The sequence below is a fragment of the Pseudolysinimonas sp. genome (assembly GCF_051954455.1).
In the GTDB taxonomy this organism is placed as follows: domain Bacteria; phylum Actinomycetota; class Actinomycetes; order Actinomycetales; family Microbacteriaceae; genus Pseudolysinimonas.
This window is the reverse complement of record NZ_JBQCHS010000020.1, coordinates 111,795-155,600: the sequence shown is the minus strand read 5'-3', so window position 1 is coordinate 155,600 and position 43,806 is coordinate 111,795. Positions and strand designations below refer to the sequence as shown.

Genomic DNA, 43,806 nt, shown 5'->3' with positions numbered 1-43,806 from the left:
CACGTGCAGTATGTCCGCGGGGCGGCTCTCGACTGCGACGGAGATACCCTGCTGGTGCAGGTGGAGCAGGTCGGTCCCGCCTGCCACACCGGAGCGCATTCGTGCTTCGACGTGGACCCCCTCGACCCCGCCCAAGGAGCCCCGTGACCACGCGCGCCGAGTTTGACGCGGCGATCGCCGCGGGGCACCGGGTCGTCCCCGTGCTGCGCGAGCTGTTCGCCGACGGTGAGACCCCGATCGGCGTGTACCGCAAGCTCGCTCTGGGCCGGCCCGGGACCTTCCTGCTCGAATCGGCCGAACAGGGCGGCATCTGGTCGCGCTGGTCGTTCGTGGGCGTCCGCGCATTCGGCGTGCTGACGGAGAAGCGCGGGGACGCGCTCTGGATCGACTACGGGCTCCCGGCGTCGCGGGCGCTCGGCAACGACGTCCCGACCGAGCCGCTCGCGGCCCTCGACGCCCTCTACGCCCGGTGGCGGACCCCGCACCACGACGACCACCCGCCGCTCACGGGCGGCCTCGTCGGATTCATCGGTTGGGAGGCGGTGCGTCAGCTGGAGCACCTGCCCGACCAGCCGCCCGCCGACTTCGATGTCCCGGCGCAGGCGCTCAGCCTGGTCTCCGAGCTCGTCGCCCTCGACCACCGCCGCGGCACCGCCGTGCTCATCGCCAGCGCGCTCAACGACGGCACCGACGACGCCGACGCGCTCTGGGCGCGCGCACAGCGCCAGCTCGACGATCTGCAGCACGGGCTCGCGGGCGCGAGCGAGGCGTGGATCGCGGACGTCGACCTCGCGACGGAGCCGACGCCGACGCCGCGGATCACGCCCGAGGCGTACCGCGAATCGGTGGTCGCGTCGAAGAGGTTCATCCGTGACGGCGACGTGTTCCAGGTCGTCATCTCCCAGCGGTTCGACCACGAGCTGACCGCGGAGCCGATCGACGTCTATCGCGTGCTCCGCGCGCTCAACCCGAGCCCGTACATGTACCTCCTCGAGCTCGAGTCGCCGTCCGGGGCGCCCTACACGATCGTCGGCTCGTCGCCGGAGGCGCTCGTCAAGGTCGACGACGGCCGGGTCTACTCGCATCCCATCGCCGGCTCCCGGCCGCGCGGGGCGACCCCGGAGGCCGACCACGACCTGGAGGAGGAGCTGCTCGCCGACCCGAAGGAGAAGGCCGAGCACCTCATGCTCGTCGACCTCGCGCGCAACGACCTCTCGAAGGTCTGCGTCGCCGGGAGCGTCGAGGTGACCGAGTTCATGCGGGTCGAGCGCTTCAGCCACATCATGCACCTGGTCTCGAGCGTCGAGGGCGACCTGCGGGAGGACGCCGACGCGGTCGACGTGTTCCGCGCCACCTTCCCGGCGGGCACCCTCTCCGGCGCACCGAAGCCGCGGGCGCTGGAGATCATCGACGAGCTCGAGGTCGCCCAGCGCGGCGTCTACGGCGGCGTCGTCGGCTACTTCGGGCTGGGCGGCGACGCGGATCTCGCGATCGCCATCCGCACCGCGACGATCGTCGACGGGGTCGCGCGGGTGCAGGCCGGCGGCGGTCTCGTGGCCGACTCCGACCCGGAGACCGAGCGCATCGAGTCGCAGAACAAGGCGGCCGCCCCCCTCCGGGCGGTCGCGATCGCCAACGCCATGCGCCGGCTGCGATGACCGCCGCCCGGCTCCGACTCGTCTCGCTCCTCGCCGTCGGCGCGGTGGCGGCGCTCGCCCTGCTGGCGTGGTCGCAGACCTGGTTCCGGATCACGGTCGACGGCCGGGTGCTCGCCGTCGGCGGGAGCGTGGCGGGGGCGGCCATGCCGGCGCTCGCGCTCACCTCGCTGGCGGTGATCCTCGCCCTCGCCCTGGCGGGCCCGTTCTTCCGCGCCGTGCTCGGCGTCCTCGAGGCGCTTCTCGGGGTCGCCATGATCACCACCTCCGCCTTCGCGCTGGCCGATCCGGTCGCCGCGTCGCTGCCCGCGATCACGAAGGCGACCGGGCTCGCCGGCCGCAGCGACGCGGTCGCCGGCGCCCACGAGGCCACCGGCTGGCCGGTGCTGGCGATCGTCGCCGGGGTGCTGGCCGTCCTCGTCGGCCTCGCCATCGCCGTGACCTCGCGGCGCTGGCCCTCGAGCAGCCGCCGGTTCACCAGGACCCGCACCGAGGCCGCCGACGCGACGGCCGCCGAGGCCGATCCCGTGCGCGAGTGGGACGCCCTCAGCGAGGGCGACGACCCGACGCGGCCCACCCCGTAGACTGGACGACGTGTCCGATCACAGCAGCTCCGATCCCGGCCACGGCAACTCGCCGGCCGCCTGGGTCGCCGTCATCATCATGCTGATCGCCTTCGCCGGCGGAACGCTCGCGTTCTGGTTCAACATCCCGTGGCTGGTCTGGGCGTTCGCGGGGCTCATCGTCGTCGGCGCGATCGTCGGCGGCATCCTCGCCAAGCTCGGCTACGGAGTCCGCGGCACGCGCTACGCGCCCCGCGCGCACGACTAGTCGTGCTCTCCGACCTCGTCGCCGGCGCCCGGGAGGACGCCGCGGCGCGCCGAGCCGTCCGTCCGCTCGCCGACGTGGAGCGCGACGCCCTCGCGGCGCCCGACGCGATCGACGCGGTCGCGGCGCTCGCGCCCGCGGAGAGCGTGAAGATCATCGCGGAGATCAAGCGCGCCTCGCCGTCGCGGGGCTCGCTCGCCGCGATCACCGATCCCGCGGCCCTGGCCGTCTCGTACCAGACCGGCGGCGCGAGCGCGATCAGCGTGCTGACCGAGCAGCGCCGGTTCGGCGGCTCGCTCAGCGACCTCGAGCACGTCCGCGCGGCGGTGTCGATCCCGGTGCTGCGGAAGGACTTCATCGCGGAGCCGTACCAGGTCTTCGAGGCCCGGGCCGCCGGCGCCGACCTCGTCCTCCTCATCGTCGCGGCGCTGGAGCAGGAGCGGCTGGTCGAGCTCCACACTCTCGTACAGGAGCTCGGTATGACCGCGCTCGTCGAGACCCACTCGGCGGACGAGGTGCAGCGCGCCCTCGATGTCGGCGGCCAGGTCGTCGGCGTGAACGCGCGCGACCTCAGCACCTTCGAGCTCGACCGCGACCTGTTCGGCTCGCTCGCCGACGCGATCCCGTCCGGGGTCGTCCGGGTGGCGGAGTCGGCCGTGCGCGAGCCCGCGGACGTCGCGCATTACCGCGCGGCCGGCGCCGACGTCGTGCTGGTCGGCGAGGCGCTCGTCACCGGCGACGATCCGGTGGCCGCCATCGAGGCGTTCCGGCGCGCGGGGGAGACCACGTCATGACCGACGCCGACCGCAGCCTCCAGCAGCTCCCCGGGCCGTACTTCGGCGAGTACGGCGGCCGCTTCATGCCCGAGTCGCTCATCGCGGCGATCGACGAGCTCGCGGCCGCGTACGAGGAGGCGCGCGTCGACCCCGCGTTCCAGGCGGAGCTGCTCGAGCTGCAGCGCGAGTACACCGGACGTCCGTCCCTGCTCACCGAGGTGCCGCGCTTCGCGGCGCACGCCGGCGGCGCCCGCGTGTTCCTGAAGCGCGAGGATCTCAACCACACCGGGTCGCACAAGATCAACAACGTGCTCGGCCAGGCGCTCCTGACCAAGCGGATCGGCAAGACCCGGGTCATCGCCGAGACCGGCGCCGGCCAGCACGGCGTGGCGACCGCCACCGCGGCCGCGCTGTTCGGCCTCGAGTGCACGGTCTACATGGGCGAGGTCGACACCCAGCGCCAGGCGCTCAACGTGGCGCGGATGCGGCTGCTGGGGGCCGAGGTCGTCCCGGTCACGACGGGTTCCCGCACCCTCAAGGACGCGATCAACGAGGCCTACCGCGAGTGGGTCACCTCGGTCGAGACGACCAACTACCTGTTCGGCACGGCCGCGGGCCCGCATCCGTTCCCGGCGATGGTGCGCGACTTCCAGCGCGTGATCGGGCAGGAGGCCCGCCAGCAGCTGCTCGACCGCCTCGGCCGCCTGCCGGACGCCGTGCTCGCCTGCGTCGGCGGCGGCTCCAACGCGATCGGCATCTTCGACGCGTTCCTCGACGACGCCGACGTCGCGCTCTACGGCTACGAGGCCGCGGGCGACGGCGTCGACACCCCGCGGCACGCGGCGTCGATCGAGCGGGGGCGCCCCGGCGTCCTCCACGGCGCGCGCAGCTACCTGCTGCAGGACGAGGACGGCCAGACCCGGGACTCGCACTCCATCTCCGCGGGTCTCGACTACCCGGGCGTCGGCCCCGAGCACGCCTACCTGCACGACATCGGCCGCGCGACCTATCTGCCCGCGACCGACGACGAGGCGATGGAGGCGCTGCGGCTCCTCAGCCGGACCGAGGGCATCATCCCGGCGATCGAGTCGGCGCACGCCCTCGCCGGCGCGCTGCGGCTCGGGCGCGAGCTCGGGCCGGAGGCGGTGCTCCTCGTCAACCTCAGCGGTCGCGGCGACAAGGACGTACAGACCGCCGGCCGCTGGTTCGGGCTGTTCGACGAGGGCGCGGTGCAGGAGTGAGCATCCCGCCGCGGAGCCTCGTCGGCTACCTGCCGATCGGGTTCCCGGACCTCGAGACGAGCATCGACGCGGCGATCGCGCTCGTCGACAACGGCGTCGACGCGCTCGAGCTCGGGCTCCCGTACTCCGATCCGGTGATGGACGGGCTCACCATCCAGAAGGCGACGGCGGCCGCCCTGCGGAACGGCTTCCGGGTCCGCGACCTGTTCGCGGCGGTGGAGGCGATCCGGGGCCGCGTCGACGTGCCGACGTACGTCATGACGTACTGGAATCCCGTGGTTCAATACGGCATCGACCGCTTCGCCCGAGATCTGGGCGACGCCGGAGGAGCCGGCCTCATCACCCCCGACATCACCCCCGACTCGGCCGGCGAGTGGATCGGGGTGAGCGACGCGCAGGGTCTCGATCGCGTCTTCCTGGCGGCGCCGACGTCGAGCGAGGAGCGGCTGCGCTCCGTCGTCGAGGCGAGCCGCGGCTTCGTCTACGCGGTGTCGACGATGGGGGTGACGGGCGCACGCCAGAACCTCGACGCCGCCGCCCGGGCCCTCGTCGGGCGTCTCCGCGAGGCCGGTGCGCGCGGCGGCGACACGCTTCCGGCCCTCGTCGGGGTGGGCATCTCCACGCCCGACCAGGTGGCCGAGGTCCTCGCCTACGCGGACGGCGCGATCGTCGGCGCGAAGCTGGTGGGGGCTCTCGCCGAGGGCGGCGTCCCCGCCCTCGCCGCCACCGCCGCGTCCTTGGCTCAGGGCAAAGCCCGGTAGTCTTCCGTCTCGTGGTCCCGCTGAGCATCCCGAGCCCGCCGATCGACTGGTCCGTCTACTACGTGGGCAGCTGGATCCACTCCTGGCTGCCTGTCTGGCCCGCGAACTTCACCCTGCCGGTCCACTTCTACGCCCTGATCATCCTGGTGGGGATCATCGTCTCCATCGTCGTGACGAACTTCCGGCTCACGCGTCGCGGGGGCGAGCCGTGGATCATCATCGACATCTCGCTCTGGACGATCGCCCTCGGCATCATCGTCGCGCGCGCCTGGCACGTGGTCACCCACATCGCCGACTACTTCGGGCCCGGCAAGAACACCTGGAATCCGTTCCTGCCCGGCGCCGTCTGGAACATCTGGGACGGCGGCGACGCGATCTTCGGGGCCCTGCTCGGCGGGGCGCTCGGCGTGCTCATCGGGAGCCGGATCGCGGGACTGCGCTTCTGGTCGGTCGCCGACGCGCTCGCCCCCACCCTCCTGCTCGCCCAGGCGCTCGGACGGCTCGGCAACTACTTCAACCACGAGCTGTTCGGTCTGCCCACCGATCTGCCCTGGGGTCTCGAGATCGAGTCGACCAACAAGGCGATCCCCGCCGGGCTGCCCGCCGGCACGCTGTTCCAGCCGACCTTCCTCTACGAGATCGTCCTCAACCTCATCGGCTTCGTCGCGATCATGCTCATCACGCACCGGCGCCGCGGCGGGCAGTGGGTCTCCAGCCCGTTCTGGCAGTGGGGCAAGGTCCTCGGCCTGTACCTGATCTGGTACGGCGCGGTGCGGTCGTGGCTCGAGAACATCCGCATCGACCCGAGCCAGACGCACCTCGGCATCCGCGACAACGTGTGGGGCGCGATCGGCGCGATCGTCGTCGGGATCCTGATCATCGCGATCCAGACCCGCCGTCACTCGGGGATCGAGCCCAGCGTCTACGTGCCGGGCCGGCAGTGGACGCCGGACACGGTAGACTCCGACGACACCTACTCGGACGACGATGACGACGCCGAGGTCTCCGCGCCGTCGCCCGCCACAAGCGGGGCCCGCGTCCCCTGACCGTCCGCCGCAGCAAGCGGACCCACCCCCGCACCGTCGGGCCGCTGACGTCCTGACTCCCGCTCCATCGTGAGGACGGTACGCATGCCCTCATCCCGCTCGATCCCCTTCAGCACGGTCCCGGCCCGGCAGGGTCTCTACGACCCGCGCTTCGAGAAGGACGCCTGCGGCCTCGCCATGGTCGCCACGCTGCGCGGCACGGCCGGCCACGACATCGTCACCCAGGCCCTCGAGGCGCTGCGCCACCTGGAGCACCGCGGCGCGGTCGGCTCCGACGCCGGCACCGGCGACGGCGCGGGCATCGTCACCCAGATGCCGGACGCGTTCCTGCGCGCGGTGCTGCCGTTCGAGCTGCCGGTGGTCGGCCGCTACGCCGTCGGCATGGCGTTCCTGCCCGTCGACGAGGCGGAGCGCACGGCGCAGAAGGAGGCGATCGAGCGGATCGCCGCGGAGGAGCAGCTCGACGTGCTCGGCTGGCGCGAGGTGCCGACCGATCCGTCCCACCTCGGCCACCTCGCACGCGCCGCGATGCCGGCGTTCGAGCAGCTCGTGCTCCGCTCCCGCGCGACCGACGAGACCGGCAAGACCCTCGCGGGCATCGCGCTCGACCGGCTGACCTTCCGCCTGCGCAAGCGGGCGGAGCGCGAGCTCGGCGCCTACTTCCCGTCGCTCTCGGCGCGCACCCTCGTCTACAAGGGCATGGTGACGACGCTCCAGCTGGAGCCGTTCTACCCCGACCTGAGCGACGAGCGTTTCGCCTCGCGCCTCGCCCTGGTGCACTCGCGGTACTCGACCAACACGTTCCCGTCGTGGCCGCTCGCGCAGCCGTTCCGGATGATCGCGCACAACGGCGAGATCAACACGGTGCAGGGCAACCGCAACTGGATGCGCGCCCGACAGAGCCAGTTGGAGTCGGAGCTGCTCGGCGACCTGCGCCCGCTCTTCCCGATCGTCAGCGACGGCGCCAGCGACTCGGCCTCGTTCGACGAGGTCGTGGAGCTGCTGAACCTCGGCGGCCGCGAGCTGCCGCACGCGATCATGATGATGGTCCCGGAGGCGTGGGAGAACCAGACCGACATGGACCCGCGCCGGCGCGAGTTCTACGAGTTCCACTCCATGCTGATGGAGCCGTGGGACGGCCCGGCCGCGCTCGTGTTCACCGACGGGTCGCTGGTCGGCGCCACCCTCGACCGGAACGGCCTCCGCCCCGGCCGCTACGTCGTCACCGACGACGGGCTCGTGGTCCTCGCGAGCGAGGTCGGCGTGCTCGACTTCCCGCCGGATCGCATCGTGCGGAAGGGGCGACTCCGCCCCGGCAAGATGTTCCTGGTCGACACGGTCGCCGGGCGCATCGTCGAGGACGACGAGATCAAGGGCGAGCTCGCCGGATCCGCGCCGTGGGGCGAGTGGCTCGACGAGGGCCGCATCAACCTCGCCGACCTGCCCGAGCGCGAGCACATCACGCACACGCCCGCCTCCGTCACCCGCCGCCAGCGCACCTTCGGGTACACCGAGGAGGAGGTGCGGATCCTCATCACCCCGATGGCGAGGGCCGGCGCCGAGCCGCTCGGCGCCATGGGATCCGACACCCCGATCGCCGTGCTGAGCGAGCGCCCGCGCCTGCTGTTCGACTACTTCACCCAGGCCTTCGCGCAGGTCACGAACCCGCCGCTCGACTCCATCCGCGAGGAGGTCGTGACGAGCATGAAGCTGGGCCTCGGCCCGGAGCGGAACCTGCTCGACGCGGGACCGGAGCACGCGAAGCAGATCGTGCTCGACTTCCCGGTCATCGACAACGACGAGCTCGCGAAGGTCCAGCACTTCGAGACGCGCAGCGGTCGCAAGCTCGCGCGCGTCATCAAGGGCCTGTACCGGGTCGACAAGGGCACGAAGGGTCTCGCCAAGCGCCTCGACGAGATGTGCGCGGAGGCCGATCAGGCGATCGCCGAGGGCGCGCAGTTCCTCGTCCTGAGCGACCGCGACTCGAACGCCGACCTCGCCCCGATCCCGTCGCTGCTCATGCTCGCCGCGGTCCACCACCACCTCATCCGCCAGGAGACCCGCATGAAGGCGGGCATCGTGGTCGAGGCGGGCGATGTGCGGGAGGTCCACCACGTCGCGCTGCTCATCGGCTACGGCGCCTCGGCGATCAACCCGTACCTCGCGATGGAGACCGCGGAGCAGGCCGTGCTGAGCGGCGTGCTCACGGACATCACCCCCGAGAAGGCCGTCAAGAACCTCATCAAGGGGCTCGGCAAGGGCGTGCTGAAGATCATGTCCAAGATGGGCATCTCGGTCGTGGGGTCCTACGCGGGCGCGCAGGCCTTCGAGGCGGTCGGGCTCAGCCAGGAGTTCGTCGACCAGTACTTCACCGGCACGACCAGCCTCCTCGGCGGCGTCGGCCTCGACGTGATCGCCGCCGAGAACGCCGCCCGCCACCGCGCGGCCTACCCGGAGGACGGGGCGATCGTCGCGCACGAGCGCCTGCAGACCGGCGGCGAGTACCAGTGGCGCCGCGAGGGACCGCCGCACCTCTTCAACCCCGACACCGTGTTCCGCCTCCAGCACTCGACGCGCGCGAAGCGGTACGACATCTTCCGCGACTACACGCGCGCCGTCGACGAGCAGGCCTCGCACCTCATGACCCTGCGCGGGCTGTTCGGTCTGCGCACGGGGGAGCGGCCGCCGGTGCCGCTCGACGAGGTCGAGCCGATCGCCGACATCATCGCCCGCTTCAACACCGGCGCGATGAGCTATGGCTCCATCTCGCAGGAGGCCCACGAGACCCTCGCGATCGCCATGAACCGCATCGGCGGGCGCAGCAACACCGGCGAGGGCGGCGAGGACGTGGAGCGCCTCCTCGACCCTGAGCGCCGCTCGCGGATCAAGCAGGTCGCCTCGGGCCGCTTCGGCGTGACGAGCATGTACCTGACCCACGCCACCGACATCCAGATCAAGATGGCGCAGGGCGCGAAGCCCGGCGAGGGCGGCCAGCTCATGGCGCAGAAGGTGTACCCCTGGGTGGCCCGCACGCGCCACTCGACGCCCGGCGTCGGCCTCATCTCGCCGCCGCCGCACCACGACATCTACTCGATCGAGGACCTCAAGCAGCTGATCTTCGATCTCAAGCGCGCGAACCCCGCGGCCCGCGTGCACGTCAAGCTCGTGTCGCAGTCCGGCATCGGCGCGGTCGCCGCGGGGGTGACGAAGGCCCTCGCCGACGTCGTGCTCGTCTCCGGCCACGACGGCGGCACCGGCGCGAGCCCGTTGAACTCGCTCAAGCACGCCGGCACGCCGTGGGAGATCGGCCTCGCCGAGACGCAGCAGACGCTCATGCTGAACGGCATGCGCGACCGCGTCGTCGTCCAGGTCGACGGGCAGATGAAGACCGGTCGCGACGTGATCGTGGCCGCGCTGCTCGGGGCCGAGGAGTTCGGCTTCGCGACCGCGCCGCTCGTGGTGTCGGGCTGCATCCTCATGCGGGTGTGCCACCTCGACACCTGCCCGGTCGGCGTCGCGACGCAGAACCCCGAGCTCCGCGCGCGCTTCACGGGCAAGCCGGAGTTCGTCGAGACGTTCTTCGAGTTCCTCGCGCAGGAGGTGCGGGAGTACCTCGCCGAGCTCGGATTCCGCTCGATCGAGGAGGCGATCGGCCACGCCGAGCTGCTCGACGTCGACCGCGCGATCGAGCATTGGAAGGCCGACGGGCTCGACCTGACACCGATCCTCGTCGGCCCGGAGTTCGCCGCCGACGAGCCGCGGCGCCACCGTCGCGCGCAAGAGCACGAGCTCGAGGCGCACTTCGACCACGGCATCATCGCGCAGGCCGGTGCGGCGCTCGAGAACGGGACGCCGATCGCGCTCGACCTCGAGATCCGCAACACGGAGCGCGCCGTCGGCACCATGCTCGGCCACGAGGTGACCAAGCGCCACGGCGAGCACGGCCTGCCGGAGGGCACGATCGAGGTGACCCTGCACGGCTCGGCCGGGCAGTCGCTGGGCGCGTTCATGCCGGCCGGGATCACGCTCCGGCTCGAGGGCGACTCGAACGACTACGTGGGCAAGGGGCTCTCGGGCGGCCGGATCGTCATCCGCCCGCCCCGCACGGCCCGCTTCCCCGCGGAGCGCAACGTGATCGCCGGCAACGTCATGGGCTACGGCGCGACCCAGGGCTCGATCTTTGCGCGCGGCGTCGTGGGGGAGCGGTTCCTGGTCCGCAACTCCGGGGCCACCGCGGTCGTCGAGGGGGTGGGCGACCATGCGCTCGAGTACATGACGGGCGGACTCGCCGTGATCCTCGGCACCACCGGCCGCAACCTCGGCGCGGGGATGTCGGGCGGCACCGCCTACATCTTCGACCTGAAGCCCGAGCGGGTGAACCGCGACGCCATGGCGAGCGGCGAGCTGCGGCTCCTCCCGCTCGAGTCCGGCGACGCGGAGATCGTGCTCGACCTGCTGCGCTCGCACCTCGCCGAGACCGACTCCGCCGTGGCGGCGGCGCTCCTCGAGGACCCGGAGGCCGCGCTCGCGCGGTTCACGAAGGTCCTCCCGCGCGACTACGCCGCGGTCCTCCAGACGCGCCAGGAGGCGCTCGACGCCGGGCTCGACCCCGACGGCGACGCGATCTGGCGGAAGATCCTCGAAGTGACGGGAGGCTGAGATGGCCGACCCCAAGGGTTTCCTCAAGGTGCCGGAGCGCGAGCTCCCGAAGCGGCGCCCCGTTCCGGTCCGCATCATGGACTGGAAGGAGGTCTACGAGCAGCAGGACCCCGCCCAGCTGCGCCGGCAGGCCGGGCGGTGCATGGATTGCGGCATCCCGTTCTGCCACCACGGCTGCCCGCTCGGCAACCTGATCCCGGAGTGGAACGACCTCACCTGGCGCAACGAGGGCCGTGCGGCCATCGAGCGCCTGCACGCGACGAACAACTTCCCGGAGTTCACCGGGCGGCTCTGCCCGGCGCCCTGCGAGTCGAGCTGCGTGCTGGGCATCAACCAGCCGGCGGTCACGATCAAGCAGATCGAGGTCTCGATCATCGACCAGGCGTTCCAGAACGGCTGGGTGCAGCCGCATCCGCCGGAGCGCCTGACGGGCAAGACCGTCGCGGTCGTCGGATCCGGCCCCGCCGGGCTCGCCGCCGACCAGCAGCTGACCCGCGCCGGCCACACCGTCGCCGTGTACGAGCGCGACGACCGCATCGGCGGCCTGCTGCGCTACGGGATCCCGGACTTCAAGATGGAGAAGAAGCAGCTCGAGGCGCGGCTGAACCAGATGCGCGCCGAGGGCACCCGGTTCCGCTCCGGGGTCGAGATCGGCCGCGACATCGCCTGGAACGACCTGAAGGCGCGCTACGACGCTGTCGTCGTCGCAACCGGCGCCACCGTGCCGCGCGACCTGCCGATCCCCGGCCGCGACCTCCTCGGCATCCACTTCGCCATGGACTACCTCGTCCAGCAGAACAAGGCGGGCGCCGGCGACACCGTGCCCCAGCAGCTCACGGCGGAGGGCAAGCACGTCGTCGTGATCGGCGGCGGCGACACCGGCGCGGACTGCATCGGCACCGCGCACCGGCAGGGCGCCCTGAGCGTGACCAACCTCGCGATCGGCAAGCAGCCGCCGTCGGACCGGCCGGAGGACCAGCCCTGGCCGATGATGCCCCACGTGTTCGAGATCGCGAGCGCACACGAGGAGGGTGGCGAGCGGCACTTTCTCGCCTCCACCGTCGAGTTCCTCGGCAACGAGGCGGGCGAGGTCCGTGCGCTGCGCGTCGCGGAGACCGAGTACATCGACGGCCGACGCGTGCCGAAGTCGGGCACCGAGCGCGAGATCCCCGCAGACCTCGTGCTCATCGCCATGGGGTTCACGGGCGCGGAGAGCGAGGCCCTCGAGTCGCAGCTCGGCCTGCCGTTCACCCCGCGGGGTGACGTCGCGCGCGACGAGGACTACGCGACCACCGAGCCGGGCGTGTTCGTGACGGGCGACGCCGGCCGCGGGCAGTCCCTCATCGTGTGGGCGATCGCGGAGGGCCGTGCCGCGGCCGCCGCGGTCGACCGCTACCTCGAGGGCTCGACGGAGCTCCCCGCCCCCGTGCGTCCGAGCGACCGGGCGATCAGCCTCTAGGCTCTCCCTCGGACGACGGCGTCCCCTCGAACCCTCCCTTCCCCGCCACCACCCACCCGAAGGAAGTCATGAGACGAGCCAAGATCGTCGCCACGCTGGGTCCTGCGACCTCGAGCTACGAGAACATCCGCGCGATCGTCGAAGCCGGCGTGAACGTCGCGCGGATGAACCTGAGCCACGGCAGCTACGAGGTGCACGAGGAGGTCTACGCCAACGTCCGCAAGGTGGCCGACGACCTCCACGAGCCCGTCGCCGTCCTCGTCGACCTGCAGGGGCCGAAGATCCGGCTCGGAAAGTTCGCCGACGGCCCGCACGAGCTCGCGGCCGGTGACATCTTCACGATCACGACCGAGGACGTGCTGGGCACGAAGGACCTCGTCGGGACCACCTTCAAGGGGCTCCCGGGCGACGTGAAGCCGGGCGACTTCCTCCTCATCGACGACGGCAAGGTCCGCGTGAAGGTGCTCGACACCGACGGCACGCGCGTGCGCACCGAGGTCGTCGTCGGCGGCGCGGTGTCGAACAACAAGGGCATCAACCTGCCGGGCGTCGCGGTGAGCGTCCCCGCGCTCTCCGACAAAGACGAGGCCGACCTGCGCTGGGGCCTGAAGCTCGGCGCCGACTACATCGCGCTCTCGTTCGTGCGCAACGCCGCCGACATCGAGCGGGTGCACGAGATCATGGCCGAGGAGGGCATCCGCGTCCCGGTCATCGCCAAGATCGAGAAGCCGCAGGCGGTCGACGCGCTCGAGGAGATCATCGACGCCTTCGACGGCATCATGGTCGCCCGCGGCGACCTGGGCGTGGAGCTGCCGCTCGAGGCCGTGCCGATCGTGCAGAAGCGCGCGGTCGAGCTCGCTCGGCGGATGGCCAAGCCGGTCATCGTCGCCACCCAGATGCTCGAGTCGATGATCTCCAGCCCGGTCCCGACCCGCGCCGAGACCTCCGACGTCGCGACCGCCGTCCTCGACGGCGCCGACGCGGTCATGCTCTCCGGCGAGACGAGCGTGGGGGAGTACCCCGTCGTCACGGTCGCGACCATGGCGCGGATCGTCGCGTCCACCGAGGACCACGGCCTGGAGCGGATCCCCCCGCTCGGCACGAAGCCCCGCACCCAGGGCGGCGCGATCACCCTCGCCGCCGCCGAGGTGGCGGAGTTCGTGGACGCCAAGTACGTGTGCGTCTTCACGGAGTCGGGCGACTCCGCCCGCCGCATGTCGCGCCTGCGCTTCAAGGTGCCGATGCGCGGATTCACCCCGGACGAGGCGATCCGCCGCCGCATGGCGCTGACCTGGGGCATCGAGTCGTACCTCGTGGAGCGCGTCACGCACACCGACGCGATGTTCCAGCAGGTCGACGACCTGCTGCTCCGCGATGGGCTGGTCGAGTCGGGTGACAAGGTCGTCGTGATCTCCGGATCCCCTCCTGGCATCGCCGGCTCGACGAACGACATGCGCGTCCACGTCATCGGCGCCATCGAGAACCCGCCCGTGTGGGAGACCGGCGAGCACGCCGACTAGCGGCCTACGCGACCGTCGACGGGCAGGGCCCGGGCCAGCACCGGGACGGCGACCCCGACGACCACGAGGTGCAGGAGTGCGAGCGCGGAGACGCCCGTCGCCGTCGTGCCCGGGATGAACCCGGTCGCCGCCAGGGCGACGTCCGGCGCGAACGAGACCAGCGTCAGGACGGGCACGAGAACCGCGAGCACACGACCCGGTCGGTTGGCGCGCGCCCGGACGATCGCCCAGCCGCCCGCGGCGGCGGCGAAGCCCAGGACGACGAAGGGCAGGAACACCGCCGGCATGAGGGGCGGGAACCCCGCACCGAGCGCGGTGACCGTAAGGGCGACCACGGTCGAGGCCGCGCCGGCGACGACGACGCCGGCGGTCAGGAGCAGTGCGGTGCGGCCCCGTCGTGCGGGTCGGATGGTCGGGTGTGCGGTGGGCGTCGGGCTGACGGTCGTGGCGGCCATGGGTTCCTCCGATTGGATGGGGACGCGTCTCGTCCCGTCCTCCGACGCTAGGGATCGGGCCGCCCGGCACGCGTCCGCCGCCGGGCGTCCGCCGCCCGCCGCGGCGTGCTCCGGCGGGAGCAGACGCTCCCCGCTGCATCGTCCGCCGGGATGACGTCGGGCGACGCGATCACCTCATCGGTCGTAGCCCGCGGAGCCGCCGCTCATGATCCGACGCTCGGCGAGAGTCCCGACGACCACCTCGAGCGTCGCGCGATCGACGCCCACGCCCGCCGCGCGGAGCGCGAGGACGACGGCGCCCGCCGTCCCGTCGGCGACGAGCCGGATGCCGTCGCCCCCCGGCAGCTCGCACCGAGCCGCGAGCGCCGCCAGCACGCCGCCCCCGCCGACCAGCGGACCGGTCACGTCCGGGTCCCGCACCGCCGCGACGGCCTCCTCGAGCGCGTTACCGGCCGCCCTCCGGATCCCGGCGGCGGCCGCGTCGTCGCCCGCCGCGAACGCGAGAGGGGAGAAGCGCGCGAGCTCGATCGGGCGGAGCGCGTAGACGGAGCGGACGAGCTCCTGCAGCGCGTCCGGGCGCGATCCACCCGCGCGGCTCGTGCCCGCCCGGATGCCGAGGTCCGCGAGGAGCAGGGCCGTCAGCGCGGTGACGGGGCCGCGCCCGTCGAGCTGGGCCGCGACGGCGCGCACGACGCGCCGGCCGATCCAGAATCCGGATCCGCCGTCGCCGAGCAGCCAGCCCAGCCCGTCGCCGACCAGCTCCTGCCGGCCGGCGCGCACCCGGATCGCCGCCGCACCGGTGCCGGCGACCACCGCGTAGCCGTCGGGCTCCCAGGCGGCGGCGCAATAGGTGGCGAGGAGGTCGGACTCGATGCGGATCGGGCCGGCGGCGCCCGCCGCGGCGAGCTCGGCGGCGATCCATCCGGACCCCTCGTCCGCGCTCGAGCCGGCCATGGCGAGCACGACCGGGCCGTCGACCCGTTCGACGCCCGCCGACGCGAGCGCGCGGCGCGTCGCGGTCGCGACCTCCCGCGCGGCGTGCGTCGGCCCGGAGGAGATCGGATTGCCGGCTCCGGCCGTCCCGAACCCTCGGCAGACCCCGTCGAGACCGACCACGACGGCCCGGGTGCTGGTGCCGCCGGCATCGACCGCCAGGAGTGCGCGCATGATTTCTCGATTCTGAGGCTTGCCTCCGCGGCCTCGCGACCCGAGAATACTGTTCAATCAATCGCACGCAGATGTGGAAGTGATTTTCATATGCCCGATGTCGGCTCCGACCGCTCCACCGACTCGGTGGACGTCGTGCCGACGTCGGCGATCGGGATGCGGATCGCCTCCCGCCTCCCGCGCATGTCGGAGGCGATGGTGAAGATCGCCACCCTGCTGCTCGACTCTCCCGACGCTCCGCTGCAGCTCTCGATCACCCAGCTCGCCGAGGAGGCGGGCACCTCGCCGGCCACCGTGACCCGTTTCTGCCGTGTCATCGGCTTCTCCGGCTACGCACCCTTCCGCGTCGCCGTCGCCTCCGACCTCGGCCGCGCCCACGCGATCGAGCGCTGGGGCGAGGACATCGGCCGCGCCTTCGGCCCGGACGACACGCCGACCCAGGTGCTCAGCACGCTCCTCGCGGCGCACACCCGCTCCCTCCGCTCGACGGCCGAGTTCGTCGACCTGGCCCGCCTCCAGCACATCGCCGCCCGGGTCGCGTCGGCCCAGCACGTCGACCTGTACGGCATCGGCGGCAGCGCCGTCATGGCCGAGGAAATGCAGGCCCGCCTGTACCGCATCGGCATCAGCACCCACGCCTGGCCCGAGGTGCACGCAGGACTCACGAGCGCCGCGCTGCAGGATGAGCACTGCGTCGCCATCGCCGTCTCCAACACCGGGCGCACCGAGGAGACGATCCAGATGCTCGAGTGCGCCCGCTCCGCCGGAGCCCTGACCGTGGCGATCACGAACTCGCCCGAGTCGCCTCTCGCGCAGGTCGCCGACGAGAACATCGTCACGTTGGCCGAGGAGCGCTTCCTGCAGCCCGACGACCTGTCGGCCAAGCACTCGCAGCTCTTCGTGCTCGACCTGCTCTACCTGCTCGTCGCGCAGCAGAACTTCGGCCGCACGACCACCACGCTGGCCGCATCCGCCCTCGCCGTGTCACCGCACCGCCGCCCCGGCCGCGGGCGCCGCCGGCCCGATCCCGCCCCTCAGAAGGAGACCGCATGAGCACCCTCTTCGACGACTTCCGCCGGGAGGCCGAGTCCCGCATCGCCGCCCTCACCGAGGAGGCCGACGCCGGCGCCCTCGACGCGGCGATCGACATCCTGGTCGAGTCGCTCGAGAACGGGGGAGTGCTGCAGGCGTTCGGCACGGGCCACTCCGAGGCGTTCGCGATGGAGATCGCGGGGCGCGCGGGCGGCCTCATCCCGACCAACCGCATCGCGCTCCGCGACGTCGTGCTGCGCGGATCGCGGACCGTCGACATGCTCGGCGGCAGCGACCTGGAGCGCGACCCGTCGGTCGTCGACGAGCTCTTCGCGGTGTCGACGATCGGCCCGCACGACGTGTTCCTGATCGCCTCGAACTCCGGCGTCAACGGCTCCATCGTCGGCATGGCGCTCAAGGCGAAGGAGACCGGGCACAAGCTGATCGCCGTGACGAGCCTCGAGCACACCGCCGCCGTCGAACCGAAGCACCCGAGCGGCAAGCGCCTCCGCGACATCGCGGACGTCGTCATCGACAACAGGGCGCCCTACGGTGACGCGACCCTCGAACTCGGCGACACCAAGATCGGCGCCATCTCCTCGATCACCGCGGCGTTCATCGCGCAGCTGCTCACGATCGGCGTCACCGAGCGCATGATCGCGGCCGGTTCGACGCCGCCCGTCTACCTCTCCGCCAACATCCCGGGCGGAGACGACCACAACAAGGCATTGGAGGACCTGTACCGCGATCGGATCAGCCGCACCGCGTAGGCGACCCGGCGTCCTGCTCCGCATTCCACCCCACCACCACGGAAAGGCATCACCTCACATGACCGAAACCAGCGCGCTCAACCGCCGGACGTTCCTGCGCGGCGCGTTCGCTGCCGCCGTCGGCATCCCGCTCACCGTCACCCTCGCGTCCTGCGTCCAGGGCGGCGGCGGCTCGGGCGGCAGCGGAGGCACCAAGTCCGCCAAGAACCCGTTCGGGGTCGCGGCCAACTCGACCACCGAGGCCGTCATCTTCAACGGCGGCTACGGCTACGACTACGTGCAGTACGCGGCACAGCAGATGCAGAAGCAGACCTCCGGCCTCAAGGTCAAGGTCTCGCCGTCCACCCAGATCGCCCAGCAGTTGCAGCCCCGCTTCGTCGCGGGTAACCCGCCGGACCTGATCGACAACTCGGGAGCCGGCGCGATCGGCTTCACCACGATCCTCGACAACCTCGAGGAGCTCGACGACGTCTTCGAGGCGAACAACTACGAGGGCACGAAGATCGCCGACACGCTCTACCCGAACGTGAAGGTCCCGGGCACCTTCGACGGCAAGTTCAAGGCGATGAACTACGTCCTGACGATCTACGCCCTCTGGTACTCCGCCAGCCTGTTCGAGGAGAACGGCTGGACGCCCCCGAAGACGTGGGACGAGGCCAAGGAGCTCGGCGCCAAGGCGAAGGAGAAGGGCAAGTTCCTCTTCGTCTGGGGCAAGGAGGCCGCGACCTATTACCAGACGCTCGCGGTCGACTCGGCGATCAAGGAGGGCGGCGACGAGGTCAAGGACGGCTTCGAGAAGCTGTCGAAGGACTGCTGGTCGCACCCGGCCGTGCAGAGCGTGCTCAAGGCTCTGGGCGACATCGTCGCGGCGGGCTACTTCGTCCCCGGCGGTGCTGGCACGCAGTTCACGGCCGCCCAGGCGAAGTGGAGCAACGACCAGCAGGCGCTGCTCTACCCGTCGGGCTCGTGGATCGAGAACGAGATGAAGAAGGCGACCAAGGACGGCTTCAAGATGACCGGCATCCCGGAGCCGACCGTCACCAGCAGCCCGAAGCTGCCGTACGAGTCCCTCCGCAGTGCGGCGGGCGAGCCGTTCATCGTGCCGAAGACGGGCAAGAACCCCGCCGGTGGCAAGGAGCTCATGCGGGCGATGCTGTCGAAGGATGCGGCGACGAACTTCGCGAAGACCCGCCTCGCGCCGACCATCGTGAAGGGCCTCATCCCGGACGACGGCTTCGGCTCGACCGCGCTCGTGTCGCAGACGAAGATGCTCGACGCCGCCGGTTCGAACACCTTCAACTACCAGTTCGTCGACCTGTACGGACTCAACACCGATCAGCTGGTGCCGTGGAACTCCTTCCTGTCGGGGCAGCTCGACACGGCGGGTCTGACCTCGGCCCTGCAGGCCATCACCGACAAAGCGGCGGCCGACAAGAAGTGACAGTGCCCCTCGGCATCGCCTCCGGCGGTCGGCCCTCCGCGGCCGGCCGCCGGAAGCGGCGCCTCACCATCGACCGCGTCAGCTTCATGATCGTGTTCCTGGGCGTGCCCGTCGCGATCTTCCTGATCTTCGTGATCTACCCGTTCGTGCTGGCGTTCTACTACTCGCTGACCGATTGGTCGGGTTTCACGAGCGACATCCCGTTCATCGGCTTCGGCAACTACGCCAAGCTGCTGCAGGACGACCTGTTCCAGCACGCGCTGATCAACAACATCCTGCTGGCGGTCGTCGTCCCGGCGGTCACGATCTTCCTGGCGCTCGCCTTCGCGAGCCTCATCACGGTCGCCGGCCCGAGCCACGGCAACATCCGCGGCATCCGCGCGTCGTCGTTCTACCGGACGCTCTCCTTCTTCCCGTACTGCGTGCCGGCCATCGTGATCGGCATCATCTGGTCCTTCGTGTACGACCCGTCCGCGGGCCTGCTGAACGGCGTCCTCGGGATCTTCGGCCTGGACGACCAGACCCCCTGGCTGGGCCAGGTCTCGACCGCTCTGCCCGCCTCGATGTTCGTGATCATCTGGAGCTTCGTCGGCTTCTACACGGTGCTCTTCGTCGCGGCGATCAAGGGCGTGCCGGCGGAGACGTACGAGGCCGTCCGCCTGGACGGCGCCGGGCGGTGGCGCACCGCGGTCTCGATCACCATCCCGCTCATCCGCGACAACGTGCAGACCGCCTACATCTATCTCGGGATCGCGGCGCTCGACGCGTTCGTCTACATGACCGCCCTGTTCCCCAATGCGGGCGGGCCGGCGAACACGACGCTGGTCATGTCGCAGCTGCTGTTCAACGAGGCGTTCCGCAAGGGGCACTTCGGCTACGCCACCGCGATGGGCGTCGTGCTCGCGCTCGTGACGCTGATCTTCGCCGGTGTCGTGTTCGGCGTGAACCGCCTGCTCGCCGGCACCGACCGAGGAGACCGCCGATGACCGCCGCCCTGCCCCGTCTGGACGCGCCCGCGCTCCGCGGCCCTCGTCGCACGACGCCCGGCGACGTGTTCGCGGCGATCGTCTCGCACGGCGTGATGATCATCTGGACGATCGCGATCGTCCTGCCGTTCCTCTGGGTCCTCATGTCGTCGTTCAAGACGACGAAGGAGATCCTTCAGTCGCCGTTCGCGCTCCCCACCCGGTGGAACGTCGAGAACTACGCCAACGCCTGGACGACCTCAGGAGTCGGCAGCTACTTCGCCAACACCCTGATCGTGGTCGGCTCCGCGCTCGTGCTCGTCATGCTGCTCGGCTCGATGTGCGCGTACGTCCTCGCCCGGTTCCGGTTCTTCGGCAACCGCGCGATCTACACGCTCATGCTCGCCGGCCTGACCTTCCCGGTCTTCCTCGCGATCGTGCCGCTGTTCTTCGTGCTCCGGAGCGTCGGACTGCTCGGCACCCTGCCCGGGCTCATCCTCACCTACGTCGCGTTCGCGCTCCCGTTCACGGTGTTCTTCCTGCACTCGTTCTTCAAGACCCTGCCGGACGAGATCTACGAGGCCGCCCAGATCGACGGCGCGAGCGAGTGGCGGACGTTCTTCCAGGTCATGCTGCCGATGGCGCGCCCCGGGATGGCGACGGTCGCGATCTTCAACTTCCTCGGTCTGTGGAACCAGTTCCTGCTGCCCGTGGCGCTGAATCCTGACCAGGCCAACTACGTGCTGACCCAGGGCATGGCGTCGTTCGCCTCGCAGGCCGGATACTCGGTCGACTTCGGTGCGCTGATGGCGGCCGTCGTCATCACGGTGACGCCCGTGCTGGTGGTGTACATCGTCTTCCAGCGCCAGCTGCAGGGGTCGGTGTCGCAGGGGACCATGAAGTAGCACGCCCCGCGAAGGCGGGGTCGATCCCCCCAGCCCGAGAGACGATGCTCGGGGTGGAGGGATCATGACCGCGCTCGAGAACATCTCCGAGGGGTCGGCGCTGCCCTCCCGACGCGAGGTGCATGCGCGGCTCAACGCGGTGCCGCCGATGCCGATCCCGGTGTCCTCGGTCCGGGCCGCGGATCCGGTGGCCGCTCCGCGACGCGCCCCGTCGCCGCCGATCGCGATCCTGCGACCCGCCCCGCGCAATCGCTCCGCGACCGTCGCGATCATCGCCGCACCGATCAGCGGGGCCCTGCTGGTGGCCGCCCTGCTGCTCGGAATCCCGGTGGTGACCGACCTGCCCGCGGCGCTGGTCGGCTTGATCGCGGCGGCCACGGCCTTCCGCGCCGCCCGCAACGGGGCGCCCGGCATGCTGCCGGCCCTCGTCGGTCTCGTGATCGCGGCGCCGGTCACCGTGTACGCCGGGTGGACGATCATCGCCTTCGTGCTCGGCATCCCGACGCCCGGCGACATCGCCCAGCTCGACACGCTGGTCGGGTCGGTCTGACGGTCCCGTACCGGTGCCGAAGGTGGGACTCGAACCCACAAGCCCTTTCGGACAGCCGATTTTGAGTCGGCCGCGTCTGCCAATTCCGCCACTCCGGCGCCCCGCCCCGGGGGAGCGGCACGCAGTCACCGTACCGTAGGCTCGGAGCGTGAGTGACGTGCAGGACAGTCAGCCGAGCGCCCCGCGCCGGGTGGTGGTGGCGGAGGACGAGTCGCTGATCCGCCTCGACATCGTCGAGACGCTGCGCGACAACGGCTTCGACGTCGTCGGCGAGGCGGGCGACGGCGAGACCGCCGTGCAGCTCGCGACCGACCTGCGCCCCGACCTCGTCGTGATGGACGTCAAGATGCCGCAGCTCGACGGCATCAGCGCCGCGGAACGGCTCACCAAGAACCACATCGCGCCCGTCGTGCTGCTGACCGCGTTCAGCCAGAAGGAGCTCGTGGAACGCGCGTCGGAGGCCGGCGCCCTCGCCTACGTCGTGAAGCCCTTCACGCCGAACGACCTCCTCCCGGCGATCGAGATCGCGCTCAGCCGCTACCAGCAGATCGTGACGCTCGAGAACGAGGTCGCCGACATGGTCGAGCGCTTCGAGACCCGCAAGCTCGTCGACCGGGCCAAGGGCCTGCTCAACGAGAAGATGGGCCTCTCGGAGCCGGAGGCGTTCCGCTGGATTCAGAAGGCCTCCATGGACCGCCGCCTCACGATGCACGACGTGTCGAAGGCGATCATCGAGCAGCTCTCGCCGAAGAAGTAATGCGCGGGGCTCGATGCGAAGCGTCGAGTCCGAAGCGCTCGGACCGAGCAGCGGCACCCGAGCGCCGCGTGTCGAGATCTCATCGCCGTCGACTCGCCGTTTCGGGCCGCCTCACGGCGACCGACCCGGCCCCGACCGGCATCTCGACAGAAGGAAGCTCCACGAGCTCCGTCTCGCAGGTCGTGCGGATCGGGCGGATGCGTCTCGCCGGCGCCGCTACCGGTCGCGGAGCATGTTGGTGATACGCACCGTCGAGAGGCGGCGCCCCTCCTCGTCGGTCATGACGATCTCGTGGGTGCAGAGCGTCCGGCCGAGGACGAGAGCGCGACAGGTTCCCGTGACCAGCCCCGAGGTCACCGAGCGGCTGTGGCTCGCGTTGATCTCGATCCCGACGGCGTAGCGCCCGGGACCGGCGTGGATCGCCGACGAGATCGAGCCGAGCGACTCGCCGAGGACCACATGCGCGCCCCCGTGCAGGAGTCCGACCACCTGGCGGTTGCCCTCGACCGGCATCGTCGCGACCGAGTACTCGGCCGACACCTCGAGGAGCTCGATGCCCATCCGGCGGGTCAGCTCGCCTCCGCCGGTGCCCAGGATCCGGTCGACGAGCTCCGGGTCGAGGCCGTCGGGGATCTTCGTCACGGGCGCTCCTGCATCGTCGGTGGGCGTGTCGGGACCGGCGGTTAGGCTGGGCGCGTGCCGGACTCCGACAAGCCTACGTTGCTGCTCGTGGACGGCCATTCGCTGGCCTTCCGGGCGTTCTACGCGCTCCCGATCGACAGCTTCGTCACCCGCGACGGCCAGCACACGAACGCCATCCACGGCTTCCTCAGCATGCTCATCCTGCTCCTGCAGAAGGAGCAGCCGACCCACCTCGCGGTCGCGTTCGACATCTCGCGCTTCTCCTTCCGCAACCGCGACTACGAGGACTACAAGGCGACCCGCGGCGAGACGCCGCCGGAGTTCAAGGGTCAGGTGCCGCTCCTCGAGGAGGCGCTGAAGGCCATGAACATCACGACGATCACCAAAGAGGACTACGAGGCCGACGACATCCTCGCCACCCTGTCGCTGCGCGGCAAGGAGGAGGGCTTCGACGTCCTCGTCGTCTCGGGCGATCGCGACACCATCCAGCTGGTCGACGACGACGTGACCCTGCTCTACCCGAACGCGCGCGGGGTCTCCGAGCTGAAGCGGTACGACCACGACGCCGTCGTCGAGCGCTACGGCATCGAGCCGCAGCAGTACCCCGAGATCGCGGCGCTCGTCGGCGAGACGAGCGACAACCTGCCGGGCGTCGACAAGGTCGGCGAGAAGACCGCGGTCAAGTGGATCCAGAAGTACGGCACCGTGCAGGAGCTCCTGGCGCATGCCGACGAGATCACGGGCGTGGTCGGGCAGAACCTGCGCGACCAGCAGGACCGCGTGGTCCGCAACCGCCGGCTCAACCGGCTCGTGCGCGACGTCGACCTGCCGGTCGCCCCGGCGGATCTCGGGCGCCGCCCCATCGACGTCGCCGCGGTCCGCGCCGTGTTCGAGCGGCTGCAGTTCCGCACGCTGCTCGAGCGCGTGCTGAAGCTCGAGGGCGCCGTCGACGAGAACGCGTCGCGCGACGACGGCCGAGCCCCCGCCGCCGAGGTGCCCCCGGTGCGCACCCTCGTCGACGAGGAGCTGGCGCTCTGGCTCGACCGGCAGTCGGCCGGCGGCACCAAGGAGCTCGGCCTCCGCATCGTCACCCTCGGCGGCAAGGTCGACGGCTTCGGCATCGCCGGCGCCGACGACACGGCCTGGGTGCCGTGGGCGCCGGGCCGGCAGGACTACGACGCGCTCGAGGCGTGGCTCGCGAGTCCGGCGCCGAAGGTGCTGCACGAGGGCAAGCGGCAGTTCAAGGCCCTCGCCGGCACGGGCCTGACGCTCAACGGCATCGTGTTCGACACGATCCTCGGCGCATGGCTCCTGCGCCCCGGCACCAAGGCCGACACGCTCGGCGGACTCAGCTACTACTACCTCGGCGAGGCGCTTCCCGAGCCCGATCCGAGCCAGCTGGTGCCCGAGACGGAGCCGCTCAGCCCGGCCACCGAGGCCTGGTACATCCTGCGGCTGGCGGAGGAGCTCCGCACCCGGCTCGACGAGGGCTCGCGCGACGTGATGACGGGCATCGAGGCGCCCCTGCTGCCGACCCTGGCGCGGATGGAGCTGCAGGGCGTCACCGTCGACCGCGATCACCTGGCCGGCCTCAACAGCCGCCTCGGCGCGCAGGCCGACGCGATCGCGCGCGCCGCCTTCGCCGAGATCGGACGCGAGGTGAACCTCGGGTCGCCGAAGCAGCTCCAGGAGGTGCTGTTCGAGCAGCTCGGCATGCCGAAGACCCGGCAGAACAAGACCGGCTACTCGACCGACGCCGCGGCGCTGGCCGACCTGCAGGACGCGCATCCGCATCCGTTCCTCGAGCTCCTCCTGCGGCACCGCGACGCCACGAAGATCAAGCAGATCGTCGAGACGCTCGAGGCCGCGATCGGGAGCGACGGGCGCATCCACACCACCTACGAGCAGACCGGATCGGCGACCGGCCGCGTCTCGTCGAACGACCCGAACCTGCAGAACATCCCGATCAAGACCGAGGTCGGCCGCGAGGTCCGCGCCGCGTTCCGTGCCGGCGACGGCTTCGAGACGCTCCTCACCGCCGACTACTCGCAGATCGAGATGCGGATCATGGCGCACCTCTCCGGCGACGCGGGGCTCATCGAGGCGTTCAACTCGGGGGAGGACCTGCACCGGTTCGTCGGCGCGCGCATCTTCCACGTCGACCCCTCGGAGGTCACCCCGCAGCAGCGCGTCAAGGTGAAGGCGATGTCGTACGGCCTCGCCTACGGCCTGAGCGCGTTCGGCCTCAGCAAGCAGCTGCGGATCGAGGTGAGCGAGGCGAAGGAGCTCATGGCCGACTACTTCGCCCGCTTCGGCGCCGTGCGCGACTACCTCCGCGGCGTCGTCGAGCAGGCCCGCGAGGACGGCTACACCACGACGATCTTCGGGCGCCGCCGTCCCTTCAGCGACCTCACCAGCACGAACCGTGTGCTGCGGGAGAACGCGGAGCGTCAGGCGCTCAACTCGCCGATCCAGGGCTCCGCGGCCGACATCATCAAGCGGGCCATGATCGGCGTCGACGCCGACATCCGGGAGCGCGAGCTCGGCAGCCGCATGCTGCTCCAGGTGCACGACGAGCTCGTGCTCGAGGTGGCGCCGGGGGAGCTGGACGAGCTGACCGACATCGTGCGGACCCGGATGGCGGGCGCGGCCGATCTGAGCGTTCCCCTCGACGTGCAGCTCGGGCACGGCCCGAACTGGGACGCCGCCGCCCACTGATGCCCGAGCGCCGGGTGCGGGTCGCCGCGCGGAGCGGGCTGCACGCACGCCCCGCTGCGCTGTTCAGCGCGGCCGCCGCGGCGCTCGGCGCGTCGGTGACGGTCGTCAACGCGCGGGGCACGGAGGCGGACGCCGCCAGCATCCTCGGGCTCCTGACCCTCGGGGTGCCGTTCGGCGAGGAGGTCGTGCTCCGCTCCGAGTCGGAGCACGCGCTCGGGGTCCTCGGCGCGATGCTGGAACGCGATCTCGACGACGAATAGCGTGGAGCGCATGACGGACTCCCAGCCGCAGCGCACGCCCACCCCGATCGACGAGATCGCGGAGGGATGGGTGCGCACCCTCATCGACCTCGACCCCGACTACGCCGTCTACATCGGTGCGGAGGGGCGCATCGGCGAGTACGGCGATCTCTCGCCTGCCGGCGAGGAGGCGCATCTGCGCGCGGTGAAGGACGTGATCAGCCGGCTCGAGGCCGCCGACCCGCACGACGACGTCGATCGGGTGACGAAGACCGACCTGCTCGCCGAGCTCCGGCTCGAGGTCGAGCAGCACGACGCGAAGCTCTTCGAGCGCGACGTCAACGTGATCGCGTCACCCGCTCAGGGCATCCGCGAGGTCTTCGACCTCATGCCCACCGCGACCGCCGACGACTGGGCGACCATCGCGCAGAAGCTCACCAACGTGCCCGGGGCGGTGACCGGCTACCTCGAGACGCTGCGCCTCGGGATCCAGGATGGTGTGGTACCCGCCCGCCGCCAGGTGGTCGAGACGGCGAAGCAGGCGCGCCAGCACGCGGACGCCGCGACCGGCTTCTTCGTCGAGCTCGCCGCGAACGCGGCCCTCGACGACGGGGGCGCCGTGCCCGACTCGCTCGCCCGCGACCTCGCCGCCGGTGCCCGCCGGGCGGCCGAGGCCTACGCCGAGCTCGCCGCGTTCCTCGAGACGGACCTGGCCCCGCGGGCGGGCGAGCGCGACGGCGTCGGTCGCGAGCTCTACGCCCTGCAGTCGCGCCACTTCCTCGGCGCCGCGATCGACCTCGACGAGACCTACGAGTGGGGGCTCGGCGAGCTCGCGCGCATGGTCGACGAGCAGACCCGGATCGCGGGCGAGATCCAGTCGGGGGCGAGCGTGGAGGAGGCCATCGCCGTCCTCGACCGCGACGCGTCCCGCAAGATCCACGGCACCGACGCGCTGAAGGCCTGGATGCAGCAGCTCGCCGACACCGCGGTCGCGGAGCTCTCGAAGACGCACTTCGAGATCCCCGAGCCGGTCCGTCGGGTCGAGTGCATGATCGCGCCGACCCAGGACGGCGGCATCTACTACACCGGCCCCTCGGACGACTTCACCCGCCCGGGCCGCATGTGGTGGAGCGTGCCCGAGGGTGTCACCGAGTTCGACACCTGGCGCGAGACGACGACGGTCTACCACGAGGGCGTCCCCGGTCATCATCTGCAGATCGGTCAGGCCGTCTACAACCGTGCGCAGCTCAACACCTGGCGCCGCCAGCTCGCCGGCACGAGCGGCCACGCCGAGGGGTGGGCGCTGTACGCCGAGCGGCTCATGGAGGAGCTCGGGTTCCTCGACGACCCGGGCGACCGCCTCGGGATGCTCGACGGGCAGCGCATGCGCGCGGCGCGCGTCGTGCTCGACATCGGGGTGCACCTCGCCAAGCCGCGCCCGGACGGCGAGGGACCGTGGGACGCGGACTACGCGCTCGCCTTCATGCGCAAGAACGTCAACATGGACGACGCCTTCGTGCGGTTCGAGGTGAACCGCTACCTGGGCTGGCCGGGTCAGGCCCCCGCCTACAAGGTGGGGCAGCGGATCTGGGAGCAGATCCGCTCGGCGGCGCAGCGGAAGGCGGGCGCGGACTTCTCGTTCAAGGAGTTCCACAAGCACGCGCTCGACCTCGGCGGCGTCGGCCTCGACACCCTGCAGGCCGAACTCCTGCGGTGACGTCGCGGCGATATGACCGTCGTGATCGCGGGGGCGAGCGGATTCATCGGCACCCGGCTGCGCGCCTCGTTCGGCGCCGCCGGTGAGACGGTGCGCACGGTGGGCCGCTCCGGCGACGCGACCTGGGGCGACACCGCGGCGATCGCGCGGCTCGTCGACGGCGCCGATCTCGTCGTCAACCTCGCCGGCAAGAGCGTCGACTGCCGCTACGGCCCGGTGAACCGGGCCGAGATCCTGCGCTCCCGCATCGCGACGACGACCGAGCTCGGGGAGGCGATCCGGCGCGCGGACGCACCGCCGGAGCTCTGGATCAACTCCTCCACCGCGACCATCTACCGGCACGCCGACGACCGGCCCCAGACCGAGGCCGACGGCGAGCTCGGCGAGGGCTTCTCGGTCGGCGTCGCGCGGGCGTGGGAGGAGGCGTTCTTCGGCGCCGACGTGCCGGGCGTCCGACGCGCGGCCCTCCGAACGGCCATCACGCTGGGGGACGGGAGCGCCCTCGTGCCGCTCCTGCTGCTGGCCCGCGTCGGTCTCGGCGGCGCCCAGCTCGACGGCCCGTGGCCGGCGACGCGCGCACGGCTCGCCGCCGGCACCTCCCACCGCTTCGGCACCCCGCACGGGCGGCAGCGCGTCAGCTGGGTGCACGTCGATGACGTGGTCGGGGTGGTGGGCTTCCTCCGTGAGCGACGCGACCTCGACGGGGTCCTCAACGTGTCGTCGCCGCACCCCGTCGACAGCGCGACGCTCATGCGGACCCTCCGCCGTGTCCTCGGCGTCCCGATCGGGATCCCGCTGCCGCGGATCGCGCTCGAGCTCGGCGCCTTCGTGCTGCGGACGGAGACGGAGCTCGTGCTCAAGAGCCGCTGGGTGCTCCCGGAGCGGCTGCAGGCGGCCGGCTACCGGTTCGCCCAGCCGGAGCTCGAGCCGGCCCTCCGCGCGATCGTCGCGGAGCGCGCGCGCCCGGCCGGCACCCAGCCGACCCGTCGTTAGGATCGCAGCACCATGACGTTCACCGTGCCGCGCCCGCTCGCCCGCCTCGCCGCCGCGGCGCTCACGGCCGGTCTCGCCGCCGTCGTCCTCGCCGGCTGCTCCAGCGAGCCGAAGGCGACGGCGACGCCCACGTGCGACGGCCACATGAAGGTCGTGCTGCTCGGCGACGACTCGGCCACGACCGTCGTCCCGTTCGACCCGGCGGACTCGCCGAAGGAGTTCGGCATCCCCGCCAGCCCGGCGCCCGCGTGCGCCTATAAGACCGTGCAGTCCGTCCAGGACACCACGACCCCGACCACCACGACGCACCGCACCTACCTCTACGTGGGGCTGTCGACCGATGAGGCGCAGAAGCTCATCGCCGCCCTCGGCGCGACCGCGGGCAAGCAGCCCTGGAGCATCGACTACGCCAACGTGCCGGCGCCGTCGTCCACCCCGGCGCCGTATGCGCTGCAGACCGCGTCGTGGAACTACAACGCCGGCGGGACGGCCGGGCAGGATCACGGGTCCATGGCCTACGCCTTCAACGCACCGATCAACCCGGGCGTCGCCACGCAGGCGGGCATCGCGGGCGACCCGAACGTCCTGCGCATCGAGACCGAGATCACGTCACCCACGAAGTAGCTCCGCGTAGTAGTCTGGAGAGTCGCATTTCTGCGGCGAGCACTCTCCATACCCATCCGCCGGGTGCGCCCATGCGTTCTCCGGCCCGATACCCGCACCACCCCGGAGCACTTACTACATGACAACCGCAACGACCGCCACGGCCACCAAGCAGGTCGCGATCAACGACATCGGATCTGCTGAAGACTTCCTGGCCGCGGTCGAACTGACTCTGAAGTTCTTCAACGACGGCGACCTCATCGAGGGCACCGTGGTGAAGATCGACCGCGACGAGGTCCTCCTCGACGTCGGCTACAAGACCGAGGGCGTCATCCCCTCCCGCGAGCTCTCCATCAAGCACGACGTGGACCCCAACGAGGTCGTCAACGTCGGTGACAGCGTCGAGGCCCTGGTTCTCCAGAAGGAGGACAAGGAGGGTCGTCTGATCCTCTCCAAGAAGCGTGCCCAGTACGAGCGCGCCTGGGGCGACGTCGAGAAGATCAAGGAGACCGACGGTGTCGTCACCGGTTCGGTCATCGAGGTCGTCAAGGGCGGCCTCATCGTCGACATCGGCCTCCGCGGGTTCCTGCCGGCCTCGCTCATCGAGCTCCGCCGCGTCCGCGACCTCACGCCGTACCTCGGCCAGGAGATCGAGGCGAAGATCCTCGAGCTCGACAAGAACCGCAACAACGTCGTCCTGAGCCGCCGCGCGCTGCTCGAGCAGACACAGTCGGAGTCGCGCTCGACGTTCCTCAACAACCTGCACAAGGGCCAGGTCCGCAAGGGCGTCGTGTCCTCCATCGTCAACTTCGGCGCGTTCGTCGACCTGGGCGGCGTGGACGGCCTCGTGCACGTCTCCGAGCTCTCCTGGAAGCACATCGAGCACGCCAGCGAGGTCGTCGAGGTCGGCCAGGAGGTCACCGTCGAGATCCTCGAGGTCGACCTCGAGCGCGAGCGCGTGTCCCTGTCGCTCAAGGCGACGCAGGAGGACCCGTGGCAGGTCTTCGCCCGCACGCACGCGATCGGCCAGATCGCGCCCGGCAAGGTCACCAAGCTCGTGCCGTTCGGTGCGTTCGTGCGTGTCGCCGACGGCATCGAGGGCCTCGTGCACATCTCCGAGCTGTCCGGCCGCCACGTCGAGCTCGCCGAGCAGGTCGTGTCGGTGGGCGAGGAGGTCTTCGTCAAGATCATCGACATCGACCTCGAGCGTCGCCGCATCTCGCTGTCGCTGAAGCAGGCGAACGAGGGCATCGACCCGCACAACGAGGAGTTCGACTCCGGTCTCGCCGCGCTGTACGGCATGGTCACCGAGTACGACGAGCAGGGCAACTACAAGTTCCCGGAGGGCTTCGACGCCACCTCGGGCGAGTGGCTCGAGGGCTTCGACGCCCAGCGCGACGCGTGGGAGGCCGAGTACGCGGCCGCGCAGGCCCGCTGGGAGGCGCACAAGAAGCAGATCATCGCGGCCGAGGAGGCGGGGGAGAAGGACTTCGCCCCCACGACCACCTCGTCGGCGAGCAGCTCCTTCTCGAGCGACAGCTCGTCGGGCGGCACGCTGGCCGACGACGCATCGCTCGCCGCGCTGCGCGAGCGCCTCAGCTCCAACAACTGAGCCGGAGCACTCCAGCACCGTCACGCGAAGGCCGGGTCCCACGGGGCCCGGCCTTCGCCGTCCCCGCCTGACTAGGCTCGGTCCGTGCAGCTCATCGCCGTCACCGGGGGGATCGCGTCGGGCAAGTCGGCGGTCTCGGCCCGGCTCGCGGAGCACGGGGCCGTCGTCGTCGACGCGGACCGCCTCGCCCGCGAGGTCGTGGAGCCCGGCACCCCCGCCCTCGCCCGCATCGCCGAGGAGTTCGGCCCGGAGTTCCTCACACCGGAGGGCGTCCTCGACCGCGCCCGGCTCGGCGCCCTCGTCTTCGCCGACCCGGAGAAGCGCCGGGCGCTCAATGCGATCACCCACCCCGCCATCGGCGCGCGCTCCCACGAGCTGTTCGCCGCCGCGGCGGCCACGGACCCGGACGCGGTCGTGGTCTACGACGTACCGCTGCTCGTCGACGCCGACCGCACGGGGGAGTTCGACCGGGTCGTCGCCGTCGTCGCCGAGCCGGCAGAGCGCGTGCGCCGCATGGTCGAGCTGCGCGGGATGGACCGCGCGGACGCCGAACGCCGGATCACCGCCCAGGCCAGCGACGCCGAGCGGGTCGCGATCGCCGACGTCGTCATCGACGCGAACGGCTCCCTCGAGGAGACGCTGGCGCAGGCGGACGCGCTGTGGGACCGGCTTCGCAAGAATTGATCCGATCCTGAGTCATTTCTGATATCCGCTCCCTTTATGCTCGCTCCGTGCGCAGCGCAGGGGTGATCAGACGAGCCGTCGTCGTGGCTCTCGCGGTCGCGTTCGTCACGGGCGGGATCGGTCTCGCCGCCCCCGCCGACGCCTCGACCGACACCGCGCCCACGCCCGCACCGGCTCCCGCCATCCCGGCCATCGTCGACCCCATCGTGCGGCACGTCTTCCGGCTCGACGCTCTCAACGGAGTCCGCTACACGCCGAACGCCCGCAACGTCGCGCTGCGCACGTCGCCGGATGCGCCCCTGCTCCTCTTCCTCCCCGCCACGCGCGCCGTCCCCGAGAACTACCGCGAGTTCCTCGACACCGCCGGCTCCGCCGGGTACCACGTGCTCGCGCTCGACTACTGGAACCGCGGCCGCTCCGTCGCCCAGACCTGCGCCCGCGACGCCCGCTGCTACAGCGACCTGCAGGCCAACCGTTTCGACGGCAGCCATCCCACCCGGTTCTCGTCGATCGCGCCCAGCGACTCGATCCGTGCCCGCCTGGTACATGCCCTCGGAACGCTGGCGACCCGCGATCCGATGGGCGGCTGGGGACGTTTCCTCGACGGCGACCGGATCCGATGGGACCGCATCGTCCTCGCCGGGCACTCGCAGGGCGGAGGCGAGTCGGCCTTCATCGCGCACGGGCGCCGGGTCCAGGGAGTGCTCCTCTTCGGCTCGCCCGTCGAGTCCGACCAGGGTGTGACGGCCGCGTGGATGGCGCACCCGGGCGTGACGCCGATGTCGCGTTACTACGCCCTGGATTCCGCCCACGACATGTACGCCCAGCGGATCGCCGGATCGTGGCACGCGTTGCGGCTGCCCGGAACCCCGCGCACGATCGCGACGAGCGCCCCGACCCGGGTGGGTCATCAGCTGGTGACCGACTACGCGCTCGGCACAGCCGGGCAGTCGCACAGCCGGTTCATCAGCGACCGCGGACCGCGCGGCCGACGGGACATCCCGCTGTTCCGAGGGGTCTGGCTCGCGATGCTGAACGCCGTCCGGGGACCTCTCGTCTCCAGCTGACGCCGACCGCCGACCCGATAGCATGAGCCGATGCGCTCGTCGGCATCCGGGCTCGCGGACCTCATCGCGCAGCGAGCCGCCGACGACCCCGGCCACGTCCTCTACGAGGATGCGCGATCGCACCGGGCGGTGACCGCCGGAGACCTGTCGCGGCTGACGGCTGCGTGGGCCGACCGGTTCATGCAGGCGGGACTCGGCCCGTCGGCGAGCGTCCTCATCGACACGGATGACGTCCTCGCGACCGCCGTCCTGCAGGTGGCGGCCATCGCGGCCGGCCATCGTGCCGTCACGATCGACCACGGGTCCGGTCGTGAGGAGCCGTCGCGGATCGCCGGGCTCATCCGCGGTGCGGGCATGACCGTCGGCGATCGGGGGGAGGAGCGCTCCGTCGCCGGCGCACCGTGGACGGCGGTCGGCGACGACCTGCTGCCCGCGGCGATGCGGGAGGGCACCGCCGCCCCGGGGGCCGACCCCGCCGGCTCCGGTGCCGCCGTCCTCTTCACGTCCGGATCCACCGGCACGCCGAAGGGGGTCGAGCTGCTCGAGCAGCAGCTCCTGTTCGTCGCCCGCCGGATCGCCGAGCACCACGGGCTGACACCGGCCGACCGCGGCTTCAACCCGCTTCCGCTCTCGCACGTCAACCCGCAGGTCGTGGGCGTGCTCGCGACCCTGGTCGCCGGCTCGACCCTCGTCCTCGACGCACGTTTCCGGCGCACCGGCTTCTGGGAGCTGCTGCGCGAGCGCCGCATCACCTGGCTGAACGCGGTGCCCGCGATCCTGGCCGTCCTCGCCCGCACCGGTGAGCTGGATCCGCCCGACGGGCTGCGCTTCATCCGCTGCGCCTCGGCGCCCCTGCCCGACCACGTGCGCGAGGCCTTCGCCGGCATCCCGTTCATCCTCAGCTGGGGGATGACCGAGGGCGCGAGCCAGATCACCGCCACCGACCCGCAGGACGCGGCCACCGTCTCGGGCGTGGGGCTTCCGCAGGGGTCGGAGGTCGAGGTCCGTGGGGAGGCGGGGGAGCTCTGGGTGCGCGGCCCCGGCATCGTCCGCCGCTACCTCTTCGACGCCGCCGCCGACCGCTTCGACGACGACGGCTGGCTGCGGACCGGCGATGTCGGGTCCGTCGACGTGGACGGCCGGGTCGCCCTGGCGGGACGCAGCGACGACGTCATCAACCGCGGCGGCGAGAAGGTGTACCCGGCCGACGTCGAGGAGGTGCTGCTGGGCGACGCCGGCGTGCTGGAGGCCGTGGTCGTGGGCCGCCCCGACGACATCCTCGGGCAGGTGCCGGTAGCGTACGTCATCCCGGTGCCGGACGGCGGCCTCGAGGTCGACGCGCTCCGCGCCCGCTGCGAGGAGCAGCTGCCGCGCTTCAAGCGCCCCGTCGAGATCCTCGTCGTCGACGACCTGCCGCGCGCCCCCGCCGGCAAGGTCCGGCGCTCCGAGGTGCGACGGATCGCCGCGGAGCCCACGGCGTGAGGCGGCTGTACGAGGTCGACGTCGTCCGCATCCTGACGTTCGCCTGCGTCATCGGCGTGCACGTCACGAGTCACACGGTGGCCTCCGACAACGTCCCGCTCTACGGTCTCCTCGGTCTGCTGCACTTCACGCGCCTCGTCTTCTTCTCGCTGACGACGTTCGTCCTGCTGCTCGGGCAGCTGAACCGACCGCGGCCGATGCGGCAGTTCTGGCCGAAGCGGTTCCTGCTCGTCGGGGTCCCGTACGTCGTCTGGTCGGTGATCTACTACGCCGCCTCCAACCTGCACAGCGGATCGCAGAAGGAGCCCGTGCAGTGGCTGGTGGACCTGCTCTACCGGATCGTCACCGGTTCGGCGTGGTACCACCTGTACTTCCTGCTCGTGACGATGCAGGTGTACCTGCTGGTGCCCCTCATCGTGTGGTTCGTGCGCAAGACCCGGGGTCATCACGCGCTGGTGCTCGCGGTCTTCTTCGTCCTGCAGCTCGCGGTCACCGCGGTGTACTTCTACGAGCCGTTCGGCGACCTCGGCTGGTACGGCGACGCGGAGAAGCAGTTCTTCTGGAGCTACTCGTTCTTCATCATCGCGGGAGCGATCGGCGCGGATCACGCCCGCGGTCTCCTCGACGCCGTGCGCCGACGTCGCGGCACGATCGGCCTGATCGTCGCGGGGGGCGCCGTGCTGGCGCTCGGAGTCTTCGCCGTTCAGCGATGGGTGCTCGGCTACCCGCTCTACCAGGCCGGATCGCCGCTGCAGCCGGTCATCATGGTCTGGGCGGTGTGCGTGGGACTCGGGTTCCTCGCGCTCGGCAGCTGGTGGGCGGATCGACGGGTGCCCGACTCGCGGTTCTCCCGCGCCGTGGACCGGGTCTCCGACCGCTCGTTCGGCATCTTCCTCGTGCATCCGATGATCCTGTGGGTCCTGCTCTGGATCGGCGACGACTGGGTGCCGGACCACGTGATCGATCCGTGGCTCACCCTGGTGGCCTACGTGACGGTGATCGTGCTGTCGTACGTCGTCGCCGACCTGGCGCGGAGGTCGCCGCTCAGCCTCCCGCTCGCGGGGCGGCGCTGGCGGAGCTGAGGCGGCTCAGCCCGCGTCCGGCACGCGCTCGTCCTCGGGCGCGATCGGATCGACCTGCTTCGGACGCATGACGCCGGCGAGGATCGTCGCGGCGACCAGGATGCCGACCGACAGGCCGAACGGGAAGGCGAAGCCGCCGGTCGCGTCGACGAGCGCGCCGACCACGATCGGGGAGAGGATGCCGGCGACGCCGAAGCCGGTGTTCATCATGCCGCTCGCCGTCCCCGACCAGGTGGGGGCGACGTCCATCGGGATCGACCACAGCTGCGCGTTGGTGAGCTCGAGGAAGAAGAACGAGATCGCCAGGCACACGACGGCGGTCGTGAGCGACGGCGTGAACACGAGCGGCGCCATGAAGACCGCCGACCCGATGAAGCCGACGAGCAGCAGGGTCCGGCGGGCGAGACGGGCGTCGCCCGTCCTCTTGAGGATCGCGTCGCTCAGCACGCCGCCCAGGGTGTCGCCGACGACGCCGCCGACGAGGACGAGCGAGGTGAGCAGGCCGTACTTCGAGACATCCTGCTTGTAGGTGGTCGAGAGCAGCTGGGGGATCCAGGTGAAGAAGACCCACGCGACCCAGCCGTAGCCGAAGTCGACGAGCGTGACCGGGAGGATGCTCCGGATCAGGCGCTTCCACGGCACCGGCGGACGATCTGCCGCCTTCGGGATGTCCATGCTCGAGGGCAGCGGGCGGCCGCGCAGCGCCTTCACGTCCCGCGGACGGTCGCGGAACATGATGTACCAGATGACGGCCCAGAGGGCGCTCAGGATGCCGACCGAGATGAACGAGAACCGCCACCCGCTCATCTGGATGAGCATCGCGACGATGATGGGCGCGGCGGCCGTGCCGAGCCGGGACGCGGAGTGCACGATGCCCTGCGCGAACCCGTTCATGCTGCGCGGCATCCAGCGCGACATCGCCTGGGTCGCGGTCGGGAAGGTGGCCGACTCGCTGAGCCCCAGCACCGCGCGGGCGACGAGCAGCGTCACGAGCCCGACGGCCATGCCGGTGAAGACCGTCGACAGGCCCCACAGGAGGCCGAGGATCAGCAGGCCGAGCCGCGGGCCGAGCTTCTCGCCGACCCAGCCCCCCGCGACCTGCAGGAGCGCGTAGAACAGGGAGAAGACCGACGCGGCGAGACCGAACTCCGCATTGGTGAGGCCGAACTCCTTGATGATCTCCGGTCCGGCGGTCGCGATGTTGTTGCGGTCGAAGTACGAGATGAAGTACATGACGCACAGCAGCACCATGACCATGACGCGGCGTCGGGTGAGGATCGTCGCCACAGAGGCCCGGGCGGGCGCGTGCTTCTGCTCCAGGGACGTCGACACGCGTTCACCTTAGGGACATCTCAGAGCGGAGGATCCGGTTCCCAGCGTTTGCATAAGGTCGCCCAGCGGACGTCGGAGGTCGCGCCTAGCCTGGAGACCATGGTCCAGCCCACCCGCTCCGTGCGCCCGTTCGAGGTGATCAGCGAGTACCAACCCTCGGGCGACCAACCGCAGGCGATCCAGGAGCTGGCCCATCGTGTGCAGGCCGGCGAGACCGACATCGTCCTCCTCGGCGCGACCGGCACCGGCAAGTCGGCGACGACGGCCTGGCTCATCGAGCAGGTGCAGCGCCCGACCCTCGTGCTCGCGCACAACAAGACGCTCGCCGCACAACTGGCCAACGAGTTCCGCGAGCTCATGCCGAACAACGCGGTCGAGTACTTCGTGAGCTACTACGACTACTACCAGCCCGAGGCCTACGTGCCGCAGACGGACACCTTCATCGAGAAGGACTCGTCCATCAACGCCGAGGTCGAGCGGCTGCGGCACTCCACGACCAACTCACTGCTCAGCCGGCGCGACGTCGTGGTCGTCTCCACGGTCTCCTGCATCTACGGTCTCGGCGCCGCGGAGGAGTACCTGGGCGCCATGACCGCGCTGCAGGTGGGGGAGCACATCTCGCGCGACCGGCTCGTGCGTCGCTTCATCGGCATGCAGTACGAGCGCAACGACGTCGACTTCTCCCGCGGCAAGTTCCGCGTGCGCGGCGACACGATCGAGATCATCCCGGTCTACGAGGAGCTCGCCGTCCGGATCGAGATGTTCGGCGACGAGATCGAGGCGCTGTACTCGCTGCATCCGCTCACCGGCGACGTGGTGGCGAAGCTCGACGCCGTCTCGGTGTTCCCGGCCACCCACTACGCGGCCAGCCCGGAGTCGATGCACCGCGCGATCGGCACGATCAAAGAGGAGCTGGCGGAGCGGCTGGCCGAGTTCGAGCGCCAGGGCAAGCTCCTCGAGGCGCAGCGGCTGCGCATGCGCACGACCTTCGACCTCGAGATGATGGAGCAGATCGGCTTCTGCTCCGGCATCGAGAACTACTCCCGGCACATCGACGGTCGCAACCCCGGTGAGCCGCCGAACACGCTGCTCGACTACTTCCCGGACGACTTCCTCGTCGTCATCGACGAGTCGCACGTCACCGTGCCGCAGATCGGCGCGATGTACGAGGGCGACGCGTCGCGCAAGCGCACGCTCGTCGACCACGGCTTCCGCCTCCCGAGCGCGCTCGACAACCGGCCGCTGCGCTGGGAGGAGTTCCTCGAGCGGGTCGGGCAGAAGGTCTACCTGTCGGCGACGCCGGGGCGGTACGAGCTCGGCATGGCCGACGGAGCCGTGGAGCAGATCATCCGCCCGACCGGACTCATCGACCCGGAGATCGTCGTGAAGCCGAGCAAGGGGCAGATCGACGACCTGCTGGAGGAGATCCGGCTGCGCGCCGAGCGCGACGAGCGCGTGCTCGTGACGACGCTCACGAAGAAGATGGCGGAGGAGCTGACCGCGTTCCTCGGCGAGCACGGGGTCCGCGTGCGGTACCTGCACTCCGATGTCGACACGCTCCGCCGCGTCGATCTGCTGACGGAGCTGCGCGCCGGCGTCTACGACGTCCTCGTCGGCATCAACCTGCTGCGCGAGGGTCTCGATCTGCCCGAGGTCTCGCTCGTCGCGATCCTCGACGCCGACAAGGAGGGGTTCCTCCGCTCCGGCACGTCGCTCATCCAGACGATCGGCCGCGCGGCGCGCAACGTCAACGGCCAGGTGCACATGTACGCCGATCAGATCACCGACTCGATGCGCAGCGCGCTCGACGAGACGAACCGCCGGCGCGAGAAGCAGATCGCCTACAACCTCGAGCACGGGATCGACCCGCAGCCGCTGCGTAAGCGCATCTCCGACATCACCGCGGTCCTCGCGCGCGAGGAGGCCGACACCGCGGCACTGCTCGCCGGGCGCTCGACGCCGGACGGCGCGAAGCGCCGCTCGCCGACGCCGAACCTCCGCCGCGAGGGCATCGGCGCGGGCGGCGCCAACGAGCTGGAGGCGATGATCGCCGACCTCAACGGCCAGATGCTGCAGGCGGCCGGCGAGCTGAAGTTCGAGCTCGCGGCCCGCATCCGCGACGAGCTGCAGGACCTCAAGAAGGAGCTGCGCTCGATGGAGGCCGTCGGGCACGCGCGCTGACCCCGCCCGCCAGCCGAATGTCGGTGGTCTTCGTAGGATGGGGGGAGTGTCGATCTCACCCGTTCCCAGCCCGCAGAAGCTGAGCGTCCGCGGCGCGCGGGTGCACAATCTCAAGGACGTCGACCTCGAGATCCCGCGCGATTCGATGGTCGTGTTCACGGGTCTGTCGGGGTCCGGCAAGTCGAGCCTTGCGTTCGACACCATCTTCGCGGAGGGGCAGCGCCGGTACGTCGAGTCGCTGTCCGCGTACGCGCGGCAGTTCCTCGGGCAGGTCGACCGGCCGGACGTCGACTTCATCGAGGGACTGAGCCCGGCGGTGTCGATCGATCAGAAGTCGACCAACCGCAATCCGCGTTCGACGGTCGGCACGATCACAGAGATCTACGACTACATGCGTCTCCTCTGGGCGCGCATCGGCATCCCGCACTGCCCGATCTGCGGCGAGCCGATCCAGCGGCAGACGGTGCAGCAGATCGCCGATCAGCTCATGGAGCTGCCGACCGGCACCCGCTACCAGGTGCTCGCGCCGATCATCAGCCAGAAGAAGGGGGAGTTCGTCGACCTCTTCAAGGAGCTGACGGCGAGCGGCTACTCGCGCGCGGTCGTGGACGGCGAGACGGTGCAGCTGTCCGATCCGCCGAAGCTCAAGAAGCAGTACAAGCACGACATCTCGGTCGTCGTCGACCGTCTCGTCGCCGCCGACGACCTGCTCGGTCGGGTGACCGACTCCGTCGAGACCGCCCTCGGCCTCACGCAGGGCATCCTCGCCGTCGACTTCGTCGATGAGCCGGCCGAGTCGAAGGAGCGCATCCGCACCTTCAGCGAGAAGCTCAGCTGCCCGAACGGCCACCCCATCGCGCTCACCGAGATCGAGCCGCGCACATTCTCGTTCAACGCGCCGTTCGGCGCCTGCCCGGAGTGCTCGGGCCTCGGCACGAAGATGGCCGTCGACCCCGATCTTCTGATCGGCGACCCGACCCTGACGCTGAACGAGGGCGTCATCCTGCCCTGGAACCAGGGCGGCAAGGGCGTGTACAGCTACTTCAGCCGGCTGCTCGAGGGGCTCGCCCGCGATCTCGACTTCGATCTCGACACCCCTTGGCAGGACCTGTCCGACCAGGTGCGGACCGCGATCCTCGAGGGCAACGACTTCGAGGTGCAGGTCCAGTGGCGCAACCGCTTCGGCCGCACGATGAAGTACTCCACGGGCTTCGAGGGCGTCATGCCCTACATCGAGCGCAAGTACCTCGAGGCGGAGAGCGACTACTCGCAGGCCCGCTACGGCGAGTACCTGCGCGAGATCCCCTGCCCGGTCTGTCACGGCGCGCGGCTGAAGCCCGAGGTGCTGGCGGTGCACGTCGCGGGCGTCAGCATCTCGGCGGTGGCGGAACTCAGCCTCCTCGAGTCGTACGCGTTCATGGAGAAGCTCGAGCTGACCGCACGCGAGGCGAAGATCGCTGCGGCGGTGCTGCGCGAGATCCGCCTCCGCCTGGAGTTCCTGCTGGAGGTCGGCCTCGGCTACCTCACGATGGCGCGCGCCGCGGCGACGCTGTCGGGCGGCGAGGCGCAGCGCATCCGGCTGGCGACCCAGATCGGCTCCGGCCTCACGGGCGTGCTCTACGTGCTCGACGAGCCGTCGATCGGCCTGCACCAGCGCGACAACCGCCGCCTGATCGACACCCTCGTCAAGCTCAAGAACCTCGGCAACACGCTCATCGTCGTCGAGCACGACGAGGACACCATCCGCACCGCCGACTGGATCGTCGACATCGGACCGGGGGCCGGCGAGCACGGCGGTCTCGTCGTCCACTCCGGCGACTACCCGTCGCTGCTCGACAACCGCGAATCGGTGACCGGCGACTACCTCGCCGGACGGCGCGCGATCGAGATGCCGACCAGCCGGCGGCCCGTCGACCGGAAGCGGCTCATCACCGTCGAGGGCGCGAAGGCGAACAACCTGCGCGACGTGACGGTCGAGTTCCCGCTCGGCACGTTCACCGCCGTCACCGGCGTGTCGGGGTCGGGCAAGTCGAGCCTCGTCAACGACATCCTCTACAAGGTGCTCGCGAACACCCTCAACAACGCGCGCCAGGTGCCGGGGCGGCATCGCCGGGTGACGGGGCTCGAGAACCTCGACAAGGTCGTGCACGTCGACCAGGCGCCGATCGGCCGCACCCCGCGGTCCAACCCGGCGACGTACACGGGCGTCTTCGACCGCATCCGCACCCTGTTCGCCGAGACCATCGAGGCGAAGGCGCGCGGGTACCAGCCGGGGCGGTTCAGCTTCAACGTCAAGGGCGGTCGCTGCGAGACCTGCCAGGGCGACGGCACGATCAAGATCGAGATGAACTTCCTGCCCGACGTCTACGTCGTGTGCGAGACCTGCAACGGCGCGCGCTACAACCGCGACACGCTCCAGGTGCACTACAAGGGGAAGAACATCGCCGAGGTGCTCGACATGCCGATCAGCGAGGCGGCGGAGTTCTTCGAGCCGATCAGCGCGATCCACCGCTACCTGCGCACCCTCGTCGACGTCGGCCTCGGCTACGTCCGGCTCGGGCAGAGCGCGACCACGCTCTCCGGCGGCGAGGCGCAGCGCGTCAAGCTCGCGACCGAGCTGCAGAAGCGCTCCAACGGCCGCAGCGTGTACGTGCTCGACGAGCCGACGACCGGGCTCCACTTCGAGGATGTGCGGAAGCTCCTCCTCGTGCTGAACGGGCTCGTCGAGAAGGGCAACACGGTCATCGTCATCGAGCACAACCTCGACGTGATCAAGAGCGCCGACTGGATCATCGACATGGGCCCCGAGGGCGGGTCCGGCGGGGGGCAGGTGATCGCCACCGGCACGCCGGAGGAGATCGCGGTCACGAAGGGCAGCCACACGGGCGTGTTCCTCAAGGAGCTGCTCGATGCGGAGGCCGTGGGCGCGGGCCGGGTGATCTCGGCCCCGCAGCGGCGCCGGAAGGCCGGCTGATGGCGTCCCTCGGCATGTCCGGGCCGGGGCGCGTCGCCCTCGACGGCGAGTCGAGCCGCTCCCCGGCGGACCTCGCTCGCCGCGCCACCCGCGACTGGCGCCCGAAGCCCTCCGAGATCCCGACCAGCCCCGGCGTCTACCGGTTCCGCGGTGCGGGCGGGCGCGTGCTCTACGTCGGCAAGGCGATCAACCTCCGGTCACGCCTGTCGAACTACTTCCAGCCCCTCGGCAACCTGCACCAGCGCACCCGCCGCATGGTGATGACCGCAACGGGCGTCGAGTGGACGGTCGTCGGGAGCGACGTCGAGGCCCTGCAGCTCGAATACACCTGGATCAAGGAGTTCGATCCGCCGTTCAACGTCAAGTTCCGCGACGACAAGAGCTATCCCTACATGGCGGTCACGCTCGCGGACGAGGCGCCCCGGGTCATGGTCACCCGCAACCATCGGATCCCGGGTGCGCGGTACTTCGGCCCGTACCCGAAGATCTGGGCCGTGCGCGAGACCATCGACCTGATGATCAAGGCGTTCCCGATCCGGACGTGCTCGGACTCCAGCTACCAGCGCGCGATGCAGACCGGTCGTCCCTGCTTCCCGGGCCAGATCGGCCGCTGCTTCGGTCCGTGCTCCTACACCGTGACGGTCGAGGAGCACCGCGCCGTCGTCGACCAGTTCGTCGCGTTCATGGCGAGCCACGACACGAGCGTCATCACGCACCTGCGCCGGGCGATGCAGAACGCCTCCGCGGCGATGGAGTACGAGGAGGCCGCGCGGATCCGCGACCGGATCCAGGCGCTCGAGAACGTGCTCGAGAAGTCGGCCGTCGTGCTGCCGGAGACCGCCGAGGCCGACGTCTTCGGCGTCGAGGAGGACGAGCTCGCCGCCGCGATCCAGCAGTTCGTCGTCCGCGGCGGCCGCATCCGCGGTGTGCGGAGCTGGGTCGTCGACAAGGAGCTGGATCTCACGACCGGCGAGCTCGTCGAGCAGATGCTCGAGACGGCATACGAGACGGACACCCCGCCGCGCGAGATCATCGTCCCCGCCGTCCCGGCCGACGCGACCGCGCTCGAGACCTGGCTGGCCGGGATGCGGCCGCGCGGGGGAGCGGTCACCATCCGCACCGCGCAACGCGGCGACAAGGCGCGCGTGATGGAGAACGCGACCATGAACGCGCGCCAGGCGCTCATCCTCTACAAGAACCGTCGCTCGGCCGACTACGTCGCCCGCACCGAGGCGCTCAACGACATCCAGACCGCGCTCGGGCTGCCCGAGGCGCCGCTCCGGATGGAGTGCTACGACGTCTCGCACCTCGGCGGTACCAACATCGTCGCCTCGATGGTGGTCTTCGAGGACGGCCTGCCCAAGAAGAGCGCTTACCGCAAGTTCGCGATCCCGGGCTACGCCGACGACCTCGAGTCGCTGCACCAGGTGCTGAGCCGCCGCCTCGCCCACCTCGACGACGAGGACGTCGCGGGGGTCGAGGAGGACGTGCCCGCCGGCGACGACGACGATGACGCGCCCCTCGCGGCGGAGGAGGGAACGGTCGCCCAGCGTCGCAAGCGCCGCTTCGCCTACCGCCCGGGGCTCATCCTCGTCGACGGCGGTCAGCCGCAGGTGGAGGCCGCGGCGCGCACCATGCGCGAACTCGGCATCCACGACATCCCGGTCGCCGGGATCGCCAAGCGGCTCGAGGAGATCTGGCTGCCCGGGCAGGACTTCCCGGTGATCCTGCCGCGCAACAGCGAGGCGCTGTTCATGATCCAGCGGATCCGCGACGAGGCGCACCGCTTCGCCATCACCTTCCAGCGGCAGAAGCGTCGGAACGACATCGGATCCCAGCTCGCCGAGGTGCCGGGTCTCGGGCCGGCCCGCGTGAAGACGCTCCTCAAGCACTTCGGCTCGGTGAAGCGGCTCCGCGCCGCGAGCCGGGACGAGATCGCCGCCGTCAAGGGCATCGGGCCGGTGCTGGCCGAGTCGATCGTCGTGCGGCTCGGCGAGGGCGCCTCCGCACCGGCAGAATAGGACCATGACGTCGGACCGGCAGATCCTCGTCGTGACGGGCATGTCCGGGGCGGGACGATCGACCGCCGCCGACGCTCTCGAGGACCTCGGCTGGTTCGTGGTCGACAACCTTCCGCCGCAGATGCTGCGGCCGCTCGTCGAGCTGGCCGAGCACACCGGCGACAGCATCCCGCGGGTCGCGGCGATCGTCGACGTACGCGGGGGCAAGCTCTTCGCCGACACCGAGTCGGCGCTCGAGTCGCTGCGAGGCACCGCATCCGAGGTGCGCCTCGTGTTCCTGGAGGCCACCGATCAGGCGCTCGTGCGGCGGTTCGAGCAGGTCCGGCGCCCGCATCCGCTGCAGGGCCACGGCACCCTGCTGGACGGCATCACGGCCGAGCGGGCGCGGATGGCGGAGCTGCGCAGCCAGAGCGACATCGTCATCGACACGAGCGACCTCAACATCCACCAGCTCGCGGCGCTCATCACGGAG

The 43,806-nt window shown here is 70.8% G+C and carries 36 protein-coding genes and 1 tRNA gene (1 of these 37 cut by a window edge); 32 read left to right on the top strand and 5 right to left on the bottom strand.

Going from position 1 to position 43,806, the window contains the following annotated elements; genetic code table 11:
• The 11 genes from ACTHM3_RS09905 to pyk all read left to right on the top strand — a co-directional run.
• A partial coding sequence (locus tag ACTHM3_RS09905; protein ID WP_440405931.1) for a phosphoribosyl-AMP cyclohydrolase occupies positions 1 to 147 on the top strand: 147 nt, incomplete at its 5' end.
• Positions 144 to 1,658 (top strand): anthranilate synthase component I, encoded by a 1,515-nt coding sequence (locus tag ACTHM3_RS09900; protein ID WP_440405926.1) that lies wholly within the window; start codon positions 144 to 146, stop codon positions 1,656 to 1,658. The genes ACTHM3_RS09905 and ACTHM3_RS09900, both read left to right, overlap by 4 nt.
• Entirely contained in the window at positions 1,655 to 2,239 is a 585-nt protein-coding gene (locus ACTHM3_RS09895) for a Trp biosynthesis-associated membrane protein (RefSeq protein ID WP_440405925.1), read from the top strand. The genes ACTHM3_RS09900 and ACTHM3_RS09895 overlap by 4 nt, the downstream gene beginning before the upstream one ends.
• 10 nt (positions 2,240 to 2,249) lie before the next feature.
• Positions 2,250 to 2,486 (top strand): DUF6704 family protein, encoded by a 237-nt coding sequence (locus ACTHM3_RS09890; RefSeq protein ID WP_440405924.1) that lies wholly within the window; start codon positions 2,250 to 2,252, stop codon positions 2,484 to 2,486.
• A gap of 2 nt (positions 2,487 to 2,488) precedes the next feature.
• Positions 2,489 to 3,277: an indole-3-glycerol phosphate synthase TrpC gene (trpC, locus tag ACTHM3_RS09885; RefSeq protein ID WP_440405923.1), complete on the top strand. Its 789-nt coding sequence runs from the start codon at positions 2,489 to 2,491 to the stop codon at positions 3,275 to 3,277.
• Positions 3,274 to 4,500, top strand: coding sequence for a tryptophan synthase subunit beta (trpB, locus tag ACTHM3_RS09880; protein WP_440405922.1), 1,227 nt, complete (start codon positions 3,274 to 3,276; stop codon positions 4,498 to 4,500). The genes trpC and trpB overlap by 4 nt, the downstream gene beginning before the upstream one ends.
• Complete coding sequence (trpA, locus tag ACTHM3_RS09875; protein ID WP_440405921.1) at positions 4,497 to 5,261, top strand: tryptophan synthase subunit alpha; 765 nt, start codon at positions 4,497 to 4,499, stop codon at positions 5,259 to 5,261. Before trpB ends, trpA begins: the two co-directional genes overlap by 4 nt.
• Before the next feature lie 11 nt (positions 5,262 to 5,272).
• A complete protein-coding gene (gene lgt / locus ACTHM3_RS09870; protein ID WP_440405920.1) occupies positions 5,273 to 6,307 on the top strand; it encodes a prolipoprotein diacylglyceryl transferase in 1,035 nt (344 codons plus the stop codon).
• 84 nt (positions 6,308 to 6,391) lie between these two features.
• Positions 6,392 to 10,966 carry a glutamate synthase large subunit gene (gene gltB / locus ACTHM3_RS09865; protein ID WP_440405919.1) on the top strand — a complete coding sequence of 1,525 codons (4,575 nt, stop codon included), beginning with the start codon at positions 6,392 to 6,394 and terminating at the stop codon, positions 10,964 to 10,966.
• 1 nt (position 10,967) lies between these two features.
• Positions 10,968 to 12,425 (top strand): glutamate synthase subunit beta, encoded by a 1,458-nt coding sequence (locus ACTHM3_RS09860; protein WP_440405918.1) that lies wholly within the window; start codon positions 10,968 to 10,970, stop codon positions 12,423 to 12,425.
• A 68-nt stretch (positions 12,426 to 12,493) separates the two neighbouring features.
• Entirely contained in the window at positions 12,494 to 13,945 is a 1,452-nt protein-coding gene (pyk, locus tag ACTHM3_RS09855; protein WP_440405917.1) for a pyruvate kinase, read from the top strand.
• On the opposite strand, the gene ACTHM3_RS09850 is transcribed toward pyk, so the two are convergent.
• On the bottom strand, positions 13,942 to 14,400 hold the full coding sequence (locus tag ACTHM3_RS09850; RefSeq protein WP_440405916.1) for a DUF6069 family protein: 459 nt from the start codon (positions 14,398 to 14,400) through the stop codon (positions 13,942 to 13,944). The genes pyk and ACTHM3_RS09850 overlap by 4 nt on opposite strands.
• 174 nt (positions 14,401 to 14,574) lie before the next feature.
• A complete protein-coding gene (locus ACTHM3_RS09845; protein WP_440405915.1) occupies positions 14,575 to 15,567 on the bottom strand; it encodes a BadF/BadG/BcrA/BcrD ATPase family protein in 993 nt (330 codons plus the stop codon).
• A 90-nt stretch (positions 15,568 to 15,657) separates the two neighbouring features.
• Here ACTHM3_RS09845 and ACTHM3_RS09840 point away from each other — a divergent pair, with 90 nt between their 5' ends.
• From ACTHM3_RS09840 to ACTHM3_RS09815, 6 genes are all read left to right on the top strand, one after another.
• Positions 15,658 to 16,620: a MurR/RpiR family transcriptional regulator gene (locus tag ACTHM3_RS09840; RefSeq protein WP_440405914.1), complete on the top strand. Its 963-nt coding sequence runs from the start codon at positions 15,658 to 15,660 to the stop codon at positions 16,618 to 16,620.
• Entirely contained in the window at positions 16,617 to 17,369 is a 753-nt protein-coding gene (locus ACTHM3_RS09835; RefSeq protein ID WP_440405913.1) for a sugar isomerase domain-containing protein, read from the top strand. The genes ACTHM3_RS09840 and ACTHM3_RS09835 overlap by 4 nt, the downstream gene beginning before the upstream one ends.
• Before the next feature lie 58 nt (positions 17,370 to 17,427).
• A complete protein-coding gene (gene ngcE / locus ACTHM3_RS09830) occupies positions 17,428 to 18,810 on the top strand; it encodes an N-acetylglucosamine/diacetylchitobiose ABC transporter substrate-binding protein (RefSeq protein WP_440405912.1) in 1,383 nt (460 codons plus the stop codon).
• Between the two features lie 2 nt (positions 18,811 to 18,812).
• Entirely contained in the window at positions 18,813 to 19,796 is a 984-nt protein-coding gene (locus ACTHM3_RS09825; RefSeq protein ID WP_440405911.1) for a carbohydrate ABC transporter permease, read from the top strand.
• A complete protein-coding gene (locus tag ACTHM3_RS09820; RefSeq protein ID WP_440405910.1) occupies positions 19,793 to 20,680 on the top strand; it encodes a carbohydrate ABC transporter permease in 888 nt (295 codons plus the stop codon). Before ACTHM3_RS09825 ends, ACTHM3_RS09820 begins: the two co-directional genes overlap by 4 nt.
• A 64-nt stretch (positions 20,681 to 20,744) precedes the next feature.
• Positions 20,745 to 21,230 carry a hypothetical protein gene (locus tag ACTHM3_RS09815; RefSeq protein ID WP_440405909.1) on the top strand — a complete coding sequence of 162 codons (486 nt, stop codon included), beginning with the start codon at positions 20,745 to 20,747 and terminating at the stop codon, positions 21,228 to 21,230.
• Between the two features lie 14 nt (positions 21,231 to 21,244).
• Here ACTHM3_RS09815 and ACTHM3_RS09810 read toward each other — a convergent pair.
• Positions 21,245 to 21,328, bottom strand: a tRNA-Leu gene (locus ACTHM3_RS09810).
• A 50-nt stretch (positions 21,329 to 21,378) separates the two neighbouring features.
• Here ACTHM3_RS09810 and ACTHM3_RS09805 point away from each other — a divergent pair.
• Entirely contained in the window at positions 21,379 to 21,987 is a 609-nt protein-coding gene (locus ACTHM3_RS09805) for an ANTAR domain-containing response regulator (RefSeq protein WP_440405908.1), read from the top strand.
• A gap of 216 nt (positions 21,988 to 22,203) precedes the next feature.
• Here the strand turns inward: ACTHM3_RS09805 and ACTHM3_RS09800 are convergent, their stop codons facing one another.
• Positions 22,204 to 22,629 (bottom strand): PaaI family thioesterase, encoded by a 426-nt coding sequence (locus ACTHM3_RS09800; RefSeq protein ID WP_440405907.1) that lies wholly within the window; start codon positions 22,627 to 22,629, stop codon positions 22,204 to 22,206.
• 54 nt (positions 22,630 to 22,683) lie between these two features.
• Between ACTHM3_RS09800 and polA the strand changes: the two genes are divergently transcribed.
• From polA to ACTHM3_RS09750, 10 genes are all read left to right on the top strand, one after another.
• A complete protein-coding gene (gene polA / locus ACTHM3_RS09795; protein ID WP_440405906.1) occupies positions 22,684 to 25,347 on the top strand; it encodes a DNA polymerase I in 2,664 nt (887 codons plus the stop codon).
• Entirely contained in the window at positions 25,347 to 25,607 is a 261-nt protein-coding gene (locus ACTHM3_RS09790) for an HPr family phosphocarrier protein (RefSeq protein ID WP_440405905.1), read from the top strand. Before polA ends, ACTHM3_RS09790 begins: the two co-directional genes overlap by 1 nt.
• 10 nt (positions 25,608 to 25,617) lie before the next feature.
• Entirely contained in the window at positions 25,618 to 27,303 is a 1,686-nt protein-coding gene (locus ACTHM3_RS09785; protein WP_440405904.1) for a DUF885 domain-containing protein, read from the top strand.
• A 12-nt stretch (positions 27,304 to 27,315) separates the two neighbouring features.
• Complete coding sequence (locus ACTHM3_RS09780) at positions 27,316 to 28,296, top strand: epimerase (protein WP_440405903.1); 981 nt, start codon at positions 27,316 to 27,318, stop codon at positions 28,294 to 28,296.
• 12 nt (positions 28,297 to 28,308) lie between these two features.
• Positions 28,309 to 28,920 carry a hypothetical protein gene (locus ACTHM3_RS09775; RefSeq protein WP_440405902.1) on the top strand — a complete coding sequence of 204 codons (612 nt, stop codon included), beginning with the start codon at positions 28,309 to 28,311 and terminating at the stop codon, positions 28,918 to 28,920.
• Between the two features lie 118 nt (positions 28,921 to 29,038).
• On the top strand, positions 29,039 to 30,511 hold the full coding sequence (gene rpsA, locus ACTHM3_RS09770) for a 30S ribosomal protein S1 (RefSeq protein WP_440405901.1): 1,473 nt from the start codon (positions 29,039 to 29,041) through the stop codon (positions 30,509 to 30,511).
• Positions 30,512 to 30,595: 84 nt separating this feature from the next.
• Positions 30,596 to 31,195, top strand: coding sequence for a dephospho-CoA kinase (coaE, locus tag ACTHM3_RS09765; protein WP_440405900.1), 600 nt, complete (start codon positions 30,596 to 30,598; stop codon positions 31,193 to 31,195).
• A gap of 47 nt (positions 31,196 to 31,242) precedes the next feature.
• The gene (locus ACTHM3_RS09760) at positions 31,243 to 32,262 is read left to right on the top strand and encodes a BPSS1187 family protein (protein ID WP_440405899.1); all 1,020 of its coding nucleotides are present in this window, start codon (positions 31,243 to 31,245) and stop codon (positions 32,260 to 32,262) included.
• A 30-nt stretch (positions 32,263 to 32,292) separates the two neighbouring features.
• Positions 32,293 to 33,744, top strand: coding sequence for a class I adenylate-forming enzyme family protein (locus tag ACTHM3_RS09755; protein ID WP_440405898.1), 1,452 nt, complete (start codon positions 32,293 to 32,295; stop codon positions 33,742 to 33,744).
• Positions 33,741 to 34,826: an acyltransferase gene (locus ACTHM3_RS09750; protein WP_440405897.1), complete on the top strand. Its 1,086-nt coding sequence runs from the start codon at positions 33,741 to 33,743 to the stop codon at positions 34,824 to 34,826. Before ACTHM3_RS09755 ends, ACTHM3_RS09750 begins: the two co-directional genes overlap by 4 nt.
• Positions 34,827 to 34,832: 6 nt before the next feature.
• On the opposite strand, the gene ACTHM3_RS09745 is transcribed toward ACTHM3_RS09750, so the two are convergent.
• Positions 34,833 to 36,158, bottom strand: coding sequence for an MFS transporter (locus tag ACTHM3_RS09745; RefSeq protein WP_440405896.1), 1,326 nt, complete (start codon positions 36,156 to 36,158; stop codon positions 34,833 to 34,835).
• Between the two features lie 99 nt (positions 36,159 to 36,257).
• Here ACTHM3_RS09745 and uvrB point away from each other — a divergent pair, with 99 nt between their 5' ends.
• The 4 genes in view from uvrB to rapZ are tightly spaced (at most 37 nt apart) and all read left to right on the top strand, a layout consistent with a single transcriptional unit that may run on beyond the window.
• Positions 36,258 to 38,339 carry an excinuclease ABC subunit UvrB gene (gene uvrB / locus ACTHM3_RS09740; protein WP_440405895.1) on the top strand — a complete coding sequence of 694 codons (2,082 nt, stop codon included), beginning with the start codon at positions 36,258 to 36,260 and terminating at the stop codon, positions 38,337 to 38,339.
• A 37-nt stretch (positions 38,340 to 38,376) separates the two neighbouring features.
• Positions 38,377 to 41,313 (top strand): excinuclease ABC subunit UvrA, encoded by a 2,937-nt coding sequence (gene uvrA, locus ACTHM3_RS09735; protein WP_440405894.1) that lies wholly within the window; start codon positions 38,377 to 38,379, stop codon positions 41,311 to 41,313.
• Positions 41,314 to 41,327: 14 nt separating this feature from the next.
• The gene (uvrC, locus tag ACTHM3_RS09730; protein WP_440405930.1) at positions 41,328 to 43,334 is read left to right on the top strand and encodes an excinuclease ABC subunit UvrC; all 2,007 of its coding nucleotides are present in this window, start codon (positions 41,328 to 41,330) and stop codon (positions 43,332 to 43,334) included.
• A 4-nt stretch (positions 43,335 to 43,338) separates the two neighbouring features.
• Positions 43,339 to 43,806, top strand: partial view of an RNase adapter RapZ gene (rapZ, locus tag ACTHM3_RS09725; protein WP_440405893.1) — the 5' portion only. 402 nt of this gene lie beyond the right edge of the window; only the first 468 of its 870 coding nucleotides appear in the window; the start codon lies at positions 43,339 to 43,341; the stop codon falls past the right edge of the window.

Excerpts from the sequence above, each read along its gene's own strand:
- ACTHM3_RS09895 (WP_440405925.1), top strand. The coding sequence starts at position 1,655 with ATGACCGCCGCCCGGCTCCGACTCGTCTCGCTCCTCGCCGTCGGCGCG.
- trpB (WP_440405922.1), top strand. The coding sequence starts at position 3,274 with ATGACCGACGCCGACCGCAGCCTCCAGCAGCTCCCCGGGCCGTACTTC.
- gltB (WP_440405919.1), top strand. The coding sequence starts at position 6,392 with ATGCCCTCATCCCGCTCGATCCCCTTCAGCACGGTCCCGGCCCGGCAG.
- ACTHM3_RS09860 (WP_440405918.1), top strand. The coding sequence starts at position 10,968 with ATGGCCGACCCCAAGGGTTTCCTCAAGGTGCCGGAGCGCGAGCTCCCG.
- pyk (WP_440405917.1), top strand. The coding sequence starts at position 12,494 with ATGAGACGAGCCAAGATCGTCGCCACGCTGGGTCCTGCGACCTCGAGC.
- ACTHM3_RS09850 (WP_440405916.1), bottom strand. The coding sequence starts at position 14,400 with ATGGCCGCCACGACCGTCAGCCCGACGCCCACCGCACACCCGACCATC.
- ACTHM3_RS09845 (WP_440405915.1), bottom strand. The coding sequence starts at position 15,567 with ATGCGCGCACTCCTGGCGGTCGATGCCGGCGGCACCAGCACCCGGGCC.
- ACTHM3_RS09840 (WP_440405914.1), top strand. The coding sequence starts at position 15,658 with ATGCCCGATGTCGGCTCCGACCGCTCCACCGACTCGGTGGACGTCGTG.
- ACTHM3_RS09835 (WP_440405913.1), top strand. The coding sequence starts at position 16,617 with ATGAGCACCCTCTTCGACGACTTCCGCCGGGAGGCCGAGTCCCGCATC.
- ngcE (WP_440405912.1), top strand. The coding sequence starts at position 17,428 with ATGACCGAAACCAGCGCGCTCAACCGCCGGACGTTCCTGCGCGGCGCG.
- ACTHM3_RS09820 (WP_440405910.1), top strand. The coding sequence starts at position 19,793 with ATGACCGCCGCCCTGCCCCGTCTGGACGCGCCCGCGCTCCGCGGCCCT.
- ACTHM3_RS09815 (WP_440405909.1), top strand. The coding sequence starts at position 20,745 with ATGACCGCGCTCGAGAACATCTCCGAGGGGTCGGCGCTGCCCTCCCGA.
- ACTHM3_RS09790 (WP_440405905.1), top strand. The coding sequence starts at position 25,347 with ATGCCCGAGCGCCGGGTGCGGGTCGCCGCGCGGAGCGGGCTGCACGCA.
- ACTHM3_RS09785 (WP_440405904.1), top strand. The coding sequence starts at position 25,618 with ATGACGGACTCCCAGCCGCAGCGCACGCCCACCCCGATCGACGAGATC.
- ACTHM3_RS09780 (WP_440405903.1), top strand. The coding sequence starts at position 27,316 with ATGACCGTCGTGATCGCGGGGGCGAGCGGATTCATCGGCACCCGGCTG.
- ACTHM3_RS09775 (WP_440405902.1), top strand. The coding sequence starts at position 28,309 with ATGACGTTCACCGTGCCGCGCCCGCTCGCCCGCCTCGCCGCCGCGGCG.
- rpsA (WP_440405901.1), top strand. The coding sequence starts at position 29,039 with ATGACAACCGCAACGACCGCCACGGCCACCAAGCAGGTCGCGATCAAC.
- ACTHM3_RS09755 (WP_440405898.1), top strand. The coding sequence starts at position 32,293 with ATGCGCTCGTCGGCATCCGGGCTCGCGGACCTCATCGCGCAGCGAGCC.
- uvrB (WP_440405895.1), top strand. The coding sequence starts at position 36,258 with ATGGTCCAGCCCACCCGCTCCGTGCGCCCGTTCGAGGTGATCAGCGAG.
- uvrA (WP_440405894.1), top strand. The coding sequence starts at position 38,377 with ATGGGGGGAGTGTCGATCTCACCCGTTCCCAGCCCGCAGAAGCTGAGC.
- uvrC (WP_440405930.1), top strand. The coding sequence starts at position 41,328 with ATGTCCGGGCCGGGGCGCGTCGCCCTCGACGGCGAGTCGAGCCGCTCC.